Source organism: Nonomuraea sediminis (genome assembly GCF_018531495.1).
GTDB lineage: Bacteria > Actinomycetota > Actinomycetes > Streptosporangiales > Streptosporangiaceae > Nonomuraea > Nonomuraea sediminis.
On sequence record NZ_JAHDTI010000010.1, the window covers coordinates 1 to 55,663 of the forward strand.

Annotated in this window: 60 protein-coding genes and 2 pseudogenes (1 of these 62 cut by a window edge); 36 read left to right on the forward strand and 26 right to left on the reverse strand. The window is 66.9% G+C overall.

What is annotated here, in order from left to right:
• Positions 1–568: 568 nt before the first annotated feature.
• Positions 569–843, forward strand: a pseudogene (locus tag KIK09_RS58195) (integrase core domain-containing protein); the annotation flags it as partial.
• Between the two features lie 74 nt (positions 844–917).
• On the opposite strand, the gene KIK09_RS34580 reads toward KIK09_RS58195, so the two are convergent.
• The 3 genes from KIK09_RS34580 to KIK09_RS34590 form a co-directional block, all read right to left on the reverse strand.
• The gene (locus KIK09_RS34580) at positions 918–1,580 is read right to left on the reverse strand and encodes a hypothetical protein (RefSeq protein ID WP_214323646.1); all 663 of its coding nucleotides are present in this window, start codon (positions 1,578–1,580) and stop codon (positions 918–920) included.
• Between the two features lie 60 nt (positions 1,581–1,640).
• Positions 1,641–1,787 carry a hypothetical protein gene (locus tag KIK09_RS34585; RefSeq protein ID WP_214323647.1) on the reverse strand — a complete coding sequence of 49 codons (147 nt, stop codon included), beginning with the start codon at positions 1,785–1,787 and terminating at the stop codon, positions 1,641–1,643.
• A 161-nt stretch (positions 1,788–1,948) separates the two neighbouring features.
• Entirely contained in the window at positions 1,949–4,036 is a 2,088-nt protein-coding gene (locus KIK09_RS34590; protein WP_214323648.1) for a hypothetical protein, read from the reverse strand.
• 179 nt (positions 4,037–4,215) lie between these two features.
• On the opposite strand from KIK09_RS34590, the gene KIK09_RS34595 reads away from it, so the two are divergent.
• The 3 genes from KIK09_RS34595 (at position 4,216) to KIK09_RS34605 (ending at position 5,869) form a co-directional block, all read left to right on the forward strand.
• A complete protein-coding gene (locus tag KIK09_RS34595) occupies positions 4,216–4,458 on the forward strand; it encodes a hypothetical protein (RefSeq protein ID WP_214323649.1) in 243 nt (80 codons plus the stop codon).
• Positions 4,459–4,711: 253 nt separating this feature from the next.
• Positions 4,712–4,972 (forward strand): hypothetical protein, encoded by a 261-nt coding sequence (locus tag KIK09_RS34600; RefSeq protein ID WP_214323650.1) that lies wholly within the window; start codon positions 4,712–4,714, stop codon positions 4,970–4,972.
• A gap of 384 nt (positions 4,973–5,356) precedes the next feature.
• Positions 5,357–5,869, forward strand: a complete 513-nt coding sequence (locus KIK09_RS34605) for a hypothetical protein (RefSeq protein WP_214323651.1) — start codon at positions 5,357–5,359, stop codon at positions 5,867–5,869.
• Between the two features lie 187 nt (positions 5,870–6,056).
• Here the strand turns inward: KIK09_RS34605 and KIK09_RS34610 are convergent, their stop codons facing one another.
• The 6 genes from KIK09_RS34610 to KIK09_RS34635 all read right to left on the reverse strand — a co-directional run bounded on the left by KIK09_RS34610 (position 6,057) and on the right by KIK09_RS34635 (position 11,622).
• Positions 6,057–7,523 (reverse strand): MDR family MFS transporter, encoded by a 1,467-nt coding sequence (locus KIK09_RS34610; RefSeq protein WP_214323652.1) that lies wholly within the window; start codon positions 7,521–7,523, stop codon positions 6,057–6,059.
• 128 nt (positions 7,524–7,651) lie between these two features.
• Positions 7,652–8,302, reverse strand: a complete 651-nt coding sequence (locus KIK09_RS34615) for an LUD domain-containing protein (RefSeq protein ID WP_214323653.1) — start codon at positions 8,300–8,302, stop codon at positions 7,652–7,654.
• Positions 8,303–8,359: 57 nt separating this feature from the next.
• Positions 8,360–8,713 carry a DoxX family protein gene (locus KIK09_RS34620; RefSeq protein WP_214323654.1) on the reverse strand — a complete coding sequence of 118 codons (354 nt, stop codon included), beginning with the start codon at positions 8,711–8,713 and terminating at the stop codon, positions 8,360–8,362.
• An 818-nt stretch (positions 8,714–9,531) separates the two neighbouring features.
• On the reverse strand, positions 9,532–10,032 hold the full coding sequence (locus KIK09_RS34625; protein WP_214323655.1) for a MarR family winged helix-turn-helix transcriptional regulator: 501 nt from the start codon (positions 10,030–10,032) through the stop codon (positions 9,532–9,534).
• A gap of 84 nt (positions 10,033–10,116) precedes the next feature.
• On the reverse strand, positions 10,117–10,647 hold the full coding sequence (locus KIK09_RS34630; protein ID WP_214323656.1) for a DUF4158 domain-containing protein: 531 nt from the start codon (positions 10,645–10,647) through the stop codon (positions 10,117–10,119).
• A 318-nt stretch (positions 10,648–10,965) separates the two neighbouring features.
• On the reverse strand, positions 10,966–11,622 hold the full coding sequence (locus KIK09_RS34635; protein WP_214323657.1) for a TetR/AcrR family transcriptional regulator: 657 nt from the start codon (positions 11,620–11,622) through the stop codon (positions 10,966–10,968).
• A gap of 154 nt (positions 11,623–11,776) precedes the next feature.
• On the opposite strand from KIK09_RS34635, the gene KIK09_RS34640 reads away from it, so the two are divergent.
• A complete protein-coding gene (locus tag KIK09_RS34640; protein WP_214323658.1) occupies positions 11,777–12,706 on the forward strand; it encodes a Rossmann-fold NAD(P)-binding domain-containing protein in 930 nt (309 codons plus the stop codon).
• 135 nt (positions 12,707–12,841) lie between these two features.
• Here KIK09_RS34640 and KIK09_RS34645 read toward each other — a convergent pair whose 3' ends face one another.
• Both KIK09_RS34645 and KIK09_RS34650 read right to left on the reverse strand, forming a co-directional pair.
• Positions 12,842–13,285 carry a Rossmann-fold NAD(P)-binding domain-containing protein gene (locus tag KIK09_RS34645; protein WP_214323659.1) on the reverse strand — a complete coding sequence of 148 codons (444 nt, stop codon included), beginning with the start codon at positions 13,283–13,285 and terminating at the stop codon, positions 12,842–12,844.
• Positions 13,286–13,335: 50 nt separating this feature from the next.
• On the reverse strand, positions 13,336–14,061 hold the full coding sequence (locus KIK09_RS34650; RefSeq protein ID WP_214323660.1) for a TetR/AcrR family transcriptional regulator: 726 nt from the start codon (positions 14,059–14,061) through the stop codon (positions 13,336–13,338).
• 96 nt (positions 14,062–14,157) lie between these two features.
• Between KIK09_RS34650 and KIK09_RS34655 the strand changes: the two genes are divergently transcribed.
• On the forward strand, positions 14,158–15,282 hold the full coding sequence (locus tag KIK09_RS34655) for an FAD-dependent oxidoreductase (RefSeq protein ID WP_214323661.1): 1,125 nt from the start codon (positions 14,158–14,160) through the stop codon (positions 15,280–15,282).
• A 370-nt stretch (positions 15,283–15,652) separates the two neighbouring features.
• On the opposite strand, the gene KIK09_RS34660 is transcribed toward KIK09_RS34655, so the two are convergent.
• On the reverse strand, positions 15,653–16,828 hold the full coding sequence (locus tag KIK09_RS34660) for an ROK family protein (RefSeq protein WP_308164467.1): 1,176 nt from the start codon (positions 16,826–16,828) through the stop codon (positions 15,653–15,655).
• A 143-nt stretch (positions 16,829–16,971) separates the two neighbouring features.
• Here KIK09_RS34660 and KIK09_RS34665 point away from each other — a divergent pair, with 143 nt between their 5' ends.
• From KIK09_RS34665 to KIK09_RS34715, 11 genes are all read left to right on the forward strand, one after another.
• Positions 16,972–18,612: a beta-N-acetylhexosaminidase gene (locus tag KIK09_RS34665; RefSeq protein WP_214323663.1), complete on the forward strand. Its 1,641-nt coding sequence runs from the start codon at positions 16,972–16,974 to the stop codon at positions 18,610–18,612.
• Positions 18,609–20,981 (forward strand): phospholipase D-like domain-containing protein, encoded by a 2,373-nt coding sequence (locus tag KIK09_RS34670; RefSeq protein ID WP_214323664.1) that lies wholly within the window; start codon positions 18,609–18,611, stop codon positions 20,979–20,981. The genes KIK09_RS34665 and KIK09_RS34670 overlap by 4 nt, the downstream gene beginning before the upstream one ends.
• A gap of 84 nt (positions 20,982–21,065) precedes the next feature.
• Complete coding sequence (locus KIK09_RS34675; protein WP_214323665.1) at positions 21,066–22,310, forward strand: ABC transporter substrate-binding protein; 1,245 nt, start codon at positions 21,066–21,068, stop codon at positions 22,308–22,310.
• A gap of 3 nt (positions 22,311–22,313) precedes the next feature.
• Positions 22,314–23,243, forward strand: a complete 930-nt coding sequence (locus tag KIK09_RS34680) for a carbohydrate ABC transporter permease (protein WP_214323666.1) — start codon at positions 22,314–22,316, stop codon at positions 23,241–23,243.
• The gene (locus KIK09_RS34685) at positions 23,236–24,045 is read left to right on the forward strand and encodes a carbohydrate ABC transporter permease (protein ID WP_214323667.1); all 810 of its coding nucleotides are present in this window, start codon (positions 23,236–23,238) and stop codon (positions 24,043–24,045) included. The genes KIK09_RS34680 and KIK09_RS34685 overlap by 8 nt, the downstream gene beginning before the upstream one ends.
• 46 nt (positions 24,046–24,091) lie before the next feature.
• Positions 24,092–25,840, forward strand: coding sequence for a bifunctional metallophosphatase/5'-nucleotidase (locus KIK09_RS34690; protein ID WP_214323668.1), 1,749 nt, complete (start codon positions 24,092–24,094; stop codon positions 25,838–25,840).
• Between the two features lie 156 nt (positions 25,841–25,996).
• A complete protein-coding gene (locus KIK09_RS34695; protein ID WP_214323669.1) occupies positions 25,997–26,311 on the forward strand; it encodes a hypothetical protein in 315 nt (104 codons plus the stop codon).
• A gap of 373 nt (positions 26,312–26,684) precedes the next feature.
• Positions 26,685–26,954 (forward strand): integrase core domain-containing protein, encoded by a 270-nt coding sequence (locus KIK09_RS34700; protein ID WP_214323670.1) that lies wholly within the window; start codon positions 26,685–26,687, stop codon positions 26,952–26,954.
• Between the two features lie 285 nt (positions 26,955–27,239).
• Entirely contained in the window at positions 27,240–27,737 is a 498-nt protein-coding gene (locus KIK09_RS34705; RefSeq protein WP_214323671.1) for a VapA/VapB family virulence-associated protein, read from the forward strand.
• A gap of 752 nt (positions 27,738–28,489) precedes the next feature.
• Entirely contained in the window at positions 28,490–28,750 is a 261-nt protein-coding gene (locus tag KIK09_RS34710; protein WP_214323672.1) for a hypothetical protein, read from the forward strand.
• Complete coding sequence (locus KIK09_RS34715) at positions 28,747–28,956, forward strand: hypothetical protein (RefSeq protein ID WP_214323673.1); 210 nt, start codon at positions 28,747–28,749, stop codon at positions 28,954–28,956. The genes KIK09_RS34710 and KIK09_RS34715 overlap by 4 nt, the downstream gene beginning before the upstream one ends.
• Positions 28,957–29,165: 209 nt before the next feature.
• On the opposite strand, the gene KIK09_RS34720 is transcribed toward KIK09_RS34715, so the two are convergent.
• Together KIK09_RS34720 and KIK09_RS34725 are read right to left on the reverse strand one after the other, a co-directional pair.
• A complete protein-coding gene (locus tag KIK09_RS34720; RefSeq protein WP_214323674.1) occupies positions 29,166–30,230 on the reverse strand; it encodes a winged helix DNA-binding domain-containing protein in 1,065 nt (354 codons plus the stop codon).
• Entirely contained in the window at positions 30,227–31,213 is a 987-nt protein-coding gene (locus KIK09_RS34725; RefSeq protein WP_214323675.1) for an MDR family NADP-dependent oxidoreductase, read from the reverse strand. Before KIK09_RS34725 ends, KIK09_RS34720 begins: the two co-directional genes overlap by 4 nt.
• Before the next feature lie 62 nt (positions 31,214–31,275).
• Here KIK09_RS34725 and KIK09_RS34730 point away from each other — a divergent pair, with 62 nt between their 5' ends.
• The gene (locus tag KIK09_RS34730; RefSeq protein WP_214323676.1) at positions 31,276–32,292 is read left to right on the forward strand and encodes a helix-turn-helix transcriptional regulator; all 1,017 of its coding nucleotides are present in this window, start codon (positions 31,276–31,278) and stop codon (positions 32,290–32,292) included.
• A 93-nt stretch (positions 32,293–32,385) separates the two neighbouring features.
• Here the strand turns inward: KIK09_RS34730 and KIK09_RS34735 are convergent, their stop codons facing one another.
• Entirely contained in the window at positions 32,386–33,123 is a 738-nt protein-coding gene (locus KIK09_RS34735) for a VOC family protein (protein WP_214323677.1), read from the reverse strand.
• 320 nt (positions 33,124–33,443) lie between these two features.
• Here KIK09_RS34735 and KIK09_RS34740 point away from each other — a divergent pair, with 320 nt between their 5' ends.
• Positions 33,444–34,013 (forward strand): dihydrofolate reductase family protein, encoded by a 570-nt coding sequence (locus KIK09_RS34740; RefSeq protein WP_214323678.1) that lies wholly within the window; start codon positions 33,444–33,446, stop codon positions 34,011–34,013.
• 513 nt (positions 34,014–34,526) lie between these two features.
• On the opposite strand, the gene KIK09_RS34745 is transcribed toward KIK09_RS34740, so the two are convergent.
• The 5 genes from KIK09_RS34745 to KIK09_RS34770 all read right to left on the reverse strand — a co-directional run bounded on the left by KIK09_RS34745 (position 34,527) and on the right by KIK09_RS34770 (position 38,401).
• Positions 34,527–34,712: a hypothetical protein gene (locus KIK09_RS34745; protein ID WP_214323679.1), complete on the reverse strand. Its 186-nt coding sequence runs from the start codon at positions 34,710–34,712 to the stop codon at positions 34,527–34,529.
• Positions 34,705–35,151, reverse strand: a complete 447-nt coding sequence (locus KIK09_RS34750) for a hypothetical protein (protein ID WP_214323680.1) — start codon at positions 35,149–35,151, stop codon at positions 34,705–34,707. The genes KIK09_RS34745 and KIK09_RS34750 overlap by 8 nt, the downstream gene beginning before the upstream one ends.
• Before the next feature lie 37 nt (positions 35,152–35,188).
• A complete protein-coding gene (locus KIK09_RS34755) occupies positions 35,189–35,521 on the reverse strand; it encodes a gamma-glutamylcyclotransferase family protein (protein ID WP_214323681.1) in 333 nt (110 codons plus the stop codon).
• A gap of 469 nt (positions 35,522–35,990) precedes the next feature.
• The gene (locus tag KIK09_RS34760) at positions 35,991–36,761 is read right to left on the reverse strand and encodes an HAD hydrolase family protein (protein WP_214323682.1); all 771 of its coding nucleotides are present in this window, start codon (positions 36,759–36,761) and stop codon (positions 35,991–35,993) included.
• A gap of 1,466 nt (positions 36,762–38,227) precedes the next feature.
• Positions 38,228–38,401, reverse strand: coding sequence for a hypothetical protein (locus KIK09_RS34770; protein WP_214323684.1), 174 nt, complete (start codon positions 38,399–38,401; stop codon positions 38,228–38,230).
• A gap of 745 nt (positions 38,402–39,146) precedes the next feature.
• Between KIK09_RS34770 and KIK09_RS34775 the strand changes: the two genes are divergently transcribed.
• The 8 genes from KIK09_RS34775 to KIK09_RS34805 all read left to right on the forward strand — a co-directional run bounded on the left by KIK09_RS34775 (position 39,147) and on the right by KIK09_RS34805 (position 44,721).
• Positions 39,147–39,950, forward strand: a complete 804-nt coding sequence (locus KIK09_RS34775) for an SDR family oxidoreductase (RefSeq protein ID WP_214323685.1) — start codon at positions 39,147–39,149, stop codon at positions 39,948–39,950.
• On the forward strand, positions 39,947–40,762 hold the full coding sequence (locus tag KIK09_RS34780) for an SDR family NAD(P)-dependent oxidoreductase (RefSeq protein WP_214323686.1): 816 nt from the start codon (positions 39,947–39,949) through the stop codon (positions 40,760–40,762). The genes KIK09_RS34775 and KIK09_RS34780 overlap by 4 nt, the downstream gene beginning before the upstream one ends.
• Positions 40,763–40,764: 2 nt before the next feature.
• Positions 40,765–41,538 carry a hypothetical protein gene (locus tag KIK09_RS34785; protein ID WP_214323687.1) on the forward strand — a complete coding sequence of 258 codons (774 nt, stop codon included), beginning with the start codon at positions 40,765–40,767 and terminating at the stop codon, positions 41,536–41,538.
• Between the two features lie 30 nt (positions 41,539–41,568).
• Complete coding sequence (locus KIK09_RS34790; RefSeq protein ID WP_250574275.1) at positions 41,569–42,087, forward strand: DUF899 family protein; 519 nt, start codon at positions 41,569–41,571, stop codon at positions 42,085–42,087.
• Entirely contained in the window at positions 42,014–42,277 is a 264-nt protein-coding gene (locus KIK09_RS58200; RefSeq protein WP_308164470.1) for a DUF899 family protein, read from the forward strand. The genes KIK09_RS34790 and KIK09_RS58200 overlap by 74 nt, the downstream gene beginning before the upstream one ends.
• A 95-nt stretch (positions 42,278–42,372) precedes the next feature.
• Positions 42,373–43,335 (forward strand): sigma-70 family RNA polymerase sigma factor, encoded by a 963-nt coding sequence (locus tag KIK09_RS34795; RefSeq protein ID WP_214323688.1) that lies wholly within the window; start codon positions 42,373–42,375, stop codon positions 43,333–43,335.
• A 12-nt stretch (positions 43,336–43,347) separates the two neighbouring features.
• Complete coding sequence (locus KIK09_RS34800) at positions 43,348–43,602, forward strand: hypothetical protein (RefSeq protein WP_214323689.1); 255 nt, start codon at positions 43,348–43,350, stop codon at positions 43,600–43,602.
• Positions 43,603–44,019: 417 nt separating this feature from the next.
• Entirely contained in the window at positions 44,020–44,721 is a 702-nt protein-coding gene (locus KIK09_RS34805) for an NAD(P)-dependent oxidoreductase (RefSeq protein WP_250574277.1), read from the forward strand.
• Positions 44,722–45,284: 563 nt separating this feature from the next.
• Here KIK09_RS34805 and KIK09_RS34810 read toward each other — a convergent pair.
• Positions 45,285–46,706: a DHA2 family efflux MFS transporter permease subunit gene (locus tag KIK09_RS34810; protein WP_214323690.1), complete on the reverse strand. Its 1,422-nt coding sequence runs from the start codon at positions 46,704–46,706 to the stop codon at positions 45,285–45,287.
• Positions 46,703–46,975: a hypothetical protein gene (locus KIK09_RS34815; protein ID WP_214323691.1), complete on the reverse strand. Its 273-nt coding sequence runs from the start codon at positions 46,973–46,975 to the stop codon at positions 46,703–46,705. The genes KIK09_RS34810 and KIK09_RS34815 overlap by 4 nt, the downstream gene beginning before the upstream one ends.
• Positions 46,976–47,127: 152 nt before the next feature.
• Here KIK09_RS34815 and KIK09_RS34820 point away from each other — a divergent pair, with 152 nt between their 5' ends.
• Complete coding sequence (locus KIK09_RS34820) at positions 47,128–48,156, forward strand: sigma-70 family RNA polymerase sigma factor (RefSeq protein WP_214323692.1); 1,029 nt, start codon at positions 47,128–47,130, stop codon at positions 48,154–48,156.
• Positions 48,157–48,279: 123 nt separating this feature from the next.
• Here the strand turns inward: KIK09_RS34820 and KIK09_RS34825 are convergent, their stop codons facing one another.
• Positions 48,280–48,465 (reverse strand): transposase, encoded by a 186-nt coding sequence (locus KIK09_RS34825; RefSeq protein ID WP_214323693.1) that lies wholly within the window; start codon positions 48,463–48,465, stop codon positions 48,280–48,282.
• 198 nt (positions 48,466–48,663) lie between these two features.
• Here KIK09_RS34825 and lepB point away from each other — a divergent pair, with 198 nt between their 5' ends.
• From lepB to KIK09_RS34860, 7 genes are all read left to right on the forward strand, one after another.
• A complete protein-coding gene (gene lepB, locus KIK09_RS34830; protein ID WP_214323694.1) occupies positions 48,664–49,176 on the forward strand; it encodes a signal peptidase I in 513 nt (170 codons plus the stop codon).
• A gap of 71 nt (positions 49,177–49,247) precedes the next feature.
• Positions 49,248–50,774, forward strand: coding sequence for a hypothetical protein (locus KIK09_RS34835; RefSeq protein WP_214323695.1), 1,527 nt, complete (start codon positions 49,248–49,250; stop codon positions 50,772–50,774).
• Positions 50,775–50,822: 48 nt separating this feature from the next.
• A complete protein-coding gene (locus tag KIK09_RS34840; RefSeq protein ID WP_214323696.1) occupies positions 50,823–51,140 on the forward strand; it encodes a transposase in 318 nt (105 codons plus the stop codon).
• Between the two features lie 32 nt (positions 51,141–51,172).
• A complete protein-coding gene (locus KIK09_RS34845; RefSeq protein ID WP_214323697.1) occupies positions 51,173–51,589 on the forward strand; it encodes a hypothetical protein in 417 nt (138 codons plus the stop codon).
• Between the two features lie 135 nt (positions 51,590–51,724).
• Entirely contained in the window at positions 51,725–51,955 is a 231-nt protein-coding gene (locus KIK09_RS60705) for an integrase core domain-containing protein (protein WP_214323698.1), read from the forward strand.
• A gap of 106 nt (positions 51,956–52,061) precedes the next feature.
• Positions 52,062–53,138 carry an amidohydrolase family protein gene (locus tag KIK09_RS34855; RefSeq protein WP_214323699.1) on the forward strand — a complete coding sequence of 359 codons (1,077 nt, stop codon included), beginning with the start codon at positions 52,062–52,064 and terminating at the stop codon, positions 53,136–53,138.
• 7 nt (positions 53,139–53,145) lie between these two features.
• Positions 53,146–53,592 (forward strand): GbsR/MarR family transcriptional regulator, encoded by a 447-nt coding sequence (locus tag KIK09_RS34860; protein ID WP_214323700.1) that lies wholly within the window; start codon positions 53,146–53,148, stop codon positions 53,590–53,592.
• Here the strand turns inward: KIK09_RS34860 and KIK09_RS34865 are convergent.
• A complete protein-coding gene (locus KIK09_RS34865; protein ID WP_214323701.1) occupies positions 53,564–53,932 on the reverse strand; it encodes a hypothetical protein in 369 nt (122 codons plus the stop codon). The genes KIK09_RS34860 and KIK09_RS34865 overlap by 29 nt on opposite strands.
• A 192-nt stretch (positions 53,933–54,124) precedes the next feature.
• Here KIK09_RS34865 and KIK09_RS60710 point away from each other — a divergent pair.
• Positions 54,125–54,436, forward strand: a pseudogene (locus tag KIK09_RS60710) (Tn3 family transposase); the annotation flags it as partial.
• Positions 54,437–54,600: 164 nt separating this feature from the next.
• Here the strand turns inward: KIK09_RS60710 and KIK09_RS58210 are convergent.
• Both KIK09_RS58210 and KIK09_RS34875 read right to left on the reverse strand, forming a co-directional pair.
• On the reverse strand, positions 54,601–54,864 hold the full coding sequence (locus tag KIK09_RS58210; protein ID WP_250574279.1) for a type 1 glutamine amidotransferase family protein: 264 nt from the start codon (positions 54,862–54,864) through the stop codon (positions 54,601–54,603).
• A gap of 68 nt (positions 54,865–54,932) precedes the next feature.
• On the reverse strand, positions 54,933–55,663 hold the 3' portion of the coding sequence (locus tag KIK09_RS34875) for an SDR family NAD(P)-dependent oxidoreductase (RefSeq protein ID WP_214323703.1). It continues 31 nt past the right edge of the window; 731 of the gene's 762 nt are visible here — the last part of the coding sequence; its start codon lies off the right edge, out of view; the stop codon is at positions 54,933–54,935.

Below are 55,663 nucleotides of genomic sequence, written 5' to 3' on the forward strand. Positions count from 1 at the left end.
GGCGGAGGACTGAGGCCGCCGTCCGGGGGGCGAGCACCGTCGAACCACCTGAGCCAGCTCGGCACAAGAGCCCGACCAGGCTCTGGGTAAGCATCACGAGTCCGACAGCCGCTTGGTGCAGAGAAGGTCGACGACGTGGGCCGCCGCGCCGGGACCTTTGCCGGTTTTGGAAATCCTGGGTCAGATACGCCAGTGACGCCTCGAACCAGTTGGCCGGCGCGTTGCCGCGCTGTCGGGCGTCGCAGTAGCCCGGGGCGGCCTCACGCAGCAGGTCCACGCTCAGTGGCGAGCGCGGCGCCTACGTCCTGATGGACCGCGACAGAGCCGTCATCCATGGCGGGTGGCCGATCACCGGAACGGACGTGCAGACTTACGACCTTCGCTCGGGCACCGCGCTCGTCCTGGCCGCGCTGGCGGCCGAGGGCAAGACATCGATCTCCATGGGTTACGTGAACCCTTCTCATCTGACAGCGGTCATCGTGCCCGATGGTGCATGCGACAGGATGCTGGTGCCGTGGCGCTTCCTTGCTTCCTGCCCCTCAATCCGATCCATGGGGCGCAGTAAACCTCCGCCGAGTCCGCCAAGGCATGCGCCGAACTCGGCGTGCGCCAGTCGATGGGCGCCCTCGGCACCTCCGACAACAGCGCCGAGGAGGCCTTCAACACCACCCTCAAACGCGAGACCCTCCAAGGCGCCAAGCGCTGGTCCCAGCGCGTGAGGCCCGCCTGGCGTTCTTCACATGGATCACCCGCTACAACACTCGCATAAGGCATTCCACCCTCGATTACCTCAGCCCGATCGACTACGAGCAGACCGCCGATAGAGTGCTGCACGCCGCATGACAGCCGGTGTCCACGCTTCAGGGCAAACCCCCACAGGCCTGATGCCAGTCGCAGGCCGCAGGTGTACTGGACGATCAGGAGTAGTCGTCTTCGTCGTACTGCTCCAGGTGGAGTAGCGTGCGAATCTTTCCCACCGCCGGTTTCCCGTCGTGGCGGGCGGCGTTCAGCACCTCCTCGATGAGCGCGTCGCGGGCACGGGCACGCGCGGCCAGGAGCCAGTGCCGTTGCGCCTTGAGCGATTCGGCCTTGAGCTGCCCCACCAGCCCGCGCAGCGCCCTGGGCCAGGCGGTGTCGGTCAAATGCCGGACCTGCGTCCCGTTCGCGGCGGCGACCTGCGCTGCTCGGCGGCGTAGCACCGCGACAGGCTGGCCGCCGTTGATCGCCTGCTCGAGTCGCTCGAGCGCGATATTGTACGGCCGCACGATGCCCAGATAACGCCGGGCCGACTGATCGACGGTCAGCGGCAGCGGGCTCGACGTCGCCCGCGGCGAAGGAGTTACGGTCTCCACCCGCGGCTCGGGGCTCGCGGCCATGGACGAAGGGAGCGCGAGCGCGACCGGCGGTGCCGTGTCGACGTGGTCGCTCGAGCACCCGGCGACCATGGTGGCGACCACCAATATTCCTGCAAGGATGCGCACAAGTCCGCAATTGATCCACTCAGCCGTCGGCATGTCAAGATGCTGAACCGCCCGCCGGGAGCCATTGCGCCTGCCGATAATGCCATCCGTGCAGGTCATGATTCCTTCTGGCGCGCGCCCGCTTCGGCTCTTGAAGGGCACCGAATCGCGGCCAAATGATCACTTGTGCTCTTCCGCCTGGCCTACCTGACCGTCACGAACGTCTTTGCCGCTGTCCTTGCCGATAATGTCATCCGTGCAGGTCATCCGGCTTGCCTTGCTCCTGGAACTTCCGGCAGCGAGCTGATCAACACCCAGATCGAACACCTAGGGGCAATGCCCTACCGGCGCGCTCCTAACCGTTCTCCCATGTCAAGCCTCTATCCGCACCCCTAGCAGAACGTTCATCTGTCGAATCCGAGCCCGCGCCCGACAACCAGTTTCCAGCGATCATTGTCCGCGAACACGGAGCGGGTACAGCTTCGCAGTCATTGCCGAGACAGGGTCCGGGTGATGCCGGTTGCGATGGTGGTGACCAGCACCCATCCCGTGATGACGAGGCCGTAGGCGACCCATTGGCTGCCGCCGATGGGTTGGAAAGCTTTCTCCTGGCCGAAATCGATCAGCGGGACCAATAGGTCCAACGTATAGACGACGGCGTTGAATACGGGCCCCTTGCCGGGCTCGGCGCGGGGTGGGCTATTCAGGGCGAACACGGCTGTGCCAGCGACGAGCAGCGTGAGGAACCACGTCGCGGCGCGGACCGGACGGTAGCCGTACCCGACCGTTAAATCCTGGAGCAGTCCCCAGGCGCGTGCATAGGGCGGCAGCTTGGCGCGTCGCCGCCGCTGCTTCGCCAGCAACACCGTGCGGGCGTCGGCGTCGTCACCCAGCCGCCGGTAGGTGGCGGCAAGCTGCTCGTACGGCTGCGGCACATACCTGCCCCCGTCGTTTCTCAGCCAGGCGAGCCGCTCTGCCGCGGGCAGCATCGGGTCCAAGGCGTCATATGTGAGGCCGTCCAGACGATGCCGAGACCACGTGGCAGGATCGTCACGGAGCACGCCGATGCGAGCGTGCCGCAGGTCGACCTGCCCCTCGGGCACCTGCTTGGGGCGCAGGTACAACTCCCGGGCCTCCAACTGCCAGGCAGCCAACGCCCGGCCAGCAGGCGCGGACAAGGTGGCGCCAGCGAGATAGAGACGTCGGCCAATGCGGGCGCCGATCAAGACCAACTCACCCGCAGTCGTGAAGGCGCCCCCGCACGTCATGCCCCCATCGACCGTCAGACCGCCAGCCGCCAGCGCCACACCACCTGGATTGTCCAACCGAGCGCCCTCGAAGTCGGCGGACTTGCCCACGTGCGCGTCCACCAACCGGACCTCGCCCTGGGCCCGGAAACCACCGGCACACCGCAACTCGCCGCCGATGGCCGCCCTACCGACATCGAGGGCGACAAAGTCCGCAAGACGATCGGATCCGGCATCAGAAGCATTGCCGGGGGTGGCCCCATGAAGCCTCGCTCCTGTCATGTCCAGCGATCCGGCTATGCGGGCCTGGGAGAGGTACACCCGTCCACGGGTGTGAAGTCTGCGCGCCTCGACGGTGCCCTCAACCTGCAATTCCTCCGCGTAGAGCGCATCACCGTCGGGGTGAGTCAGGCGGGCTCCGTTCAGGCTGAGCTCCCGGTCGATCCGCGAGTCGGCCAGCCGTACTGTCCCGGTCGCGGTGAACCCTCCACCCAGGTACAGTCCGCCCTCAGCGGTAATCCGCGAGCCGCGAAAGGCCATCTGGCCGGGGTGATCGATGGTGGTTCCGGTGAAGCTGAACGAGCCGACGACACGGGCGTTGCGCACGCTGACCATCCCGCTGACCGTCATCCTCCGGCAGAACACGCTCCCGTCGGCGACCAGCCCGTCCAGAGTCAGGGCCCTTCCGCCTGAATCGGCCAGGCACGCATCATCCATGATCACGGTACCGCGTGCGTTGACGTTGGCCAACCGCACCTGACCTGCAGTGCTTAGCCTGATCGCGGAAATCCCCCGCCCCGCGTGTAACCCGTCACAATCGATCGCCAAGCCGGGAACGGAAGTCCGCACGTCGGTCAGCGTGAGGTTTCCCGCGAGCTGGGTCCCGCGCAGTTCCACCAGGCCGGTGAAGACGCACTGCTCCAATCGCAGATGCCCGTCGATCTGAGCGTTGGAAGCAGACAGCCCCGGCAGGTGGGAGCCCTTGAAACTCAGCTGCGGACATCGCGCCCAGGACAGCCCAGGGACCTGCTCGAAGAAGCACGACAGCAATCGCACCGAACGACGGACGGTGGAATATGCCACGTTCAATCGCTCGGTGATCCGGGCGCCCTTGATCCGGATGGCGGGGACCCGATGCGACAGGTGCGCCTCCTCGCTCATCAGCAGGGCGGCGATCACTCTGGCGCGAACTGTCCGCTCCGCTCCCCAGCCCGCTCCAGAGGCCGGATGGTCTTCCTCCGGCTTTCCGGTCGTAAAATCCACTTCCTCCCCTCGCGGAAACGCCTCCCACACCCGACGCTCCGCCTCGGTCAGCTCCTCAACACGCACGGCATCCCCCTCGCACGAACGGTCCCCCTTTCATCGCTCAGAGCAAGGGAGGGGTTACCGTCGTCGGCAAACCTGCGGATGCCGAAAGTTCATCCGTGCAGGCCAGAGCACTGGCCGGTGACCACGCTTTCGCATCGTGGAGTCGTGTGGCCTCCACCGCCGCGGCATCATGATCTGTCGTGCTGCGTCTGGTCTACCTCACCGTGACGACCATCTTCGCGCTCCTGCGGCTGCTGCCGGGAGGTGATCGTGACAAAGAGATCGAAATGCTGGTGCTGCGGCACCAACTGACAGTCCTGCAGCGGCAGGCGGCCAAGCCCGCCTTCACTCCCGGCGACCGCTTCGTACTCGCCGGGCTGCTCGGCCACTTGTCGAGCGACAGACTGCGCCACTCCGCGCTGCTGTTACGCCCGGAGACCTGAAACCGAGCCCGGCTTGTTCACTCAGCCGTGACGACAGACCGAGCGGCGACCCATCGACCAGCAGACCTCATCCAACCGCAACGGCGAAAAGGGCGTCAGCTCACGTAACGCACTCTCAAAGTCCACGACATCGACCCCTCGCCCGAACGGCGGCACACCACATGGGTCGATTTCCTGCCCAGCCAGGCGGACGCACTTCCAGCGTGCGACTTTTTCGAGGTCCGCACCCTGACCGGGGGCACCGCTGTACGTCATGGCCGTCATCGAGCATGCGACCCGCCGGGCGCGGGGTCTTGGTGCCACCGCGCACACCGGCCAGTGGGTTGTCCAGCTCGGCCGCAACCTCGTCATGGACCTGCAGGAAGTGGGCAACGCGGCCAAGTTACTCATCCATGACCGCGACGCCTTCGACGCCGTGCTAGCCGACGCCGGACTTCGCGGTCATCAGGACCGCGTGCGGACACCCCGGACGGACGCGATCATGGAGCGGTGGATCCAGACCCTGCCGGCGTGAACTGCTCGACCGCACCTTGATCTGGAACCAGCGCCACCTCCTCCATGCCCTGCGCGAGTTCGAGACGTTCTACAACAATCACCGGCCACACCGGGCCCTCCAGCAAGCCGCTCCCCTCCGACCGCTACCCGACCCGAGCGCCTGCGTACAGCTCAGATCACCCGGCTCGACGTCCGCCGACATGATCGACTCAGTGGTGTCCTCAGAGAGGACACGCATGCCGCTTGACCTGGATGAATGAATTTTCGGCACCCGCAGAGCTCGACGCGCTGCTCCACACGGGCGCCTAGCCCATGCACGTCAGAAGCGGGGAACAGAATGGCTCAAAGTGATCTAAAGCTGGCCGCGAAGCTGTAAGGATGCGTGAACCCGGAGGGAGCCACCATGGTCATGTCCGAAAAGAGCCATAGACAACTGACGGCCAAGGCTGAGTTACTCATACAGCCTGGCGAGCGCATCGTGCACACCCTCTACGCCAAGGCGGGGACGGTGCCGATCAAGAAGAACCTGGCGTCGATCGCCGCCTCTGTCGCGGTCGGGGCGATGGTTACCGCGGTCACCGGCGGCACGGGGATGGTCATGGTGAATATGTTCGACAAAGCTCGCGTGTATATCGCCGTAACCGACCGCAGCTTGCTGATCTTCGCGGGCAGACGGAACAGGTCCGGGCCGGGTGACCTAGTAGCGCACGTGCCCCGCGAGGTCGTTACCGCGACCGTGCTCAGCAACCGCGTGGCATACAAGCTGCGGCTTGATTTCGCGGGATCCGACCAGGCGCTCCGCTTGACCTTCGCCCCGCTGCCCCGCGGTCTGAAGGACACCGGACGCTACCTCGCCGCATTGCTGCAACAACCGACCTCCACCGGCGAATCCGAATCCCGTCGACGCAGGGAGTGAGAGGTCGGGAAGCGGACGTCGCAGCCGGACTGCATGGCCGGTGAGGCCTGGGAGGAACGACGGCTCCCTTGAGGTTGATCAGCACGAGTTGAAGCCAGCCCCGTTGCCTTGAACCGTGGGTCAGGGAGGCAGCCGCCGCGGCGGGCAGCGGAGGTGATCCGTGGACGGGTTCGATTCTTCTCGAGTACTACGTGGATCCCTCCTGGTGGGCGGCCTTTGCTACGTGCGGCGGCCGCATGCTGGCGATGGCGTCGCTGTCGCGCACGCGCAGGGAGATGAGGAATCCGAGCACTGCGAGGCCGGCGGTGGTGAGGAAGATGTCGTGGTAGGCGGCGAAGAGCGCCTCCTGCCTGCTGGCGAAATCGGCGGCGCGGGAGCCGAGGTCTGCGAGCCTGGACTCGGTTCGCGTGGTGAGCAAGGTGGCGGCCATGGCGACCCCGGCGGCGCTCGCGACCTGACGTGTGGTGGAGAACACCGATGATGCTTGCGCCGTCGCCTCGAGGGTGATCGTGGCGAAGGTGGCGGCTTGCAGCGAGATGATGGTGAGTGCCATGCCCGCGCCCATGGCCAGGAGCGGCAGCCGGAGCGCCCACAGACTCGTGTCCGGGCCAACCAGGATCAGCGACACCAGGGCGATGGCGATGACGGCGAATCCGGTCGCGAGCAGGCGGCGGGGACCGAGCCGCGGATACAGGCGTCCCGCCAGCGGGAGGGCCGCCATCATGCCCAGCGCCTGGAACATCGTGACCAGGCCGGAGCCTGTCGCGTCGACGCCCATCTGGTACTGCAGAAGCAGTGGCACGACGAACAAGGCGCCCATCAGCGCCCCAGACGCCGGGAGCATCAGCAGGTTGCCGGTCCGGAACAGGCGGTCCTTCAGCAGACGCAGATCGATCATCGGCTCTGCGCGGCTCAGCTCGATCGCCGTGAACGCGGCCGCCAGTGCGAGGCCGGCTCCCAGCGGTACCAGCACGGCCGGGCCTGTCCACCCCTCTCTGGCGCCACCGTCGAGTCCGAGCAGCAGCAACGCGAGCGCGGAGCCGCCGGACAGGAACCCGGCGATGTCGAAGCGGCCAGGGTGGTCGGCGCGTTCCTCGCGAAGGGCCACCATCGCGAACAGGAGACCGAGCACGCCGATTGGCACCTTGATGAAGAAGATCCACCGCCAGCTGATGTTGTCGACCATCCATCCGCCGAGCACCGGGCCGAGGGCAGGGGCGAGGGTGGTCGGTATGGACAGCACCGCTGACGCCTTGGCCCGCTCGGAAGGCGGGAAGGCACGAAACAGCATTGCGGTGCCGACCGGGGTGAGCAGGCCGCCGCCGACGCCCTGGACGATCCTGGCCGCGATCAGCTCGCCGAGAGAGCCGGCGAGGCCGCCCCAGACCGAGGCTGCGGTGAAGACCGCGAGCGCGAACAGGAACGTGCGCTTGGTTCCGAACCGGTCGGCGACCCATCCCGAGGCGGGGATGAACACTGCCATGCTGACCAGGTAGCCGGTGACCAGCCACTGCAGTGACTCGGTCCCGGCACCGAAGTGGCGGCCGAGCGCGGGCAGCGCGGTGTTCAGGACCGTCATGTCGAGGATCTCCATGAACAGGCCGAACACGAACGCGGTGGCGACCAGCCACTTGTAGGGCACCCGTCTCAGCATGGTGTGGCTCCTGTCTGCCCGCCGACCGAGGGTCTGCCGCCGGACGGCCGGGCCAGGAAGACGTCGGTGGTGAGCACGTCGTTGGGGGCAAGGCCGGTCATGCGGTCCTCACCCGAGTGCAGGGGTGATCAGAACCCGATGGGCTCGCGGATGAGGACTACGGTGCCGCGGCCGGGGAACATCTCCTTGTCGATGATGAGGATCTTGGAGAGCAGGGCGGGGGTGCCGTAGGCTTCCCGGGCCCGGGCGTCCTCGCGCGGATAGGCGTACGTCTCGATACGCCGCAGCGCCGTGTCGAGGTCGGGCACGATCTTCTGGGCGCCGACGACCCAGATGGCCTGGCCAGCGCCGAAGCTGTAGGGGCCCAGTTGGCTTCCGCTGCCTGATGCGGTCAGCAGCCGCCCGTCCTCGGTCACCGCGTGCACGCTGCCGACGACGACATCGGGGGCGGCGCCGAGGACGCGCATCTCGTCGAATCGCCCTTCCTCGCGCAGACGCATGAGCGTGGGACGTAGCGTGTCGAACCTGCCGGACGCGTTGATGTCGTCGTCCAGCCCCGACAGTCGCAGCGTCTCGCTGGCGGCGGTGAAGATGCTCTTGTCCGTGGGCAGCAGCCGGTTGACGACAGTGCGGGCCTCGGCCGCGGTGTCGACGACCTCGACATCGTGGCCCTTCTCCCGCAGGGCCGAGGCGGTCCGCTGGAGCTGTGTCTCGGTCGCGGGCTGTTCGAAGCGGGTGTCGATGTCGAGGCCGGTTTCGGTGTTGGCGGTTGAGGTCATCACAAGTCCTTGATCGGTGTTGCGTGTAGGTGGTCGGGCTCGGTTGCCGGGCTTCGCTCAGAGAGCGGCCAGCGCCAGCGCGGCCGTGATCGCGCTGAGCACCAGCAGAACCGCCGATCCGGCGGTGTTCTTGGCGGTGTCGCGGGCCTTGATGTGGGTGGCGACGGCGCCTGCCATCAGCAGCGCCAGGCCGATCGCTGCGGCGACCCCGAGGGCTCCGATCCACAGCCCGACGATCAGGCCGACGGCTCCGAGTGCTTCGAGCGCGCCGATGACGTGCATGAACCCGGCCGATACCCCGAGGTTGTGGAGCTGGGCGGCCATGGCGTCCTTGCCGGAGAGCTTCGGGAAGGACGCTCCAGCAAAGGCGAGTGCCAGCAGCACGGACAGGACCGCGGTGGCGATGAACATGGGCGGAACCCTCTCACGATTTGTTTCAGTGACTGAACTATGTTGTAGCTGAAATTATTTCTGGACGCAAAACGGGGATCCACCCAGGTGGCCTCCACGGCGCGAGGAAGGCCGCAGGAGCGGGGGCAGCGAGGCGCCCCTACACCGCAGGCGTTGTCCGCGCCGGCGGAGAGAACGTCGTGCGCGTGAGAGGCGCCGACAAGGAGGTCACCGGGAGCAGCCGGCGCTCGACCAACGCGCATCGCATGATCCGGTGCGCGAGGAGGCAACGCTCGCCGAGGGTGAGTCTCGGCGAGCGCACGGTGATGACACCTCCAGCCGGAGTGCTTCCGGGGCCAGCCGGGGATGTGCGGTCACCTGAGGACCGTCGACGGATATGCCGCCCGGCAGGCGGCATATCCGGCCGACCGGGATCGGCGAGCCCGGGGTGTTCTCCGGGGCGCGGAGCTGGTCGTACGGCAGCGCTCAGTAACGGATGTGGAAGCTCAGCCGCCGAAGACTTCCGGGACCAGGCCAGCCTCGGAAGCTGCCGACCTGCCGGAACGCTGCTAATTGCCAATCATCGGCCGCTGAGAGCAAGCGCCCCGCACCGCGGCAGCCGGGCAGGAAGGATGAGGCCCATGGCGAGGTCGTCGATGATCAGGATGTGGTTAAGGCGTGAATTCCGGGATGGCGATCAGAGTGGAGGAGGCCATGCCGCCGCCCCGGACGGCAGCTCCGGAATGGGAAGGCCACCACCGCTTGAGCGGCCCTCGTTTGGTCATGATCGCCTATCAGCGGCGGTACGGCCTTGCCTGGCACACGGAAGTCCCCAGGACCTATGACGGAACCGGAGAGCAGGAGCCGTCACCCGCCGCAGCCGGAAACCGGCGCAAGGCCCGGTGCTCGTCGCCCGATTGGGCCATACGGAGCATCGCGAGCAGACCGGCCCGCTGCTCGGCGTCAAGCGCCGAGATGATCGGCGCCCCCTCGAACAGACGCTTCAGCAGGCGCCCTCTGAGCTCCTGCCCGGCCTCCGTGAGGACGAGCCGCTTGGCCCTGCGGTCGTCCGGATCCGGCTCCCTGCGCAGGAGGCCACCAGCTTCGAGTGAGTCGGCGATCGCGGTGACATGCGAAGGCTCACAATGCAGGTGACCGGCCATCGTCCCCATGCGCTGAGGCTCCTGCAACTGAATCACCGTGTGAGCCTGTGGCACAGTGAGCCCAACAGCAGCGGCGACCTGATCAAAATGCGCCCGCAAAGCCGCATCCGCGGCGAACAGCCGCTCCACGATCTCCTGGCCCTCCGGATCTGGCCAGTCGATGCGTATCTCCGCCATGGTCCCCACACCCCCGGGCATTACTTCGGTGAATGAACTATTCTACGGCGACGCGCGTCGGGTTCAGGCACGCACGGCGAGAGATCACGTGGGCTTCCTCGGCTTCGGCGCGCCCGCCACGACCGCTCCCTGCACGACCTCATCACCGTGGTCGGCGGCCTTCGCAACCGCGACATCGGCGGCACCAGCGTGCATGAGCAGCTCGGCACCACCGCTGACCGAGTTCATCCGCGAACTCATCGTCGCCGGCGCCCTGCGGGCCACCGCTCGGACTCCGGCGGAGTCGTAGTCCACGCCCAGGCGGGCTCGCACGAAACTACGGTGCCGCTTGGCTGACCGCTCCGCCGCCTCGGCAAGCATCACATCGTCCGGTAGGCCGAGGACACAGCGGATGTGCTGAGTCACCGTGACCGGCACATCCTCCAGCTTCGGGAAGTAGCCCAGCCGCTGGTATGCCTTCAACCACACCAGCAGCGCTAGAAGATGCTGGTCGTCTTGGCTCTTGCCGCGGGCCCACTCAACCTCATCGGCCGTGGGGGTGAACACCTCGGCGAGCTCCCGCACCCCGATGGCTCGCGCGAACCTCGGGTAGGCCGTCCGATCGATCGACGCCACCCGAACCTCCGGAAACCGTCACCAACCGGCCTGAATGCTCCAGATCCTAGTGTCGGTGATCAAGCTCGCGGCCCGTTTCTGCCGTATTCCGGTGGCACCCGATCGAGATCAGGCGGGATCTTGTTGTTTCAAGGAGAGCGTCCTGGTTTGGGGCTGCGGAGCAGGTGTCCGGGAAGGCCCAGGTGATGTCAGCCTCGTCGCCACGATCGGATCTGTTACAACTTGTGAGTGTCGGCGGTGCTTGCGCAGCGCGTGCGGCCGACCCGAATGCGTTCGCGGGCGACCATGACGACGCCGTCCCGGCTGGCGCCACCTGGTTCATAGTCCGTGGTGAAGACCGCAAAGGTCTGCCATCAGGCCCATCTGGTGGTCGAAGTATTCCCGTCGGGCTTGGATGGTCGTCTCCAGTCGGCCGAAGACTTCGAAGCTGATCAAGCCGAACAGGTGCGTCCATCCGGCGAACGCTCGGCTGAGCAGCTCCTCGGAGATGTCGGCGGAGTGTTGGTCGATCAGCTGTTGAAGGTCTCTGCGGACCAGTTCGGGCACCGGAGCGGACGGTGGAAGGGTTTGGCCCTGGGCGGCGCCCTCGGCGGCGATTTCGACGAGCAGGAGGATCACGGCGGAGGCGGGGGCCACCGTGTCCTGTGGTGCGGCGTATCCGGGCACCGGGCCGCCGTAAAGCAGGCTGTACTCGGCTGGATGGTCGAGTGCCCATTGGCGGACGGCGTGGCTTACGGCCAGGAAGCGCTTGCGCGGACGTGCCGATGGCGCCTGTGCCGCGGCCCGCCGCGCCGCCTCACCGAGCGCCTGGTAGCTCTCGGTGATCAGTGCGGTCAGCAGTTGATCCCGGCTGGAGAAGTATCGGTAGAGCGCCGACGGGACGATGTCGAGATCGCTGGCCACCCCGCGCAGCGACAGGTTGGCACCGTCGGCAGCCAGCCGTCGGCGGGCGGCCGCCTTGATCTCCTCGATCATTTCCGACCGGACCCGGGCGCGCAGTGACGGTGCAGGCATATCCCAAGTCTGCCACAGTCGAGAACAGAATTCTCCATAGAGAATGCTGTTCTTGACTTGGATCGGCGTGCTCTCTACAGTGCGAGAGAACACTGTTCTCTCAATGGAGTGCCCTATGACTTCGCACGTTGTCCTGGGAGCCGGACCGATCGGCTCCACCACCGCGCTGATACTGGCTGAGCAGGGCGAGCAGGTACGCCTGATAACGCTCAACGGAGGCGGCCCCGACCACCCTGGCATCGAGCGGGTTCAGGCCGAGGCATCCGACCCGGCCGTACTGACACCCTTGACCGCCGACGCCAGCGCGCTCTACCAGTGCGCCGGCCCGCCCTACCATCTCTGGACGACCGAGTTCCCCCCGCTGATCGAGAGTGCCATACGTGCCGCCGAGGCAAGCGGCGCCGTCCTGGTCAGCGTTGGGAACCTCTACGGCTACGGCCTGGTAAGCGGTCCGATGACCGAGGATCTGCCCGCACGCCCCAATTCCGAAAAAGGCCGCGTCCGAGCCGGACTATGGGCCGAGCAACTCGCCGCACACCAGGCCGGACGGATCCGCACAGCCGAGGTCCGCGGGTCGGACTACCTTGGAGCCCGCGCCTCAACGCCCTTCACCATGATGGTCCTGCCCGCCCTTCTACGTGGCCGGCGCGCCCTTGTTCCCGCCGACATAGACGCCCCCCACAGCTGGACCTACACCGGCGATGTGGCCCGCACCCTGATCGACGTCGCGGCCGACGAATCCAGCTGGGGCCGCCCCTGGCACGTTCCGACCCCGCCGCCTGTTTCCATTCGTGAACTGGCTGAAATGGCGGCAACCGTGGCCGGCACGCCCAAAGCACGAATCAGCCCTATGCCGAACACTCTGCTAAGGGCGGTAGGCCTGTTCAACGTCGCGGCCCGACAGCTCCCCGAAATGCGCTACCAGTTCGACCACCCCTTCGTGCTGGACTCCAGCGCAGCGCAGAAGGCATTCGGCCGCAGACCCACCTCGACCACAGACGCACTCCGCGAAACCATCTCCGCATTGCAGAACAACGCCCAGTAGGCCGCGTCCAGTCGGCGAGGCAGTGGGTCAGAGGTCTGTGCCTGCCGGCTGTTCTACCGGCCGAATCCGGATCCAGTCGGCGGGCAGGACATCCACCTTGAGTGCTGCACCTGCCGAAAACCCCGTCCACGCAGTTCAAGCGGCATGTGAGTATTCGTGGAGGACGCCGCTGAGCCGGTCTCCTCGGCGTACATCCAGGTCGACGATTCTGGCTGGATCGATGATCGGATCCGGGACGGCGCGTAGTGGAGCCGCCTGGTCCAGGGCTTGATGGGCTCGGTACTGGTTGGAGAACTCCGCATACTCGGCGTTCGTTCCAGGGCAGCCAAGGTGAACCCATGAGCCACCATGAGTCGATCTTGTGTTGAGTTTGGGCTGCTCGGAGCCGCTGCCTGGCTGGTGATCGTCTTCCTGGTACGGCCCGCGCGATCCAAGCGGGTGATCTTGCTGGTTCGGGTGGGTGGCGGCTGGTGACGCGTCACGGCGGGACGGGGTGACCACGTACCAGCCGTCGCGGACGCGTTCGGCGACGACACCCGAGAGCCTGCCGGTTCCACCGACGACCAGCGCGCGCCTCATGATGCGATTTGTGATCGTCTCGGCACCATGTGGCCACCGCACGCCGCAGGTCAACCGGATGCGGGCCGCAGATTGTTCATGAGCAGGCCGAGGGCGAACTCGAAGCGGTCGTGTCCGGTGCCGGAGATCAGCTCGGCGGCATGGCGTCGAGTCTGCGGGAACTTCTCGTCAGGCAGTCCGGTGAAGCGGTCTAGCAACTCCTCGTCGCTGAGCACCCATTCCTGATCCTGATGCTGGCGCCGTTGCTGGACCAGCGACTGCTCCAGTGCATAGGCGCTGACATAGCGGGACAGCGCGTCGCGGGCCCATCCGGCCGTCCTCGGTTCGATGCCGCCCGCGAGCAGGATCGCCAGGATTCCTTCGCCGACCCGCAGCGTTTCCAGGTTGGTCGACACCATGGCCAGCGCGGCGCGCGAGACTCCGGGGTATTTCAGGTACAGGTCGCGGATCTGCGTGTACACCCCGAGCAACTGCTCGCGCCAGGCAGCCGGGTCCGGTTCGGGGAGCACGATCTCGGCGTAGAGCCTGCCGATCAGCAGATCGTCGATGTCGTCCTTGTTGACGATGTGCGCGTACAGCGACGACGGGCCGGCGCCGAGCATGGCGGCGACCCGGCGGATGGTCAGCGCGTCATACCCCTCGGTGGCGACGACTTCCAGGGCGGCGTCGGTGATCCGTTCGACGTTGATCGGCTTCTTGCGTGGTGCCGACGTGGCAGCCTCCGCTGCGGGTTGGGCGTGGCGAGCTGCGCGGCGTTGGCGGGGATCGGCGGACATGCCAACCACCATAACTTGACACGATCTAAGTTCGTTGGGGTAGAACTTAGATCGTCAGAACGAACTAAGTTCGCATCGATGTCCTGGAGGTGTGTGATGCGCGTTTCCGTTGTCGGAGCCGGTCTGGGAGGTCTGGCTCTCGCGCAGGGTCTTCGTGGTGCCGGGATCGAGACCGACGTGTTCGAGCGCGATCCGGGGATCGTCGCACGGTTCCAGGGCTACCGGCTCGTGCTGAACCCGGTCGGTTTCCAGGCGGTGCGCAACTGCCTGCCGACGCGCTGGCACCCGCTGCTGGACGAGATCGTCATGGATGCCTCCGCCGAGCAGCTGATCCTGGACCCGCAGATGAACGAGATCGGCAAGCTCGGCGCGGCCCGGACCGGCATCGTGGTCGACCGGCAGGTGCTGCGACACCTGTTGCTGACCGGCCTCACCATGCACACCGATGCCGCGCTGACCGGCTACGACGTGCTGGCCGACGGCAATGTCCAAGCCCAGTTCGCCCGCCGCGACCCGGCCACCGCCGACCTGCTCGTCGGCGCGGACGGCGTCACCTCCGCAGTCCGCGGGGTGTTGTCACCGCAGACCACCCCGACAGACACCGGCGTCCGGTTCGTCATCGGCCGCACCCCACTGACCGACGAGTTCGCCAGCCTGTCCAAGGCCTACGGCTCGAAGATCACGGGCGACGGCGTCAGCCTGCTGCTCGGCGCGATGCGCTTCCGTACCCCGCCGAAGCAGGCCGCCGAGCAACTGGCCCCCGAAGTCACGCTGCCCGACATCGGCGACTACGTACGCTGGGCCATGATCCTGCCGCCGAACGGCTCGCTGGAGGACGTGACCGCGCAGGATGCCGTGCTGTCCAGGATGGAAGGTTGGCACCCGGAGCTGCGCGCGCTGATCGAGCAGGCCGACCCGGACAACAGCACGCTGCTGTCCATCCGGGTGGTCAAGCCCGGTGAGCGCTGGGCGTCCGGCCCGGTCACGCTGCTCGGCGACGCGATCCACGCCACCTCCCCGACCGGCGGCAACGGCGCGAACACCGCGCTGCGCGATGCCGACCTGCTGCGCCGCTGCCTGATCGAGGCCAACGAAGGCCGCCAGAATCTGCGCAGCGCGGTCGAGGACTACGAGCGGCAGATGTTCGAGTACGGCGCCGAGGCCGTGCGCAGCAGTCTCGAGAAGCTGCCCGCCTTCGCCCCCGAAGCGAAACTGTCCTGAGGCCGAAATTCACCTTGTGCGATCGATCGGACCCGCCCGGTCGTGGACATCTGGCTCGGCCCTGAATGAATATCTCGATCACTACAACGGGCATCGCCCGCATCAGGCTCGTGGGCATGAAGCAGGCCCGCCGGAGGATCGGCGGGCCTGCCTGGGGTCGGTGGTTCAGGTGGTGGTGTCTCCGATGTGGGTCGGCAGGGTGATCAGCCGTGCTGTCTGGGCGCCTCCGGCTGCGGTGTTGACGAGGGCGGCGGTGGACTCGGCGTCAAGCCCGTGCGCGGCACGCCGAACTCAGCCGCGCCTACGTGGGCGCCCGGCACCTGAAGTCACAACCAGCCGTCCTCCACGCACGCTCCCGATATTTGGTGAACTAAACCATTAATGATGGAGGGGTATCCGCGGGCAACGGGCCGGTCTCGGGGTTGAAGAGCGTCTTGGACAGGCGCTCGACGCCGTAACAGACAGCGCCGACCGCCACGCACTCGTCGCCGAGCACCGAAGCCCGCAGCTCTGGAGTGCGCAGGCACATCGTCTCCAGTTCGCCCCTCAGCGGCTCCAGGAGCACGTCGGCCGACCGGGAGAAGCCCCCGCCGAGCACCACCAGGTCGGGATCGACGGTGAGGGCCATCGCGGAGGTGGCCAGCGCGAGCACCTTGACGTACCGCAGGACGGCGCCGCGCGCGCCGGCGTCGCCGCGCCTGGCGGCCTCGAACACCGCCCCCGCGACCGCGTCGGGCGGCGTGCCGGGTTCCACGGCGGGGACGGCCTGCAGGAGCTCGCCCACGTGACCGAGGTTGAACAGCGGGTGCACGCCGATCTCGCCCGCCGCTCCCCCGCCGCCGCGCAGGGGGACCCCGTCGAGCACGACGGCGGCCCCGGCCCGCCTGCCGACGTGCAGGAAGATCAGATTCCGGGTGTCGCGGGCGATGCCCCTGCGGCACTCGGCGAGTGCGGCGAGCCGGCTGTCGTTCTCCACGAGGACCGCGCAGCCCAGCCGCGCGCCGACGTGATCGGCCAGCGGCACGCTCGACCAGTCCTGGATGGCCCGTGACAGGACGACGCGTCCTTGCAGGTCGACGTAGCCCGTGCTGCCCGCGACCGCGATCCAGACGTCGGAGGCGGAGGTGCCCGAGCCGGTCAGGCAGGCGTCGACGGCCCTGTCGACGGCGGCCAGCCGCTCGGCGCGCGGCTGCTCGGGAGTGACCGGCTCGCGCGTGGTGTGCAGGACGTTGCCGTCGAGGTCGGCCACGACCGCGAGCACCTTGTGCGCTCCTATGTCGAGCCCCAGCACTCGGCCCGCTTCCCCGCGGAACCGGTAGCGGCGCGCGGGCCTGCCCTTCTCGCCGCCGCTCGGATCCATCTGGGCCACCCAGCCCAGCTCCATCAGGTCGCTGACCACCACCTTGATGGTGGCTCTGGCCAGGTCGGCGCGCTCGGCGAGCTTGGTCAGCGTCATCGGGCCGCCGGCGCGCAGGGCGGCGAGCGCGGAGAGCGCGTTGAGCCGCCGGAGCCGCTGAAGGTCGCCGCCAGTCACGGAGTGCGTCACGGATAACCCTTCTTGACGAACCTTAATGGTGGACTTCATCATAAATCCTCATCGGGGCGGTACGCCACCGCAACGCAAGCCCGCCCAGCCCGCACGGCGACACAATCGCCGAACCCCGACCTCCGACCCCTCAGGGACCTGACTTGCTGCTGCCACGACCCGTTCACCTCACCCGAGACGGCACGGAGCCCTTCACCCTCACCACGGCCACAGTGATCGCCGCACCCCCCGAGCTCGCGCGGGTGGAAGGCTGGCTGCGTGGCGTGCTGTTCCCCGTGACCGGCCTGCCGCTGCCGCCCGGAGAGGCGCGGCCCGGGGCGATCGAGTTCACCCTGGCGGCCGGGCTCGGCCATGAAGCGTACCGCCTGACCGTGCGCCCCGGCGGGGTGCGCATCGAAGCGGGGGACGCGGCGGGGGCGTTCTACGGCGCGCAGACCCTGCGCCAGCTGCTGCCGCCCGCGGCCTTCCGCAGCGGCGCGGTCGGCGAGCGGGACTGGCTCGTCGCCCCGGTCACCGTCGAGGACCGGCCGAGATTCCGGTGGCGCGGCTGCCTCATCGACGTGGCCAGGCACTTCCTGCCCAAGCCCGACCTGCTGCGGTACATCGACCTGCTGGCCGCGCACAAGCTCAACGTGCTGCACCTGCACCTGACCGACGATCAGGGCTGGCGGTTCGAGGTGAAGGGGTACCCGAAGCTGACCGAGGTCGGCGCCTGGCGGAGGGAGAGCCCGCTGGGGTCCCGCCGGCAGGGCCTGTTCGACGGCCGCCCGCACGGCGGCTTCTACACCCAGGACGACCTGCGCGAGATCGTGTCGTACGCGGCGGACCGGTTCGTCACCGTGGTGCCCGAGATCGAGCTGCCCGGGCACTCCCAGGCCGCCATCGCCGCCTATCCGGAGCTGGGCAACCTCGACGACCCGCTGGAGGTCGCCACCCAGTGGGGCGTCTCCCCGAACGTGCTCAACGTCGAGGACGCCACGCTCGCCTTCTACCGGGACGTGCTCGACCAGGTCATGGAGATCTTCCCCGGCGAGTACGTCTGCGTGGGCGGCGACGAGTGCCCCAAGACGCAGTGGCGGGAGAGCCCGTCGGCCCAGCGGCGCATCCGCGAGCTCGGCCTGCGCGACGAGGACGAGCTGCAGAGCTGGTTCATCCGCCAGTTCTCCGACCATCTGACCGCGCGCGGGCGACGCCTGCTGGGCTGGGACGAGATCATCGAGGGCGGCCTGCCGCCGGGTGCGACCGTGGCGTCCTGGCGCGGCACGTACGGCGCGGTCGTGGCGGCCAGGGCCGGGCACGACGTGATCACGTGCCCGTTCACCCAGCTCTACCTCGACTTCCGGCAGTCGGACCGGCCCGACGAGCCGGTCCCGATCGGTAGCGTGATCTCGCTGCGCGACGTCCACGCCTTCGAACCGGTGCCGCCGGAGCTCACGGAGGCCGAGGCCGTCCGCGTGCTCGGCGCGCAGGCGAACCTCTGGACCGAGCACATCGACTCGCCTCGCGCGCTCGACTACATGGCCTTCCCCCGCCTGTCGGCCTTCGCCGAGGTCGTGTGGAGCCCCGCGGGCGGCGACTTCGACGACTTCCGAGCGCGGCTGCACCACCACGAGCTCCGGCTCGCCGCGCTGGGCGTGGAGTACCGCAAGGAGACCGGCCCCGAGCCGTGGCAGACGCGGCCGGACGTCAAGGGCTGGCCGCGCGAGCGGGCGGAGACCGAGGCCGAGGTGGCGGCCTGGACCCGCGGCATCCGACGAAACCTCAGTGGAGAGAGGCACGCATGACCAGACGCCTGTCCGTCATCCTCATCGGCTTATCCTGCCTGCTCGGCGTGATCACCCCGGCCCGTGCGGCGACTCCCGAGCTGTCGGCGTACTTCAGCAGGCCGAGCGTCGACGGCACGCTCGACGGCTCCCTGCTGACGCGGTTGCTGGGCCTGATCGACCTGGCCGCGCCGGGTTCCACTCTGCGCGTGGCGACGTACGTGCTGGAGATCAGGACCGTCAAGGACGAGCTCGTGGCGGCGCACGATCGCGGCGTCGACGTACGGGTGGTGTCCGAGGGGTCCGGTCACGACCCGCTGCTCGACGAGTTGGCCGCCGCCGGCGTGCCGGTCACGCTCTGCACCATGGGCTGCAACGGCCCGGACACCGACATCAACCACCACAAGTTCTTCGTGTTCAGCCGCCTCACAGACGGCAGGACCGACGTGGTCGCGCAGAGCTCGCAGAACCTCAGCGCCGACAACTCCCTCCACCAGAACATGCTGATCAGCTCGGGCGACGCCGGGCTGGCCGCGGGCTACCGGCAGGTGTTCGACACGCTGGTCTCCCGGGTGCGGACGACCTGGAAGGCGCCCTTCACCTCCTCCAGCGGCAAGGTCACGGTGTGGATGGAGCCCCGCGACACCGCCTACGACCAGTCCGCCTACGGCGACGCCGACCTGGTCGCGGCCATGATCAAGGACGTGGGCTGCCCCGGCACGATCCGCGTGGCGCAGTCGCAGTTCGCCACGGACAGGCCGGCCGTCATCGACGCGCTCAAGGCGAAGAAGCAGCAGGGGTGCGGCGTCCAGGTGCTCGTCGCCGAGGGCAACCAGACGGTCTCGACCGCCCAGGAACTCGCCAAGGGCGGCATCGTGGTGCACACCTTCAGGCCCGGCGGCTGCCACTATCCGGCCGGGGACACCTGCGCGCCCGACAACCTCCACTCGAAGATCATCCTGGTGGACGGGCCGTCGGCGGCGGCGGGCGGCGCGACGCGGCGCTACGTCTACACCGGCTCCCACAACCTCAACGCCGGCTCCCTGACCGCCTCGGACGACTCCTTCCTCCGTATCGACGACGCGGGGATCTACGCGGCGTACGACGCGGACTTCGCCGCGATGCTGGACGAGATGATCAAGTTCGTCCCCTCCGCCTATCCGGACGCCGCGCTCCAGATGGCCGCCAATGGCCCCGACGACCAGCGGGCGCCGAGGGCGGCCGCCATGCGCGCCGGCTACACGGCCGTGGCCTGGGAGGACGACCGTGATCGTGCCTCGGTGGACGGCACCGAGGTCTACGCGCGCATCTACCACGACGGGCAGCCGGTGACCGGCCCCGTGAAGGTCTCGATGGGCGGGGCCGGGTGCGCGACCGGCTGGAACCACGTGCAGCCGTCGGCCGGCGTCGACGACACGGGCAACGCCTACGTCGCCTGGGCCGAGGACGGCGACTGCCGGGGCGAGCACAACATCGCGGTGCGCAGGCTCTCCCCGTCGGGCACGCTGAGCTCGACGATCTGGGCGAACGACCCGCAGTGGAGCGGCGACCAGACCCGACCGAGGATCGCGGTCCGGGGCGACGGCGGGTTCACGGTGGTCTGGGAGGACGCGCCGACCAAGACCGTCCGCGCGGCCGGCTACGCCTCGCTGACCTCGCGTGCCTTCGCGCCGGTCCAGGTGGGCGCGGGCGACCGCCCGGACGTGGCCGTCGACGGCGCCGGCACCGCGACCGTGGTCTGGCAGCAGGCGCCCGACGTGTACGGCAAGCGCGTCTCGGCGACCGGCGCGACCGTCGCCGCCGCCACGAAGATCAACACCAACGCGGCCACCGAGCACCTGGCTCCCGCGGTGGCGACGACGGCGGGCGGCGACAGCGTCGTCGCCTGGAGCGACAACGTGGCGGTCACCGGAGGCGACGTGAAGACCGTCTGGCGGGTGCGGACGCGAGGTCTGACGCCCTCCCTGGGATCGAGGTTCGCGGAGAACCCCGTCGCGTTCGGGAAGTACGCACCGAACACGGTCTCCGACGGCGGCAAGGAGTACCCGCCGCTGTGCGGGAGGGTGTCGTCGGTGGACAGGTGCGCGGTCCAGGGATCGCCGTCCGTCGCCGTCGACGACAGCGGACGGTTCGTCGTCGGCTGGACCGAGTCCGACATCTGGAACGCCGGCCGTTCCTTCGAGGTGTACGCCCGCGGCTTCAACGCCGACGGGACGACGGCCGGCCGGTTCCCCTGCGAGCGCATGAACCCGAACACGGCCGGCAGCCAGTCGGCCACCGCCGTCGCCGCCGACGCCACCGGCTTCCACCTCTTCTACGCCGAGGACTTCGACGTCAACGGATACAGCGATGTCGTGGCGCGGACCGGCTTCACCAACACCGAATTCTGAGCGGAGCGCCGCCCTCCGCGCCGATCCCTCGCGATCGAGACCCTGACCACCACCCCCGACGCTTCCAGAGAGAAGGAACCCCCCGTGCGTCTGCGTATGGCATTGGTCGCCACCCTGGCCGTGACCCTGGCCGGTTGTGGCTCCGGCACCGACACCACCACCAAGTCCGGAAAAATCACGATCAACTACGCGATTTGGGAGAAGAACGACCAAGCCAGCACCCAGAAAATCATCGACGCCTTCCAGAAGCAGCACCCCGACGTCACGGTCAAGCTGGAGATCACCCCCTGGGACCAGTACTGGACCAAGCTCCAGACCGCCGCCACCGGCGGCGCGGCCCCCGACGTCTTCTGGATGAACAGCCTCAACGTCCGCCTGTACGCCAAGGGCGGCGTGCTCGCCCCCATCGCGAACGCCGACGTCAGCTCCTTCCCGCAGGCGATCGTGGACGGCTACCGCTACGACGGCAAGCTGTACGGCATGCCGCGCGACGTCGGCCTCCCCGTGCTCTGGTACGACAAGGAGCTCTTCGACAAGGCCGGCGTCAAGTACCCGACCGCCGACTGGACCTGGGACGACCTCAGGGCCGCCGCCAAGAAGCTGACCGACCCGGCCAAGAAGCAGTACGGCCTGCTGGCCCCCATGTGGGACCAGGGTGGCTTCTACCCCACGATGATCCAGGCCGGCGGCCACGTCATCTCCGCCGACGGCAAGAAGTCGGGCTTCGACGAGCCCGGCTCCATCCAGGGCCTGGAGTTCTGGACCGACATGATCAACAAGGACAAGGTCGCCCCGCCCGCCCAGGCGACGACCGACACCGATCCCATCCAGCTGTTCATGACCGGCAAGTACGCCATGTACTACGGCGGCTCCTGGCTCGCCACCGCGTTCAAGGCCAACACCGAGCGCGGCGACAAGGTCGACGTGGCGCCCCTGCCCAAGGGGCCGGCGCAGGAGGCCGTCATCCTGCTCGGCCTGGCCAACGCCGTCTCGGCCAAGAGCGAGCACCCGGTTGAGAGCGCGCAGTTCGCCACGTTCCTCTCCTCCGAGGAGGCCGAGAAGATCCTCAGCGACACCGGCGGCGCCTCGGTCTCCTCGCGGGCGGGCACCCAGGACGGCTGGTTCAACGCCTTCCCGAACTACCACCTGAAGGAGGCGTTCGACGCCTCGATCCCGCACGGCGTGCCGTACCCCGTCTCCCTGAACACCGCCAAGTGGCAGGACGTGCAGAACAAGCTCCTCGCCGAGGCGTGGGCGGGCAAGCGGCCGACCGCGGACGCGGCCAGGGAGATCGCCGCGCAGATGAACGAGATCCTGGCCAAGGAGTAGCGGATGCTGCTGACCGAGGAACGGGCCGCCGTCAAGGCGGCGGCCCGGCCGGGGCGGCGGCCGCGCCGCGACTGGCTCTGGGGTTACGGGCTGATCGCGCCCATGGCCCTCGGGCTGGCCGTGTTCTACCTGTGGCCGATCGTCCAGACGCTCTACCTGAGCTTCACCGAGTCGGGCGTGTTCGGCGGGCAGACGTGGGTGGGGCTCGACAACTTCGCCGCCCTCTTCGGCGACGAGGAGATGCTCGGCGCGTTGCGCAACACGCTGCTCTACTCCGTGCTCGTGCTCATCGGGGTGCCGCTGGCGATCGTGATCGCGGCGCTGCTCAACGTGCCGGGGCTGCGCGGGCTCGGTTTCTACCGCACGCTGTACTTCCTGCCCGTGGTCACCATGCCCGCGGCCGTCGGCCTGACCTGGCGCTACCTGTACAACGGCGACTTCGGCCTGATCAACTACCTGCTCGGCGAGATCGGGATCGACGGGCCCTACTGGGTCTCCGACCCCGAGTTCGCGATCTACGCCATCGCGGTGGTCGGGATCTGGAGCTCGCTCGGGTACAACGCCGTGCTGTTCCTGGCCGGGCTGCAGGGGATCCCGAAGCACTATTACGAGGCCGCCGCGATCGATGGCGCGGGCAGGATGCGGCAGTTCTTCCGCATCACGCTGCCGCTGCTCACGCCCACCACGTTCTTCGTCATGGTGATCACGCTGATCAACGCTCTGCAGGTGTTCGACCTGGTCTACCTCATGATCGACACCAAGAGCCCGGCGATGGCGGGGAGCCGTACGATCGTCTACCTCTTCTACGAGCAGGGCTTCGTGCAGAACAGCCGCGGCTACGCAGCCGCGATCGCGGTCGTGCTGCTGGCCCTGATCCTCGCGCTGACCGCCCTCCAGTTCAGGCTGCAGAGGCGGTGGGTCCACTATGAGTAGGCGCTGGATCGTGCACGCGGTCCTGCTCGCCGGTGGGCTGATCATGATCACGCCGTTCGTCTGGCAGCTCGTGGTCTCGCTGCAGACGGTCACCGAGTCGATGCGGGTGCCGCCCACGCCGGTCCCCTCCTGGCAGTGGCACAACTTCGCCGACGTGTTCAGGACCGTGCCGCTCGGGCGGCAGTTCCTCAACACCGTGATCGTCACGGCGGCGGTGACGGCCGGGCAGCTGCTGCTCTGCTCGCTCGCGGCCTTCGCCTTCGCGCGGCTGGACTTCCCCGGGCGCGGGCCGATCTTCATGCTGTTCCTGGCCGTGCTGATGGTGCCGGGAGAGCTGTTCCTGCTGCCCCGGTACGAGATCATGCAGGGGCTCGGCTGGCTCAACACCCTCCAGGCGCTCATCGCCCCCGGGGTCTTCGGGGCCTTCGGCACGTTCCTGCTGCGGCAGTTCTTCAAGACGCTGCCCAGGGAACTGGACGAGGCGGCGCGCCTGGACGGCGCCAACCCGCTGCAGATCTACTGGTGGATCATGCTGCCGCTGGTGCGGCCCGGGCTGCTGGCGCTCGGGCTGCTGACCGTCATGTGGTCCTGGAGCAGCCTGCTCTGGCCGCTGGTGGTCAACACCGACCCGGAGATGATGACGCTCTCCGCCGGGCTGGCCTCGCTGCGCGGCCAGTACCTGACCAATTACCCGATCCTCTTCGCCGGGTCCGTCGTCGCCTCGCTGCCCGTGATCGTTCTTTTCGTAGTCATGCAGCGACAGCTGATCGCCGGGATCGCGTTCACCGGCTCGAAGGGCTGATCCACCAGTCTTTTCTCCCGTTGTATCCCCCTATCGAGGAGTATGTGTGCATTCCCTTCGCAAGTGGATCGTCGTCGCCTTAGGCGTCACTCTGGCCTCCTCCGCCTCACCGGCACTGGCCGACCCGAAGCCTGTGGACGTGCAACTGCTGTCCCTCACCGACTTCCACGGCTACATCACCCCGCAGAACAACGCCACCGACGGGACGATCAAGGATCCGCAAGGGAACACCCTGGTGGTGGGCGGCGCGCCGTACGTGGCGACGCATCTGGACAAGCTCCGGCAAGGCCATGAGAACACGGTCACGTTCTCGGCCGGTGACAACTTCAGCGGCTGGCCGACCGAGGTGTCCTACCACGCCGACGAGCCGACGATCGAGTTCCTCAACAAGATCAAGCTCGACTTCACGACCGTGGGCAACCACGAGCTCGACCGGTCGCTGGAGTTCCTGCGCGACCACATGGGCGAGGGCGAGTGCTTCGGCGAGATCGGGGTCGACAGCTGCTTCACCGACTCCGACGGGCGGCAGTTCCACGGCGCCGACTTCGCCATCTCGACGGCCAACATCACGCGGAAGGGCGACACCCGGCCGGTGCTCCCGCCGTACGTGATCAAGCGCTTCCAGGGCATCCCCGTCGGGTTCATCAACCTGACCACGCCCACCACGGTGGACGGCTCCACCTCCTACCAGCCGTCACTGGACAACCTGCCGCTGGTGGAGACGGCCAACAAGTACGCCGCCATCCTCAAGCGGCGCGGCGTCAAGGCCATCGTCGCCAACGTGCACGAGGGCGGCAAGGCCGGAGACGACTACAACGGCTGCGCCGACCAGAAGAACGGGCCGATCTGGGACTTCGCCGCCAACGCCTCGCCCGACATCGACGTCATCGTCACGGGCCACTGGCACTGGTACTTCACCTGCTCGCTACCCGACCCGGCGGGTAACCCCCGCCCGGTCGTCGAGGCCGCCAACCACGGCCGCCTCATCAACGAGATCAACCTGAAGCTCGACCACCGTACCCGCGACGTCATCAGGTCCGAGACCACCGCGGTCAACCACCCCGTGACCCGCGACGTCACCCCCGACCCCGCCATGGTGAAGCTGGTCGACCACTGGAACGCCAAGCAGAAGGAGACCTACGCCAAGCCGTACGGGACCATCACCGGCGACCTCACCAGGACCCGCGACGCGACGGGGCAGAGCACGCTCGGCAACACCGTGGCCGACGTGGCCTACTTCGACTCGCAGCGGACCGAGGGCGGCAAGGCCGACCTGGCCATGGTGGCCGTCGCCCCGACCAAGGGCTCCAACTCCCTGCGCGGCGACCTGCTGTTCGCCAAGGGCACGAACCCCGCCGACAGCGACGGGCAGGTGCTCATGGGCGAGTCGTGGGCGGCGTGGGGTTACGCCAACCCGGTGCTCACGGTCTCGGTCAAGGGCTCGCAGCTCGAGCAGGCCCTGGAGCAGCAGTGGCAGACGCAGGCCAACGGCACCGTGAAGTTCGCGCCGCTGGCCGTGTCCAAGAACGTCCGCTTCTCCTACTCCGCGAACCGGCCCGTCGGGGACCGGGTCAACCCCGCCGACGTGATCGTGAACGGGCAGCCGCTCGACACCGGCAGGACCTACCGGCTCGCCGCGCTGGCCTACACGCTGATCGGCGCCGACGGCTACCCCGCCTTCGCCGGGTACACCGACGCCGTGCGCGGCAACCGCGACTACGAGGCCATGCGGGCCTACCTGCGGCAGGGGCCGGTGGCCCCGCCCGCCCTGAACCGGGCGGTGCCGCTGATGTAGGACTCCGGGTGCGGGGGACCCGCGTCCCCCGCACCCGCGCGGGCACTGCGCCTGCCGATAATTACATCCGCCCAGGTCACGAGCATGTTGGGCTTGGCGTGGCGTGCACCAGTTCCGGCACCAGGCAAAGCAACACGTGCGGCATGATGATCGGCCATGCTCCTTCGCCTGGCCTATCTGACCATTACCAACGCCTTCGCCGCGCTGCGGCTGCTGCCGATGGGCGATCGGGACAAGGACGTCGAGATTCTCGCCCTCGAACGGCAACTCGGCGATGAAACCAGAGTGAGATTCGGCCCGGAAGACCGAGCTTTTGTCGCCGCGCTCCTGACATCGCTGCCCCGCGAGGTCCTACGCCGGCTACGGCTTCCCGTCCTGCGCCTGGTCCAGGAGAATCCCGCCTGGGGCTACCGGCGGATACGCGGAGAGCTCGCCACGCTCGGCATCAAGGTTGCGCCCTCCACCGTCTGAGAGATCCCCAAGCAGGAAGATCTCGATCCGGCACCCCAGCGGGCCTCCAGCACATGGGCCGACTTCCTGCGATCGCAAGCCGACGCCCTGCTGGCCTGCGACTTCATCGAGACCATCACCCTCAACGGCCAGCGCCAATTCATCCTGGCCGTCATCGAGCACACCACCAGGCACGTCTGCGTGCTTGGCACCACCACTCCCCCGCCCGCCACTTGGGTCATCCAGGCCATGAAGGATCTCGTGATGGAACTCGAAGATGCGGGCTGCCGAGCCCGCTAGCTGATCCGAGACCGGGATGCGAAGTTCCCCGCTCTCATGGACGGCATCCTCGCCGACGTAAAGATCCGTGCTCACTAGTATCTGGGTGCCGCGAATGAACTCAATCATGGAGCGATGGGTGCAGTCGTGCCGCCACGAACTCCTCGACCGCTGCCTACTGTGGAACGAACGCCACATGCGGCATGCCCTACGCGAATACGAACGGTTCTACAACCAGCACCGCGCCCATCAGGCCCTGGGCCAAGCAGCCCCGCTGCGCACCACCCCCGATCCATTCACGGATCCAGAGCGAATCATCCACCTGAATGTACGCCGCCAAGACCGGCTCGGCGGCGTCCTCCACGAGTACTCACATACTGCTTGACCTGCATGGACGGAATTTTCGGCAGGCGCACACCTGAAATCTCATTGACGTGAACGATCGAGGCCGATATTATTCCCTTGCACTAGGTATGCCAATATTATTGCGAGAATCCGTCCGGCGCGTCATGCTTGACGTATTCAAGCACTGATATGAGCAGAGCATGGATTCCCCCAAGGTGTTGAGGAATCTGTTTTCGAGTCATTTGGTGCTGACATCTTATGTGCGGGTCGGCGCTGGATGAACTCGTCGGTTATGCCTAATCGAAGTGCGATAGCGAGGATTTCCATGTCTTCTCCAGCCGATGAGGCACCCGACCCGCGCGAACTGTCATTAGTCGAGGCCCATTCGGTAATTGCGAGGGAGACGCTTCGGTCCCTGACGGCGAAGACTCTGGAGATCGCTCAAGAGTTCCCAGAAAAAGTGTCCGACCCGGTCAAGGAGTCTCTGGCGGCTACAGAGCAGTCGAAATATACCGTCCGAGTGTTAATGGGTGGATTCTTCACTGTTGACCTTGACATCTGGTTCCTGGATACCGACTACATCTTCAGCGGGGTCGCCGGGGGAATTGCGCTGGGTGGGCAGGCGACGTGGGGTACCGCGTGGTTCAACTACCCGATCGAGAAGATCATCGGGTGGGATGCACGGTTCCAGGTAACCTACTGGACTGCGACCACGGTCATTAACTTCTGGGGTATGCGTGGTGAGATCATCGGGTCGATCGTCGCCGGTGGACTCGGCATCGGCGGCGGCCTTGCGGGTGGTCAAGGCACCTTTAAACGTTAGGTCCGCAGGTTAATGTGCGCAGGCGTGCCGACTATGCCGACCTGGAGCTTATGATCCGCTGTATCGATCGCAATTCCTTCACGATACGCGTCTTCAACTCTGCGCCTGCCGACAATTACATCCACCCAGGTCATGGCCTTGGGGGGTTCTGTGTGGCGTGCGCGAGCCTCGGCCGCCAGGAGAGGGAGACGCGTGCGGCAGGATGATCGGCCGTGCTCCTTCGTCTGGCCTATCTCGCTGTCACCTTCACCGCGCTGCGGTTGCTGCCGATGGGCGATCGAGATTCTCGCCCTGCGTCACCAGATCCCAGTTCTGGAGCGGTAGCTCGGTGCCGATACCAGAGTGAGATTCGCTCCCGAGGACCGAGCGTTTCTCGCCGCGCTCCTGGCATCGCTGCCGCGCGAGGTCCTGCGCCGGCTGCGGCTCATTGTCCGGCCGGATACCGTCTTGCGCTGGCACTGTGATCTGATGAAACGGCGTCATGCCCGTGTCAGCCGGCCGAGTCGGCCTGGGCGCCCGCTGACGGTCCGCTCCATCCGTGTCCCTATCTTGCGCCTGGTTCGCGAAAATCCACCACAGGATATCGGCGGCTGCACGGAGAGCTCATCAAGATCGCACCGTGCACGGTCTGGGAGATCGTCAACCAGGAAGGGCTTGAACCGGCACCCGATCGGGCGTCCACCACATGGGCCGACTTCCTGCGCTCGCAAGCCGACGCCCTGCTGGCCTGCGATTTCATCGAGACCATCACTTTGAACGGGCAGCGCCAGTACATCCTGGCGGTCATCGAGCAGGTCACCAGGCGCGCCCGCGTGCTGGGCACCACCGCGCACCCGAACGCCAGCTGGGTCATCCAGGCGATCAAGAATCTCGTGACGGATCTGGAGGATGCGGGCTGCCGGGCGCGCTACCTGATCCGAGACCGGGACGCCAAGTTCCCGGCCCTCATCGACGAGATCCTTGCCGACGCCGCATCCAGACCATGCTCACCGGTATCCGGATGCCGCGCATGAACGCGGTCATCGAGCGGTGGGTGCAGTCGTGCCGGCGCGAGCTGCTGGACCGCTGCCTGATCTGGAACGAACGTCGCCTGCGGCACGCCCTGCGCGAGTTGAACAGTTCTACAACGAGCACCGAGCCCACCAAGCCCGGGCTCAGGCGGCACCACTGCGTACTGTCCCAGATCCGATCGCCGATCCGAAGCGAATCGACGACCTGAACATTCGCCGACGAGATCGGCTCGGCGGGGTTCTCCACGAGTACTCACATGCCGCTTGAACTGCGTGGACGGAGTTTTCGGCAGGCGCAGAGCCGTGCTCGTCGAGCGTTCCTCTAACGGAACATCAATTCATGATCATGTTCGAGCAGTGAACACGACCCGCCGACCGCTCGGCCTCGCGTTGGATCGCTGCGGTCTGATCGTCGCGTTCAGCAGCCCGTCAAGCTGTGCGACAGGAAGGGCAGCAGCTGGGTGATCTCATGGTCGACTGCTTGTTGTTCGGTTGCCGAGAGGGGTCGGAAAGGCGTCAGCCGTACCTCGCCTGCGGTGAAGGACCAGGTGCCGCGGACGTAGCCGTCGACGAGGAGGGTGGGGCGGACCATGGCCTGTCCGGGGGTCACGTGTTTGCGGTCGGCGTCGGCGATGATGCGGCTGCGGTCGGCGTGGCCCAGGAGAGCGTTGTCGTAGGCGGGAAGCAGCCGCGCCGGGGCGGGAGTGTCGGGGTCAGGTAGCGGGGTGTCGGGCAGGTCGAGGAGTTGCTGTCCGTCCGGGCCGGTGTAGTGCCGCAGTTCGGTGCCCATCTCCGGGATGATCTGGTCCAGCCGGGTCAGGCCGCACCAGGCCTGGACGTCTGCCACGGTGGCGGGTCCGAAGGCGGCCAGGTAGCGGCGAATCAGTTCGTGGATGGCGGTGGGGTGGGCGCCGTCGACCGGGGCGGCCGTGACGGTGATCGATGATCGGTTGCTCCAGCCGCCCCAGGATGCGGTGGCTGGGTCGTGGATGAGTGGGGTGCGCAGTTCGATTTCACCGGCGAGAATCCTGCTGTCGCGGCCGAGGTGGCGGGCCGCGAGGTGTCTGGCGAGTTCCTTTCGGGACAGTGGTCCGTTCTCCAGCAGTGCGCGTCCGTCGGCCATCAGCGTTTCGGTGTCAAGTCCGGCGTTGTTACGCCGGAAGTACGCCGAGTCGGCGGTTCGGTTCAGGACGGGCTGCAGCACGGGCCGAAGCCGGCGGAAGTCGTCGGCTGCGGCGAGGTGCATCGTGCTGCGCAGGAAGCCGGAACGCACCACCCGCCGGTCGGCGAGCAGGGCGGTGAGTTCGGCGTGGGTGAATCGGCGGATCCGGGTCCACAGGCCGACGTAGGGCCAGTTCGGCTCCTGTGCCTGCATGGCGACCAGGTGGCCGATCACCTCCAGGGGCGTCCGGTTGGTGCGCTCCAGCAGGAACTGGCGCTGGAGCAGAGCTCGGTTGAGGGTGCGCCGGGACAGGGTGATCATGCCAGCCGTACCGAGACGTTGCCTCGGTAGTCGCCCCGGAGCATGGACAGAAAGGCGTTGGGCACGCCGTCGATGCCGGTTTCGACCACGGTCCGCGGATACACGAATCGACTCTGTACCAGCGCTGTGCGGAAGTGGTGGTGCCAGGCGGCGATCTGGTCGGGCGTGTGGTAGCAGGAGAACGGCAGCAGCTCGACCTGCCTGGTCTGGGCGGCGGCCGGGTCGGGCTCGGGGAAGCGGTCGGGTGCGGCGCCCAGCTGGGTGGACAGCGATCCGCACAGGGCGAACCGCGCGCCTGGCGCGGCGACCTCGAGCGCGGCGTCGTACAGCGCCCCGCCGACGGTGTCGAAGAAGACGGTGATGCTCTCCGGAGCCAGCTCCTTGAGCGCGGCGACCGGGTCGTGGTGGTAGTCGAAGGCGGCGTCGAAGCCGAGCTCGTTGACGAGGTAGTCCGCCTTGGCCTGGCTGCCTGCGCTGCCGATGACCTTCTTGGCGCCCAGGTTGCGGGCGATCTGCCCGGCCAATGAGCCGACGCCTCCGGCCGCGCCGGAGACGAACACGGTGTCGCCCTGGCCGACCTTGGCCACATCCGCGACGCCGTAGTAGGCGGTCGGCCCCTGGCCCAGGTGGTAGCTCGGGTCGGGGTAGGCATCCGGGTCCAGCTTGACGTAGGAAGCGGCCGGGCCCGCCGAGTGCGTGCTCCAACCGCTCATCGACTGGACCAGGTCGCCTTCTTTCAGCTCCGGGCTGGCCGAACGCAGAACAGTGCCGATCGCCATGACGCCGACCCGCTGACCCGGCTGCCACGCCGGGATTGGAAGGTGGCAGTCGGGCCGCATGAGTTCGAGGTAGGTAGCGGCAAGGCCCAGGTAGTCGGTGCGGACCACGACCTCGCCGTCGATCTGCGTCTCAGTGACGGTGAAGTGCTCGGGTCCGGGGACAGCTGCGATCTGGGCGGTCAACTGAATCTCGCGAGTCATCATGGTGACGACCCTATTCAGACTTCCGGCCAGTTTTTGACCGGAAGTGCAGGGATGATGGTGACATGGCCAACACCAGTTCCCGCACGCTCACGCTGCTGTCGCTGCTGCAGACGCACCGCCACTGGTCCGGCGCCGATCTGGCCGATCGCCTCGGGGTCTCCGAACGCACTCTGCGCCGGGACGTCGACCGGCTGCGTGAGCTCGGTTATCCGGTGCAGGCCTCCCGGGGCACCGACGGCGGCTACCAGCTCGCGCCCGGGGCTGTGCTGCCGCCGCTGCTGCTCGACGACGAGGAAGGGGTCGCACTGGCGGTCGGCATGGGCGACGCCGCGCAGAGCGGAATCGCGGGCATGGAAGAGGCAGCGGTGCGCGCGTTGACCAAAGTGGTGCAGGTCCTCCCAACTCGCCTACGCGCCCGGGTGAACGCGGTGCGCGCGATGACCGTCTCCGCGACGCCCGCCGGACCGGTCGTCCCCGCGGAGGTGCTGACCGCGATCGCCCAGTCCTGCCGGGACCAGGAACGGCTGTGCTTCCACTACACCGCGCGCGGCGGCTCGCAGACCGAGCGCGAGGTGGAACCTCATCGCCTCGTGGCGCTCGGCGGCCGGTGGTACCTGGTGGCCTACGACCTGGCCAGGCACGACTGGCGCAGCTTCCGCCTCGACCGGCTGACCCAGCCACGCAATATCGGAGCCCGCTTCCGGCAGCGGCCTCTGCCCGGCGGGGACGCCGCCGCGTTCGTGCGCGCCTCGGCACAGATTCCCAGAGCCCACACGGTCGTCGTGTTGGTCCATGCGCCCGCCGAACACATACGCCGGATGGTCGGCCAGTGGGGCGTCATCGAACCGGTCGACGGGGACCGCTGCCGGCTCACGATGGTGTCCACCAGCCTGGACTGGCCAACCCAGGCGCTGGGCAATGTCGGCGCCGAATTCGACGTGATCGAACCGCCGGAGTTCGTCGATCACCTGAGAGATTGGGGCACACGATTTCTCAACGCCGTCGGCAGATCAGCGGCCCCAGTCGAAGATCTGTCGCCACCTGAGTCCTCCATACCCCCCGGATCTAGGAATTCCTGAACGGCAAGATCCCGCCTGTATCCGGTCGCCCTCAGGCGTCTGGAAATCAAGTACAACGTCGAGGGGCTTGCCCGAAGGCGGGGAGGCTCCGCGTCAGGCACGACCGAGGACGCAGAACTCGTTGCCCTCCGGGTCGGCGAGGACGACCCACGGGACGTCTCCCTGGCCCACATCGGCCAGCCTCGCGCCGAGGGCCTGCAGCCGGGCCACCTCCGCCGCTTGATCGTCACCGCGGTACGGCAGCAGGTCGAGATGGACGCGGTTCCACACGGTCGGCACGCCGGGCGTGCGGAGGAACTCCAGATACGGCCCGACCCCCTTGGCGGAGCGCAGCGTCGCGTGATCGTCGCTCACCTCGTGCAGGGTCCAGTCCATCGCCTCGCCCCAGAACCGGGCCATGACCCGCGGGTCCGCGCAGTCGACCACCACCGCGGCGATCGGCCCGGTGTCCCGGTAGATCTCCCGAGGCTCCAGCACGCAGAACACGTTGCCCTCCGGATCGGCCAGAACCGTCCACGGGACGTCGCCCTGGCCCACATCGGCGGGCGTCGCACCGAGCTCCTTCAGACGCGCGACCAACTCCGCCTGATGGGCCGCAGAGGTGGCGGCGAGATCGAGGTGCACGCGGTACTTCACCGTTTCGGGGTCCGGGACGGCGACGACATCGACGCAGACGGCGGAGGGGTCCGGCCACACGAAACCTACGGGTTTAACGCTGGTCACACCGGGTCCCTCGCTGGAAACACCCCAGCCGAGCGCCTCCGCCCAGAACCGGCCCAGCGCCGAGTCATCTCGAGCCTTGAAATTCACCTGAAGAAGTTGCAGCGCCATGCCCCAAAACTATGCCCACCGGATGAAGCAGGATGAATCACGCATCCGGTAAGCAACACGACGACAGGCTTACCGCGGGTCGCGGACGAACGCCAGGAAGGCCTTCCCGTAGTCGGTCGTCACTGCCTGCCAGGATGCCGAGCGGGGAGAACTACGGTGAGCGACTGACAAGACTTGACGCCGACCACTGTCGCCCTCCTGATGCTCAACAGACTTTGCGGATTCCGGACTTACCTTGCGGAGTCCGCTGCCACTCTGCGCCGATGAGTTGTGAGAGGCCGGGTGGTCTAACTCCTGAGGACAACGTTCAGGAGGTCTCAATGGGTGCCGTGGTGCTGTGCAAGAGCATGTCATTGGACGGCTTCGTCGCCGGTCCAGACATCGGTGCGGAGCATCCCATGGGTAAGGGCGGCATGCGACTGCACGAGTGGATGTTCACCGACCAGCCCGACCCGCGAGACAAGGAGGTCCTCGCTACGATGTCCGCTTCAGTCGGCGCGGTCGTGGTCGGCAGGCGCACGTTCGACGTCGGCCTCCCGCACTGGCAGGACACCCCTTATCCGGCACCGACATTCGTGCTCACCCACCAGACCCGCGACGAACTCGTCATGAAAAGCGCGACGTTCACCTTCATCACCGACGGCATCGAGGCCGCCCTGAAGGCCGCGCAGGACGCGGCCGGAGACAAAGACGTGATCGTGATGGGTGCCCAGACAGGACGGCAGTTCCTGCGTGGCGGACTGCTGGATGAGTTGCTGATCAACCTGGTGCCGGTCGTGCTGGGCTCTGGAAGCCGGCTGCTGGAAGACCTTGGCCACATCGAGTTCATGCGCACGCAGGTGGTCGCCTCCGACGCGGTCACGCACCTGCGGTTCCGGGTCGTGAAGTAACGGCCTACGGCACGGAGCATGCGGGGAGCGGACACTCGGCCCACGCCCCCGAAAGTGCAGCCCTGAGGAGCCGCGGTGCGGATCGTCTACTCTCGCGTCTCCACCGCCACCCAGTCCCTGCTCCGGCATACCCGACGCGCAAGCACTACACGCTCCGCGAGATGCCCCCGGCGACATGGGCTGACCTCCGAAGTCAAGAACGCCTGGAGCGGCTATGCCCCAGGCAATGACCACCGTGAGTGATAACTGACAGCCTCAGAAGCACCATCGAATAGGCGACACCTGATTATGCGAGGTCGCCGGAGCCCGCACCCCGCAGCCGATCGCGATGCGGCACGGGCTCGCCGGGAGCATGGCGTAGTCGACCAGGCCTCCCGGGCGGCGCGGGCGGTCCGGCCCCCTTCTTCCGAAGGTGGCCTGAACCGCCAGGTAGCGGAGCGTGACCATTTCCGGAACCATCCGGTTGGTGTATGGCCTGCGGGGGGCTATACGCGCCGAAATCTCCGGCTCTGGTCATGCTCCGAGGATCGCTGTGGCCTGCTTTTCGTAGTACTCGCCTGTGGCGGCCCTGCGCAGGATCTTGGCTTCGGCGCCGAAGATCTTCAGCATGGAGTCGTTTGCGGCTGCCACCAGCGCCAGGTATTCGGCATCGTCGAGCGTGACGTCGTCGAGGAGGCTTGTTGTTGATTCCTCATGCACGCTGTGCGCTGCCTCTATTTCGATATGGCGCTGTCCGAAGTAGCGGAATCCTTTCTACTACGCCGGCTCGGCGTAGATAGGCGACCACCTGGGGAAGCACGACCTCGGCGTGCACCTCGTACAGCTCGATCAGCGCGAGCCTCTGATAGTCCGACGTCGCCGACAGCACGTCGGCCATCAGTTCGACGCATAGCCGAAGATCCTCCAGGAGGTTGGGCAGCGGGCGCAGCACCCGGGCCAGGAGTAGGGCGAAGTCGCCGCTGGTGAGGTTGGGGCGTACGGTGCCCTCGGCCTGGGCACGGCTCCACATCCGATCCAGGGCCTGCATCAGCGGACGGCGCAGCCGGACGTTCTCCCGGTCGGTGCGCAGGCCGCGGCGCCGTACAGCGGTCTCGCGATGCGTCAGCGTCGAGACGGACCAGCTTCGGGACCACACCACCTGGTCGCCCGCGCGACCAGGTGATTGATCCCTGAGCTCAGTTGAGCGCGTAAACCCAGGCAGTGCGCCCGGACCGCAGCGGTACCTCGACGCGGCGGTATGCATCCACCTCGTAGTCATCGGCCTGGGCCAACTGGTCATCGGTGAGTGTGAAGACGGTGCCGATCACCTCTGCCTCAGGGCTGTTGTCGGTAATGAGAGCAGGGTGGATCGCTGATCCGCTGAGCTCGATCACGTGAGGGTCCTCAATGATGACCTCGCCGAGACGGTGGCCGACGACGGCGTCGGCCACGCCTGCAATTTCGGCTCCGAAAACCGTTCGCTGGACCTCGGGCTGCTGGAGTGTTCCGTACGAGAAAAGCAGGTGCATGATCCAAGTCAATCAGTTGCGTGTCCGCGACCAACGAGCGGCTCCGGGTGCGGGCGACCATCATCTGGATCAGTCGGCCACCGCCTCGGCGGTTGGCGCAGCGTCCGGTTCAGCCTCGGGTGTCCCGGATTTCTGATGAGGCAGCCGGTGCGGGTCGCGGCCTTCTCGCCGGGAGATCTCTTCGGGGTCGCAGAGGCTGCCGTCTGGCCAGGCCGGCGTCTTCCATCTGTGGCCGGTACTACCCGTATGCAGTGCTGGACCCGGAAGTGCTGCTCCTGACCGGCACGTCCTCCCTGATACGGATCTTCGCGGCAGATGCGCCCATGGGCTTTCGCCGGTTCCCGTGGCGGCCCTTGCTCTTCAGCCGCCGATGTCATAACGGTTGGGCAGCAGGGTGGGACGGGCGCCCTGCCGCTTCGGCTGTGCGCCGTCCGCGCCCGTCTTCTTGGATTCGCAGCTGACCGGAGACCTACTCAGGCTGCGGCGTCGCTGCGGCCAGCCTGGAGATCTCGGCGGCGACAGCGCCCGGGGCGGGCGCGACGGTGACACGGGCGATGCCGTCCAGGCTCGGGTGGGCACCGACACGGACCCCGTGCCGCGCGTTGCGCAGCAGGTCGATGTCGTTGATGTCGTTGCCGAAGGCGTTGTACTCGTCGATGCCCAGCGAGGTCAGGGCCTCCCACTTGTTCGTGGTGCCCTGGGCGAAATCGATGATCGCCTCGTCGAGGTGATGGTTGACGGTCATCCCCAGCACGCGGCCGGCCTCGGCGAGGGCCGCCATGTCGGTTGCGTTGACCACGAGGAACTTCACGACAGAGGGAAGGTCAGCGAGGTCGACCCGACGGGCGAGGCAGCCTTGGTCGACGCGGCTGAGAATCGGGTGGTCGGCCGGCCCGGTGTAGGCGTAGTCCCAGGGGCCGTCGGCGAGGTAGCCCGCCTGGTACCGCTCGGCCTCGACCAGCAGCTTGTCGAGTTCGCCGGCACCGAACGCGGCGCGCGCCCGGACCTGGCCGCCGATGGAGACGAGGCTGCCGTTCCCGCCGATCAGCGTGGCGGCGGGGAAAGCCCCGTCGAGGACAGGCAGGAGGTCGCGGACCGGCCTTGCGGAGGCGAAGACCAGCTGATGACCGGCATGTTCACATGCCTCGATGGCGGCGAGGATCCGGCTGTCGATCGCCCGTCCGTCGAAGCAGAGCGTGCCGTCGATGTCGAAGACCGTGGTGCGGGCGCTGGAAATCACGGTGAGATGGTATCGAGCCGACGCATGGCTCCCCCGGCTGCTTACAGGCACGCGAGGCACAAGGGAGACACGACCCAGAGGTCGTAGGAGCATGGCGGGTCCCTCTCTGTCAGACTCTCGTGAGACCTGGGGACGAAGTAGTCTTCTGAGGCTCAAATGGGGCGAGAACAGGATCTTTCAGGTAGCGACTTTGACGGTGGCCGACCTCCGTGGGGATCTCGCCGACGATGGTGAGGTGGACAAGGGTGACAGGCCTCGATCGGATAGGCCTAAGCGGCGCTCGTTCACGCCGGAGTACAAGCTGGCGATGGTCGAGGCCTACGACGCGGCGACCGAGCCGGGGGCCAAGGGCGCGTTGCTGCGCCACGAGGGGCTGTATCACTCGCACATCATCGAGTGGCGAAAGGCCCGTGATGCGGGAGCGTTGAACGCGCCGGCGGCTCAGCCTTCCGGCCCCAAGACGCGCAAGAGCGAGGCCGAGAAGGAGAACGAGCGGCTACGGGCACGGGCGGAGAAGGCCGAGCGGGAGTTGGCCAAGACCAGGGCCGCATTGGAGATCATGGGAAAGCGCACGCGCTCTTGGAACTGCTCTCCGAGAGCGCGGACAACGACGCGCCGCCCAAGATGTGATCGACCAGGCGTTCGCCGCGCTGGAACCCGTGCTCGGTGTGACCGCGGCGTGCGCCCTGTCGGGCAAATCGCGGACCACCGTGCACCGGCATCGCCATCCCGCGCCGGTGGTGCTCGGACCGCGCCCGGCACCTGCGCCGCACCCGGCCGCGTTGAGCCCGGATGAGCGGGCGCGGGTGCTGGCCGACCTACGCTCGGCCCGGTTCGTCGACAAGGCGCCAGCGCGTAGTTGGTCGGGACCCGAACAAGGTTCGAACCACCGACCTGGACGGCACGGTTGGCCAGCGCGACGTCCCAGCCGGAGTGGTTGGCCCGGAAGTTGGAGTTGACGTGGCACCAGGCGCACGCCTGTTCGGTCGTAGGGTTCCACAGCACCTCCCCGAAGCCAACCTCCTGACCGTGGTAATGGATGTACTGCCTGGGCATGACCTCGCGCCCGGACAAGCAGTCTGCCGCCTGGGCGGGAGCGGCTCAACGACCGTCAGCGCTGAGACGGCGGTGATCGTGGTCGCGAGCACTCCGCGGGCGATACCCGGTCGGGTTCTTCATTGGGGCACCTCTTCTGACCTCCAGACCTGAAGCGGCCAGGTGGCCGATCTAGGGTTGGGCATGCCGGTCGGAGTGCTGATCCTTTAGTTGCTGGTGGTTGGGCTAGGGGCCGGCGAACCGCCAGTTGTTGTTCACCTCGGCCCATTGTGACCCGGCCGACCCGGAGTTTTGGGTGTAGCCGATCTCCCCCGTCACCGCCGCGCGCGAACACGATGGTGTAGTTGGATGTGGGGCTGGTTACGACGGTCGGGTCACCGGCGAGTTTCCACCAGTGCTGCAGCCCGGCCCTACAGGCCGTATTCGATGGCAGTCGCGTCCGGCTGTACGACGCCCTGGACGGCGGTCGCGCTACCTGGGGCGGCTGCGACCAGGGCACCGCTGGCAGGCGCGGCGATCGCGATCGCCGTCCCTATCATCGCGGCCACCCCCGCGAGGGCGGAGGTCTGACTGAAACGCATCATGTGCTCCTTGTTCTGGGATTAGTTGTCATCGTCGCTCTGGCTATTGCGGCGGCGAGAGTTGCACAGTAGACGGCTGTCTTTACTCCGATGTTCCTTCCTGGCTGGGCCGACATGAGCCTGCGAGGGCAGTATCCGCGAGCACTCCCTCGGTGCGGTAGGACCAGGGTGTCCGGGCCGACCGGATGGAGTCACGTTTCCCGTACGAACCCGTACACCCCCATGCGGCATACCGGGCCGAGGCTCCACCGTGGTCCCACCAGTATCCTGCAGCCGACCAAGCCCCTTCTGTCACGCCGTTACAGGATGTGCCCACTCAGAGGGCGTTACGCAAGTTGATGTCCCTTCCGTCGCTTGCGCTCGGGATGACGTGCTGGTCAAGGGCTCTGCGGGGCTACGGTCGAGGCTGAGCGAACATGCGCCCCATAGCTCTGCGGCTAACGTCCCCCAAGCCACCGACAACCCACCGTCATCCAACTGACGCAGAGGACTCCGGACATCCGCGCAGAGGACTTCGGATATCGACAGGGAGTTTCGGGACGGATCGACCTGGGCGAACGCCGCCGCTCGAGGCGCTTCGCTCGACCGTCCCGGAAACGACCGTTTCCGGGACGACCCAAGGACGCGACAGTGATTGTGGCCGTATGTAGGGCGCGGTGGCCGGCCAAACTCATCGGTCATGCGGCCGGATGGGGTGCCGATGACTTTCGCTCTGCGATCGCCTCTGTATGAGTAGGAGGTGGTTGCCATGACCAGAGCGGTCGTTGTCCGGGACGAGGCACGCGGCGAAGAGGCAGGCGTGCGCGATCAGGCGCAGACCACGGCCGTGGTCACCGGAGCCAGTCGCGGTTTCGGATCGGCGATCGCCGCCGCGCTGATCGACCGGGGTCACCGCGTCGTCGGCGTCGCGCGCACCGCCGAGGCGCTGGCGGACCTGCGCCGGGAATTGGGTGCGGCGTTCGTCCCGGTGGTCGCCGACGCGACCGACGCGAAGACCGCCCGCACCCTGATCGAGCGACACCAACCCACACTGCTCGTACTCAACGCGGGCGCGATGCCCGCCACCGGCCCTGTGCACGAACAATCGTGGGAATCGTTCAGCCGCAACTGGCACGTTGACACCCAACACGCCTTCCACTGGATGCGCGCGGCGCTGCGACACCCACTGGCGCCCGACAGCCTGGTGGTGGCGATGTCCAGCGGCGCCGCACTGCGCGGCTCACCACTGAGCGGCGGATACGCGGGCGCGAAAGCGATGATCCGATTCCTCGCCTCTTACGCCGCGGACGAATCCCGCCGCGCCGCCCTCGGAATCCGCTTCGCGACCGTGCTGCCGCAACTCACGCCTGCCACCGAACTCGGTGCCGCCGGTGTCGCCGCATACGCCGAGCGCGCGGGAATCGACGCCGCCGCATTCGCGGCAGCACTCGAACCGCTGCTCACGCCCGCCATCGTCGGCGCCGAGATCGCACGGCTGTGCGGGGACACCGGCAACCGGGACGAGCTGCGGGTATACGAGCTCACCGGCCACGGACTTCACGCGCTGGCGTGAACAACAAGAAGGAGAAGGAAATGTTGCTGGAAAACAAGAATGTGGTCGTCTACGGCGCGGGCGGAGCGGTCGGCAGCGCGGTCGCCCGCGGATTCGCCCACGAAGGCGCCAGGGTCTTCCTGACCGGGCGACATCACGACAACGTCAACACCGTCGCGAAGGAAATCTCCGCCGCGGGCGGAGCCGTCGAGACCGCTGTTGTCGACGCCAGGGACGAGAAATCCGTCACCGAACACCTCGACGCCGTCGTCGCCGACGCCGGCCGCATCGACGTGTCGTTCAACGCGATCGGAATCTCACCGCGGGGACTGCAGGGAATCCCGCTCACCGACCTACCGGTCGACAATTTCATGCGACCGATCACGACATACGCTCAGGCTCATTTCGTGACCGCGAAATCCGCCGCACGGCACATGATCCCCCAAGAATCGGGAGTGATCATGATGCACACACCCGAACCGGCCCGCGTGAGCCTGCCCCTGGTCGGTGGCATGAGCGTCGGCTGGGCGGCGATGGAAGCCCTCAACCGCGCGCTGTCGGCCGAATGGGCCCAGCACGGCGTCCGCTCGATCTGCCTGCGCACCACAGGCATGGTCGAGACACCGGTCATTGATGTCGTGTACGGGCTGCACGCCGACGCGCTGGGCATCCCCAAAGACCAATTCACCGCGGCCGTCAGCACGATGACCCACCGCAAACGCCCCACCACCCTGGCCGAACTCACAGCGGTCGCGGTATTCCTCGCCTCCGACCGAGCGTCCGCGATGACCGGAACCGTCGCCAATCTGACCGGCGGAATCATCGTCGACTGACCATGACACGCCCTGGCCGCCACGCACCACACCGGCAGCCGGGGCACCCCCGACAGAGGAGCAAAACAATGAACGATCTACTCGCGAGCGCGATTGCCGCGCACGGTGGTCTGGACCGGTGGAACCAGATCCAGACGATCCGCGTCGACGCCGCCATCACCGGGGCCTTCTGGCAGGTCAAGGGCAAGGCTGACGTGCTGAGGGACATCCGCTTCGAGGTGGACACCACACGGCAACGGCTGACCATGGACTTCGTCGGTCAAGACCGACGGTCGCTCTTCCAGCCCGACCGGGTCGTCCTGCAGCAATCCGACGGCACGGTTGTCGACGCGCGCGACAACCCGGAGCAGTCGTTCGACGGCCACCAGTTCCAGACACCGTGGGACGACCTACATCTTGCATACTTCACCGGGGAAGCACTGTGGACGTATTTGAATACGCCGTTCCTGTTCACGTGGCCGGGGTTCGTCTGTGAAGAGATCGCGCCCATCGAGGCCGACGGTGAAACATGGCGGCGGCTGAACGTGACCTTCCCCGACCACATCAAGAGCCACACCCGCAAGCAGACGTTCTGCTTCGGCCCGGACGGGCTGCTGCGCCGCCACGACTTCACCATCGACATCGTCGACCCGGGCACCGAGTCACAGCTTTGCGCCGCTGACTACCACGACATCGACGGCATCATCATCCCAGCGACCCGCCGGGCCTACACCACCGTGGGTGACGACCAGATCATCTTGGTCGCCATCGACATGGCCGACATCACCGTCCGTTGATCCGAATTCCTTCCGCACAAGGACCTCACGATGAACAACACCCACCGCCCCTGGATCGTCACGGCGGGGGAATGGGAGGCCGCGCGCTTGCAGCTGTTGGCGAAGGAGAAAGACCTGACTCGCGCTCGGGACGCCTTGGCCGCAGACCGCAGGCGGATGCCATGGCTGAAGGTAGACCAGGAATACATCTTCGAAGGGCCCAACGGAACAGCCCGCCTGCCCGACCTGTTCGACGGCCGCCGTCAGATGCTGCTCTACCGTGCCTTCTTCGAGCCAGGGGTGTCCGGCTGGCCCGACCACGCGTGCGTCGGCTGCTCGCTGATGGCCGACCAGGTAGCCCATCTCGCGCATCTCAACGCCCGCGACACCACGCTGGCCTTCGCCTCACGCGCGCCGCAACCCGACATCGAGCGGGTGAAAGCGCGCATGGGCTGGTCCATACACGATCACCGACGGCTTCGACGCCGACTTCGGCGTGGCCGAGTGGTACGGCACGAACGCCTTCATCCGCGACAGCGTCTACCGCACCTATTTCATCAACGAGCGTGAACACGAACCGATGGGAGGGACCTGGACTTCCCTCGACTTCACCGCACTCGGACGCCAAGAGGACTGGGAGGACTCCCCCGAAGGCTACCCACGGGTGCCGCGATACTCGTGGCTCAACCGACACGACGACTACGACCCGGCCGAGCCTCCCAGCCACCCCGCCACCGTCGACCCGAAGCGCGCCCACTGACGACCGACGCGACAATCGGCCGGACCCGCCAAAAGCCTCGAGTATCGACTCCCACGGCGGCCACAACACGTCACCCACAACAGAATCGGCGGATCATGCACGCTATGACTGAGACTAAGGCCGGCAACGATGATTTCGGACGACTGAGCGAACCGTTCCGACGCGAGCTGCTCGCCTACTGCTATCGCATGCTCGGTTCGGTCGACGAGGCCGAAGAAGTGGTGCAAGACGTCTATCTCGACGCCTGGCGGGCATACGACGGGTTCGAGGGCCGCTCGTCGTTGCGGACCTGGCTCTACCGCATCGCGACCCGGGCGTGTTTCAAAGCGCTGGAAAAAAGCAGACGCAGGCCGCTGCCCGCCGATCTCGGCGCCCCCGAGACAAACCCGGAGGCCAGGCTGGTCGAGCGAACCCCGGAGATACCGTGGCTCCAGCCGATACCCGACTTCCTGTTCGCCGCCGCACCGGTCGACCCGGCAACCGTCGTGGTGCAACGACAGACCATGCGGCTCGCCCTGATGGGGGCACTCCAGCAGCTGCCACCGCGACAACGAGCCGTGCTGATCCTGCGCGACGTGCTGCAATGGCGGACCACCGAGGTCGCGGAACTGCTGGAGATGACAACAGCGGCCGTCAACAGCGCACTCCAGCGAGCCCGAGCCCAGGTTCCGCTCAGCGAGGACCGTCTGACCGAACCGGCCGAACCACGGCAGCGAGCCCTGCTCGACCGATACGTCACCGCATTCGAAACCGCGGACGTCGATCAACTCGTCGCGGTATTGACCGAAGACGCACGATGGGAAATGCCACCAATCGCGACCTGGTTCGAAGGCCGCGACACCATCCTCGCCTTCCTTGCCAGACAGATGCGGATAATCGGACCAGCCGAACTGGTCGCCACCTCCGCCAATGGACAGCCCGCCTTCGCGGTGTACGCCCGCGGCCACGACGGTGCGCGCCACCCCCACGCACTGCACGTATTGACAACCATCGCTGAGGGCGTCAACAGAATCGTCGCGTTCCACGGCTCCGGGCTGTTTCCGCTGTTCGGACTCTGACCAGGCAACGGCATGTCCGAACAGGAAAACATCGCCCAGCACGCACAGCTGCGGCTGTTCTGCCAACTCATGCTCGGTTCAGCCGACGCCGCCGACCACATGATTCAGCAGGTCTACCGTCGTGCACTCGAATACCACGACGAGCTAGAGAATTGGCCATCGGAACGCGTTCAACTGTTCCGTATCGCAGCCGACATCTGCGGAGTCCGCCGACAAGGCCGGAACAGATACTGCTACGGCCCGGGCGACGACATCGGCGATGAATAGCTCACGGCCGGGTCGCGCTGGTGAGGGCCAGCGCGTGCAGCAGTTCGGCCAGTTCTTCGTCGAAGAGTTTGTAACGACACCAGTCCGTGCAGACGTCCGCGTATGCGCAAAGCAAGCGCCAGCGCGGCGGGTGGCAGGTCGGAAAGGCCGCGCGGACCTCGCTACGGAGGCCGGGATCGAAATCGGACCATTCGAAGCTGCCGCTTTGATGAAGATGTTCGGCGTGGGTCCACGCGACCGCGGCGAGGCCCGTCAGTCCAATGCAAATCCGCCGTGTGGCGTCGGGTGCCGGACCGCCCTTGGGCGCCTTGTAGCCCGGAACCGCGTCGCTGAAGACGAGGCGGAAGCCCTGGGGGTTGTTCAGCGATCAATTACAGCGTAACCGTCTGTTGGTCGTTCCGCACAAACAGGAGAATCATGCAAATCGGAGTTATCGGTGCCACCGGCACTATCGGCAGCCGAATCGTCACAGAGGCGCTCGAGCGCGGGCACCAGGTCACGGCGTTCAGTCGCGACGTCTCTAGCATTCAGGACAGTCGTGAGAACATCCGATGGAAGAACATCGATGTCACCGATGCCGGCAGTATCGCCGCGGTCCTACCTGGCCTCGACGTCCTGATCAGCGGATTCGGAGCCGGCAACGCGGCCAACGACCCTGCTGACGCCGTGGCGCGCGCCATCGCCAACCCCGGCATCTACGCCCGGGCAGCCGCCGCGTTGCTGAACGCACTGGAAGGCTATGCCCGGGTCCGGCTCATTGTCGTCGGCGGCGCCGCGAGTCTCGAGGTCAAGCCCGGACTGGTGTTCGCCGACTCCGACGAGCTTCTCAATGCCGCGATCGACGGCTTCGGCCTGCCCAGGGAATATGCCGGGGCGATGCGCGGTCACGGCGACGCGCTGAACCTCTTTCGCACCTCCAACCGGCTCTGGACCTACCTCAGTCCAGCCGTGGAAATCGCCCCCGGCGAACGCACCGGCCGTTTCCGGATCGGCGGTGACCAACCCGTCATGGACGCCGAGGGGCGCAGTCGCATATCCGCCGAGGACGCAGCCGTCGCCGTTCTCGACGAAGTGGAGCTTCCGCGTTTCGTACAGCGCCGCTTCACCATCGGCTATTGAGCGCGGCACCAAACGTGACGTCGACAACCGAACTAACGAACACCTGACCACGAGAGGATTTGCGAGCACACTCACCCCAGGGAGCAGGACGCGGTGCCGGCGCAGCCATGCGGCGAGGGCGCTCCGAATGGTTTCCTTTTCGAGACCCTCTTCCATTCCGCGCAGCTCGCTTCGGTACGCGTGAAGCTATTGGGTTCAGACGGCAGGAGGCTCGCGACCGTCATCAGGATCAACGAGAAGGGCGTCCATGCGTCGGGACGGCGTCGAGTATCCCGTCTGGTCCGCCGTGCATGGGATGGCCATGCTCACCCAGGCACTGACCCATGCGCGACGTACCCGAGGCCATCCGCCGTCATCTGGAGGAGCTCACCCTCGCCTTCATCGCCGAGGGCCTCGCGTAGAACCCAGACGGGAATCATCGTCACGGTCAGTTGCCAGGGCGATTTCACAGCCGCATGTTTGGGGGGATCGTCACCTGATGTCCGGATCGACTGCGGCTACGTAGCCGTGACATGTGCGGTCCGAGTTGCGAAATCGGCGCTGATGGTCACGTAGTCATTCGCCTACCGGGTGGATGCCTGCTGGGAAGCGGGCGCAGTTACGGTGTGGCCAGTGGTTCGCGCCGTACGCCGGGGCAGGAGAAGTCCGATGACCGCTCCGGCGAAGGCCAGTGCTGCCGCTGTTGCGATGGCAGACCCGAAGCCGTCGCTGAATGTTTTCGCGGAGCCGAGTCCACCCCGGGTCATGAAAACCGCTGTAGTGATCGCGATCCCGAAGGCTCCGCCGAGCTGGCGGACCGTGTTGAACGTACCCGAAGCAGCACCGATCGCCGCTATCGGTACCGCCCCGATGACGGCGCTCTGCGCCGATGGGATCGCCAACGAGATGCCGACTCCGGAGATCACGAATGGGAGGATCAGTGGCGGATAGGTCAACCCAGGCCCGGCGATCAGCGCGATCCACCCAAATGCGACAGCCTGCAGCAGCAGCCCGGCCACCACCAGCGGCCGCGCGCCGATTCTGTTTACTTGCCTACCCGCGACCGACGCGACCACGAAGAGTGCCACAGTCCACGGTGCCAGCAACAATCCTGTGGCCATCGGACCGTGCCGCAGTACGACCTGCAGAAATTGGGCAAAGAAGAACGCGCCGCTGAAGGTGGATGCGAACAAGAGGAACCCGGCAGTATTGCCAGCGGAGAAGGCGCGCGTTGCGAAGAAACGCATCGGTATCAGCGGGGCGTCGGCACGCAACTCCCAGCCGACGAATACGACGAGCGCGATCGCGCCGCCGGACAGCGCCGTGACGACCTCGACGCTAGCCCAACCGGATTCGTTTCCTCTGATCAAACCCCAAACAAGTCCGAACGCTGCTGCGCTCACCAACCCGATCCCGACATAGTCCAGACCGCGCGGGAAACCTGCGTTCTCCTCGAGCCGCACCAGAACCAAGGGGACCAGCACGGCAGCGATGGGTACGTTGATCCAGAAGATCCACTGCCATGTCAGGTACTGCACAATCGCTCCGCCGACGAGCGGACCCCCGAGCGTGGCCAGCCCGGTGATCGATGCGAACAATCCCAACGTTCGCGGCCGCTGTTCGGGTCCGAACGCCACCGACAGCACGGACAAAGCTGCTGGCGCCACTGCGGCGGCACCGACGCCCTGGATCGCGCGGGTCGCGATGAGCCAGGGCAGGCTCGGTGCCAGCGCACAACCCGCGGAGGCGATCCCGAACAGGGCCAGTCCACCTACCAGGACTCGTCTGCGGCCGTATTGTTCGCCCAGGGCCGCGCCGGCCATGAGCAGCACGGCAAACGGCAGGGTGTACGCGTTCACGGTCCATTCCAGTTCGGCAATGGAGGCATGGAGATCCAGCGCGATCGCATGTAGGGCAGTGGTGACGACCAGGGCATCCAGCAATATCATCAGCGATGCCGTCGATGTCAGCGCGAGTACCCAGCGCTGCCTTTTCGTCATGGTCATTGGCGATGCCCTTTCGAAGTGGCGGTGATGTTGGCGTGTGTCCGTATGAGCTGCGTGATTTTCCGGCCGCCTTGCCGCTGGTCATCCATGCCGGCCATGGGCAGACTGCCCGAACCGGGCGGGTCTGCCGTCGGGTCAAGCGCCTCCACCCTGCGCGCGTAGTGAGGCGCGCGGGGTGGAGGACGGTGACCCCAAGGAGGCGCTGGCCGGCCGACATCGACGATGACTCCATCGAGCGAGACGTTCTCGCTGATGACGATCTTTTCCATGGCAGTTCTCCCTTCTTTGGAGTTGTCGGCCACCACTGATCTAGACGCCGCGACGTCGGGAAAGGGGGCGCTCATCAACCGCCCCCTTCGCCCCTCGGCCGGCGTCCATACAGGATGGAAGCTCGACAAAGTGAAGGAGAGAGGTGACCGGAGTGGAGTTGGCGAGAGCCGACCTGATCAGCAGGGCGCGAGCTGGGGACGGCGAGGCGTTCCGAGCGCTGACCGAGCCGCATCTCCGTGAGCTACAGGTGCACAGCTACCGGATGCTCGGATCGTTCCAGGACGCCGAGGATGTCCTCCAGGACACCTTGTTGGCCGCCTGGCGGGGTCTTGCAGGGTTCGACGGTCGTGCCTCGCTCCGCACCTGGCTCTACCGGATCGCCACCAACCGTTGCCTCGACTCGCTTCGCTCGGCCAGCCGACGCCCGGCCAAGAAGTGGGACATCCCCGAGGTCGAACCGCCCGAGCCGACCCGACTCGGCGAAGTCGTCTGGCTGGGGCCATATCCCGACGCCCTCCTCGAAGGTGCGATCAACCATCCCCTCGGCCCGGAGGCTCGCTACGAGCAGACCGAATCCATCTCTCTGGCCTTCGTGACCGCCCTTCAGGTCCTGCCGCCTCGCCAACTCGCCGTCCTCGTCTTGCGCGACGTCCTCGGATTCCACGCGAACGAGGTGGCCGACATGCTGGACACGACCGTCGAATCGGTCAAGAGCGCCCTCAAGCGGGCGCGTGCCGGCCTACAGCGCCGCCGGTCCACGATCGCCGACCGCGAACCGCCTCCCGCCGCCGACTCACCCGCCGAGGATGCGATCGTGGCGAACTTCGTGCACGCCTGGGAGACCGCCGACATCGACGCGCTGGTGGCCCTGCTGACCGACGACGTCTTCATGTCCATGCCACCGCTGCCCCTCGAATACGAGGGCCGAGACGTCGTGGCCAGCTTCTGCGCCAGCATGTTCGGCACAGGCCGCAGGTTCGACCTCGTGCCGACGCGCGCCAACGGCCAGCCGGCGTTCGGAGCCTACCTGCGCGCTCCTACCGGCATCCGCCACGGGACCGGCCTGTTCGTCCTCACCCTCGCAGGCGACCGGATCTGCGCCATGACCCGCTTCGAGAACACCGTGCTCCCATCGTTCGGGCTACCGCGATCACTCCCCCATTTCCGGAAAATGGGATAAATCTATTCGAATACGGCAGATCATTACACAGGTTGTTGCCGCAAAACGGATATAGCAGCCCACCCGACCAGCACCGACACGACATAGCGCTACGCCCACATACTTCCCGCAGCCGCAGAAGGCTCAGTTGAGGTCCTTCGGGTCGCCAACTTCGTCCAGGTTGAGGTTGACGTGCTTGAGCGGCGAGAGCCGGGCCACGTCCTCATCCAGCACCTCGCGCCCCTCCGGGCAGCTGGCGCGGGTGTCAATGATCTTCTGTCCTTCCTGCGCGCCCAGGCCAAGCGGCTGCTGGCCGTCGATTTCTTCCACATCGACACGATTTCCTTAAGACACCTGCACGTGCTGTTCGTGATGGAGATCGCGGCGCGTTCACATCCTCGATGTGGCCGCTGGCCGACTCCTGGCGCCCCTACCGCTCCTGGGCGTCCTTCCTCTTTCGCGCCACCACCTACGGCACCCTCGACGATCAAGCCGCCAAGCCGGGAGAGTTCGCCACATGATGCTCCGATGAGCCGTTCGAGCTTGCGCTTACTCATCGCCGCCGCACTGGCGACATCCCTGGCCGGCTGCGGCCTCGTCACCCAGCTCACAGGTCGGCGGAACTTCACCGCGCAGAGCGATGCGATGGCGCCGACGCTGAAGCGAGGCCAGAGATTCACCATCCGAACAACGGATGATCATTACGCTCCGAAGCTCGGCGACATCGTGATCTACCACCCTAAGCAATGGCCGGGTATGGAGGGCGAGTACGTCTCGCGCGTCATCGGAGTGCCAGGAAGCACCGTACGCTGCTGCGACGACGGCCGGGTCGTCGTGAACGGACAGCAACTGTCGGAACCCTACGTCTCGGCCAACCCCGCCTCGGCGCGCGACTTCGACATCAGCGTCCCCCGGGGACGTATCTGGATCATGGGCGACAACCGGGACGTATCGCTGGACTCGCGTGCACACCAGGGAGACCTCGGCTCGGGCACCATAGCGATCACTGACGTCACCGGCATCGTCGAATCCTCGAAGTAAACCGCTCTTGACCGGGTTCGGTGGGCCGTCTTTCATCGGTGGGGCGCGGCCGACGACGAAGGGAAACGGACATGGGGCGGGGACTCACCACTGAGGAAGGCATCGAGCTCGCGGCGGTGCAGAGCAACGTCGCCGCGATCGTGGCCGCGGGCAGCCTCCAGGCCCTGACTGCCACGGGCATCTTGAACGGCTGGGGTGACGACCCCCTCGATTACGACGACTTCCACCAGCGATTCAGCCAGCTGCTCAAGAGGCTGAAGGAGCTGACGAAGGCCGAGAAGATCGTGGTGGACGACACACTCCCCGCGACGATGGGCGCGAACGCCGCCACCGGGACCGACGACTCCGGCAAGCTCTACGCGCGCATCGACGTGCGCGCGGAGTTCGTCAGCGCCGCCAACCCCGTCTCGCGGACCGTCCGGGCCATCGACCTGATGCACGAGGTGGCGCACACGCTCCTGGAGAAGGACACCTTCCCCGTCAGGGACTACACCTACCGGCACACCTGGGCGCAGGGCTGCCTGGCCCGCGCGGTCGGGACCGAGAACGCCGACACCTACGCCGAGGCCGCCGCACGGCTCGCCGAGACGATCGAGGAAAAGCCGCCGGGGTACTACCGGGAGATCGGACGGGTGCCAGCCCAGCGCGAGGCGCTCCGCGCGATGCCCAGCATCACCGTCGGACCGGCGCTGGCCTGGGCGGACATCGTGATCAACAGGGCGTGGCTGCGCGCCGAGGACTACCGGGACTTCGGCAAGCGGGTCGACGGAACGGTCGCCTGGTCCAACCTGGTCAAGGAGTGGGAGAGGGACCCGTCCGCCCAGTCGATGCTCTACGGCATCGAGACCTCCCTCCGGGAGCGCAAGGTCATCGGCGAGCGGGTCGGCACGCTCAAGGTCACGCTGAGCGACGACGACCGGGTGACGACCGATGCCCTCGCCGCGTTCTTCTCCGGCATCAAGGACGCACTGAAGCGGCTGCAGCCGATACTCCTCCCGGTCGGCGCGGATCTGGTGTACGACGCCGGCGCCGACGAACTCCGGATCCCGTACGGTCTCGCCGCGACGCCTCCGCTGGACCTCGGCAACCTCATCGCGCGGACGCTGGTCGCCGCATCCGCCGTCCCAGGCAAGCTGGCCTCATTCAAGGGCACCCTTGTGGACCTGCTCACGACCCATGACCGGCCGCAGGAGCGTAGCCAGGTGTTGGGGATCGCCGGTCAGATCAAGGAGATGCCCGCCGTGGCGCCGACCGCCGCCGACTGGAGCAGGGCCCAGGTGGGCCTCGACCTGGCCGCCCTCGACGGCCTTGCCGCACTGTGGAGGAAGTTCGCGCTGGTCGCGGGGGAACCGGCAGGTCTGTCCACCCAGAAGGTGGAGGAGTACCGCATCGGCCTGCCGCGGAGCGTCGCCGTGGCGCTGAAGGCCCTGCACCGCCTGTCCGGCCAGGAGACCCCGGCCGACGCCAAGCGCCGGGCCGGCGCCGTCAGGGCCATGATGGACGCGCTGGTCCCGATCTCCGCCCGCTCGGTCAACCAGCAACCGGGGTTGTCCACCCACTACGGCGCCCTCGCAGCCGGCCTGGCTCCCTACAGCTAGCTAGGCCGTGTTTCGAAAGATCACGTGTGTGAGGCGTGTCGGTGATCGTTGAACGAAGAAGTCTCCGGTAGTTGGTTCAACGACCAAGAAGAACGAAATACCGGAGACCTCGTGGCCGGCGTAGTGGTGACGAGGCGGCATGACCTCACTGACGCGCAGTGGGCGGCGCTGGAGCCGCATCTGCCTGCCGTATCGGGCAAGGGGCGTCCGCCGAAGTGGAGCAGGCGGCAGTTGATCGACGGGATCCGATGGCGGATCCGGACCGGAGCGCCGTGGCGGGACGTGCCGGCCTGCTACGGCCACTGGCTCACCGTGTACGTGTACCGCTTCAGAATTCATTGCGGGCTGCTTGATCTGTGGTTTTGACCTCAGCCACCGTGCGGGCAAGATCGCGGTCTGTGTCGGTTCGTCTGCTGTATCTGACCCTGATTCGGGTGTTCGGCTGGCTGGTGTTGCTGGGACGTGGTCAGTCGTTCAAGGACGTCGAGATCATGGTGCTGCGGCATGAGGTGGCCGTGTTGAAGCGTCAAATCGTCCGACCGAAGCCGGATTGGGCTGATCGAGCGCTCCTGGCGGTATTGGCCCACTTCCTCCCGACGGTGCTGCGGGCTCACCGGCTGGGGCACCTTGTTGGCGTGGCATCGTCGTACAGACCGGCTCCCCGAGGCCTCGACACCTCCTGGCGGACATTCTTACGCCTGCAGGCCAAAGGGCTGTTGGCCTGCGACTTCTTCCACGTCGACACGATCTTCTTGAAGCGCCTTTATGTGTTGTTCGTAATGGAGATGGCGACGCGGTTCGCATCCTGGGCGTAACCGCCAACCCCAGCGGCGCGTGGACGGCTCAGCAGGCTCGCAATCTGCTCCCGGATCTCGGGCGAAGGGCCAGCTCGTTCCGGTTCCTCATCCGTGACCGGGACGCCACGAGCCAATTCCTAGGCCGAACGCTGGGTGCGCACCCTCCGAGCTGAAGGCACGGACCGGATGCTGATCTACGACGAACGGCATCTTCGATCGGTCCTGGAGGAGTATGCCGAGCACTACAACGGGCATCGGCCTCACCAGTCCCGCCAGCAATGCCCACCTGAGCAAGACGAACAAGTCATCGTGCCGCTGGAAGGTCGGATTCGACGCCGAAGAGTGCTCAGCGGAGCGATCAACGAGTACCACCGAGCCGCCTAGATCACCCGAAGAAACACCAGTTCAGACCACGTGAACGAGTTTTGAAGCGAGACAGGGCTCTGCACCGGAGGGTTGACAAGTTTCACTGATTTCAGAAACTAGAGAAATGAACAACGGCCGAGGACTGATCGACGTACACCACCACATCGTCCCCAAGGAATACACGCAGACCCTGTCCAAGCTCGGTGTCAGCGAGGGCCTAGGAGTACGGCTGCCGAAATGGAGTGCCGGCAAGACGCTCGACGTCATGGACGAGCACGGGATCTCGACGTCGATCCTGTCGATCTCCGCGCCAGGCGTGTACTTCAAGGAGCAGGACAACGCGTTGGCCGTGGCACGGGAGCTGTCACGCCGGACGAACGAGATCTGCGCCACCCTGATCAAGGACCACCCGGGAAGGTTCGGCGCCTTCGCCACGCTGCCACTGCCCGATGCCGATGCCGCGCTGGACGAGCTCGCCTACGGCCTCGACGAGCTCGGGCTCAACGGAGTGGTGCTGCTCACCAACTACGACGGCTACTACCTGGGAGACCCGAAGTTCGACGCGCTCTTCGCCGAGCTCGACCGCAGGGCCGCGGTGGTGTTCGTCCATCCGCAGTCCCCTCCAGGTCGGGAGCACTCCCATCTGGACCTGCCGGAGGCGATGCTCGACGTGTGCTTCGACACCACGCGGACCGCGTTCTCGCTGATGGTGAACGGGGTCACCAAGAGATATCCGAACGTGCGCTTCATCCTCGCCCACGCCGGCGGCGCGGTGCCGTACATGGCGGCCCGCGTGGGCATCACGGCCTCGATGCTGGCGAACCTGAAGGGAGCCGCTCCGATCGTCGCCGACGGCATGGGCAAGATCTTCTCGGTCTCCCGCAAGCTGGAGGAGAAGATGCCCGAGCAGCTGAGCTACTACCTGAGATTCAAGAAGAACGTCCTGCCCGAGGGGCCCGACCATTTCCTGGGGCGCTTCTACTACGACACGGCCCTTTCGGCGTCGCCGCACGCCTTCGCTTCCCTGCTGACCGTGGCCCACTCTTCCCATATCGTTTTCGGGACCGATTACGTCTTCGCCACGGAGGCGGCCGTGCCCTCGACCATCGCAGGTGTTCGCGAGTACGCCGGCTTCACCCCGGAGGATCGGGCGGCGATCGAACGGGAAAGCGCCCTGGCGCTCTTCCCGACCCTGCAGTAGGACGGCGATGACCTCTTGGCAACACTCCTTCATCGAGGAGCTCGGAGCGCTGGGCCCGGAGATGGGCATCCCCCGCGCCATGATGCGCATCACCGCCTGGATGATGGTCTGCGATCCGCCCGAGCAGTCGGCCCAGCAGATCCAGGAGGGGCTGCGGCTCTCGGCCGCAGCGGTGAGCACGGGCACCCGGCAGCTCATCACCGCCGGCATGCTCGAACGCGTGTCACACCCGGGTGACCGCCGCATCTACTACCGGCTCGCCTCAGGAAGCTGGCAGGGCCCCCTGGAGGCGAAACTCCGGGCGCTCGGCCGCCTGCGCCACGTCGCCGACCAGGGCATAGCAGCGGCCGGGAACCAGGCCGACTACCGCCTCGTCGAGATGCGCGACGCCTTTGCCTGGTTCGAGGACCAACTCGACCACCTCATCAGGAACCGCCGGCGCCCCAACCCGTAGCCGCCAGCCGGACCGGGCCGAACAGGCCGCTCACGCGCTGCCCCTTCCCGATGAAGTGCGTGGGACCGGCCTCGTCCATGTGCGGTCCCAGCGTGCCGAGGACGAGGATCTCCAGGCTGCTCTCGGGGGCCTCGAGGTCCAGGTCGAAGATGTACGGCGAGCACACACGGACCCCATGGGACCGGCCGTCCACGAAGACCTCCGCCGTGCCGCGCACCCGGCCCAGATCGAGCCTGGCAGGGCCCCGTGCGGTGACGGTGATCCGGTAGCGGACGCCGCCGCTGAAGCCCGCCAGCCCCTGGAACTCCCAGTCGCCCAGCCGCATCCCCCGGACCCGCATGTGAACCGGATCGGCCCGTCAGGGTGGGCGAGCCGGGGGAAGTGGTGATCCGGAGTTCCACCCGTGCGGGGCGGGTGACCAGCGGCAATCGCAGCCTTGATGGCCCTGCTCGATGTCGGCGCCTTCGGCCTTGGCGTTGCGGATGGCCTCGGCCTAGCCATGAGGGCCGCGTAGGTCGGCCAGGGGGCCGTGGTGGCGGCGGGCCCCGAACCACGCGATCAACGCGCCCACCGCCGCCGACGCGGCTCGGCCGACTTCGCCAAATACCTGTCGGACCCGGCCTTCAGAAGGAAGATCTCGCGGCAACTCAACAAGGACGAGAGCCTGCACGCGCTGCGCCGCGACCTGCACTACGCGCAGCAGGGCACGATCACCCGGCCGCACCTGGAGCAGCAGACCGAGCAGGCGTGGCGCCTGACCCTGCTGACCAACTCCGTGATCGCGTGGACGACGGAATATTATTCTCGCGCGATGCTGGAGCTGCGCTCCCAGTGCCGGGACGTGCCTGATGAGATCCTTTCGCACATCTCGCCCGGCCACAGCGACGACATCAACTTCTTCGGCGTAATCAATGTCGACGTGGGCGAGCCGAGCAGAGCTGGGCGCCACCGCGCCGGTGGTGGCGGGAAGACGCAGGAACTGACCCAAGAACACTGCACTATCGGCCATCACACCGCCCACCGCTCCGGCAGCGCGTGTTCCAGGCGCGCCATGAATGCCGGGTCTTGCGGCCGTTGTCGCACACTGCGGTCGGCGGTGAGCCGGCCAAGCGAGCGGGGCTCCACCGGTGACCGGCCGCCCTGGGGGCTTGCGATGTCCTGCTCGAATCCGTGGGCCTCGAGCAGGTCGTAGAAGTGGGTCAGCTGCCCCGTGGGCTTGTCCGAGTCGCCGTAGGTGCCCTGGTTGGTGACGATGTTGAGGATCTTGCCCATGATGTTTGCTCTCTGAGATGGTCTTGTGGTCCTTCGATCGTGTCGACGGTGACCGCGGCTCGTGGTGTTCAGGCCTGTTCGGTGGGGCGTACGAGGAGTTCGGCGACGGCCACGTGGCGGGGGCGGGTGACGATGTAGCCGACGGTGTCGGCGACGTCGTGGCTTTGCAGCCGCTTGATGTCGCCGAGGGCGGCGGCGATGTGCTGCTGGATGGCGGCCGGGTTGTGGGTGCGCAGTTCGGTGTCGACGCTGCCCGGCTCGATGACGGACACGCGGACGTGCTGGCGCGTGAGTTCCTGGCGCAGTGCCTCGCTGAAGGCGCCGACGCCGAACTTGGTGGCGCTGTATACGGCGGACATGGCGTAGGCGTTGCGGCCGGCGAGGGAGCCGATGTTGACGATGTCGGCGACCTGACGCGGGCCTTCTGCTGCTGCCTTGACCAGGTGGGGGACGGCCGCGTGGGCGGTGTACATCAAGCCCATGAGGTTGATGTCGATCATGCGCCGCCAGTCGTTCAGGTCCGCGCCGGGCGCGGGCCCGAGCAGCATGAGACCGGCGTTGTTGACCAGGATGTCCAGGCGGCCCAGGCCCGCCACGGTCCGATCGACCGCATCCGCGGCGGCCTGGGCGTCGGTGATGTCGGCGGGCACCACCAGCGCATGTCCGCCGGCGCCCGTGATCTGCCCGGCCAGATCGGTGAGCCGGTCCTCGCGCCGACCGACCAGGGCCACCGACGCGCCCTCGCGAGCGAGTTCCAGGGCGGTGGCGTGGCCGATACCGCTGGAAGCCCCGGTGACCA

Excerpts from the sequence above, each read along its gene's own strand:
- KIK09_RS34790 (WP_250574275.1), top strand. The coding sequence starts at position 41,569 with ATGAACAACACCCACCGCCCCTGGATCGTCACGGCGGGGGAATGGGAG.
- KIK09_RS34680 (WP_214323666.1), top strand. The coding sequence starts at position 22,314 with ATGCTGCTGACCGAGGAACGGGCCGCCGTCAAGGCGGCGGCCCGGCCG.
- KIK09_RS34855 (WP_214323699.1), top strand. The coding sequence starts at position 52,062 with ATGAACAACGGCCGAGGACTGATCGACGTACACCACCACATCGTCCCC.
- KIK09_RS34700 (WP_214323670.1), top strand. The coding sequence starts at position 26,685 with ATGAACTCAATCATGGAGCGATGGGTGCAGTCGTGCCGCCACGAACTC.
- KIK09_RS34860 (WP_214323700.1), top strand. The coding sequence starts at position 53,146 with ATGACCTCTTGGCAACACTCCTTCATCGAGGAGCTCGGAGCGCTGGGC.
- KIK09_RS34670 (WP_214323664.1), top strand. The coding sequence starts at position 18,609 with ATGACCAGACGCCTGTCCGTCATCCTCATCGGCTTATCCTGCCTGCTC.
- KIK09_RS34815 (WP_214323691.1), bottom strand. The coding sequence starts at position 46,975 with ATGGAAAAGATCGTCATCAGCGAGAACGTCTCGCTCGATGGAGTCATC.
- KIK09_RS34655 (WP_214323661.1), top strand. The coding sequence starts at position 14,158 with ATGCGCGTTTCCGTTGTCGGAGCCGGTCTGGGAGGTCTGGCTCTCGCG.
- KIK09_RS34580 (WP_214323646.1), bottom strand. The coding sequence starts at position 1,580 with ATGACCTGCACGGATGGCATTATCGGCAGGCGCAATGGCTCCCGGCGG.
- KIK09_RS34620 (WP_214323654.1), bottom strand. The coding sequence starts at position 8,713 with ATGTTCATCGCCACCGCGGTCCTGTCCGTGCTGCTGGCACTCGCCTTT.
- KIK09_RS34600 (WP_214323650.1), top strand. The coding sequence starts at position 4,712 with ATGGCCGTCATCGAGCATGCGACCCGCCGGGCGCGGGGTCTTGGTGCC.
- KIK09_RS34715 (WP_214323673.1), top strand. The coding sequence starts at position 28,747 with ATGAACGCGGTCATCGAGCGGTGGGTGCAGTCGTGCCGGCGCGAGCTG.
- KIK09_RS34695 (WP_214323669.1), top strand. The coding sequence starts at position 25,997 with ATGCTCCTTCGCCTGGCCTATCTGACCATTACCAACGCCTTCGCCGCG.
- KIK09_RS34625 (WP_214323655.1), bottom strand. The coding sequence starts at position 10,032 with ATGGCGGAGATACGCATCGACTGGCCAGATCCGGAGGGCCAGGAGATC.
- KIK09_RS34835 (WP_214323695.1), top strand. The coding sequence starts at position 49,248 with ATGGGGCGGGGACTCACCACTGAGGAAGGCATCGAGCTCGCGGCGGTG.
- lepB (WP_214323694.1), top strand. The coding sequence starts at position 48,664 with ATGAGCCGTTCGAGCTTGCGCTTACTCATCGCCGCCGCACTGGCGACA.
- KIK09_RS34615 (WP_214323653.1), bottom strand. The coding sequence starts at position 8,302 with ATGACCTCAACCGCCAACACCGAAACCGGCCTCGACATCGACACCCGC.
- KIK09_RS34685 (WP_214323667.1), top strand. The coding sequence starts at position 23,236 with ATGAGTAGGCGCTGGATCGTGCACGCGGTCCTGCTCGCCGGTGGGCTG.
- KIK09_RS34735 (WP_214323677.1), bottom strand. The coding sequence starts at position 33,123 with ATGGCGCTGCAACTTCTTCAGGTGAATTTCAAGGCTCGAGATGACTCG.
- KIK09_RS34800 (WP_214323689.1), top strand. The coding sequence starts at position 43,348 with ATGTCCGAACAGGAAAACATCGCCCAGCACGCACAGCTGCGGCTGTTC.
- KIK09_RS34805 (WP_250574277.1), top strand. The coding sequence starts at position 44,020 with ATGCAAATCGGAGTTATCGGTGCCACCGGCACTATCGGCAGCCGAATC.
- KIK09_RS34650 (WP_214323660.1), bottom strand. The coding sequence starts at position 14,061 with ATGTCCGCCGATCCCCGCCAACGCCGCGCAGCTCGCCACGCCCAACCC.
- KIK09_RS34730 (WP_214323676.1), top strand. The coding sequence starts at position 31,276 with ATGGCCAACACCAGTTCCCGCACGCTCACGCTGCTGTCGCTGCTGCAG.
- KIK09_RS58210 (WP_250574279.1), bottom strand. The coding sequence starts at position 54,864 with ATGGGCAAGATCCTCAACATCGTCACCAACCAGGGCACCTACGGCGAC.
- KIK09_RS34740 (WP_214323678.1), top strand. The coding sequence starts at position 33,444 with ATGGGTGCCGTGGTGCTGTGCAAGAGCATGTCATTGGACGGCTTCGTC.
- KIK09_RS34810 (WP_214323690.1), bottom strand. The coding sequence starts at position 46,706 with ATGACCATGACGAAAAGGCAGCGCTGGGTACTCGCGCTGACATCGACG.
- KIK09_RS34610 (WP_214323652.1), bottom strand. The coding sequence starts at position 7,523 with ATGCTGAGACGGGTGCCCTACAAGTGGCTGGTCGCCACCGCGTTCGTG.
- KIK09_RS34720 (WP_214323674.1), bottom strand. The coding sequence starts at position 30,230 with ATGATCACCCTGTCCCGGCGCACCCTCAACCGAGCTCTGCTCCAGCGC.
- KIK09_RS34785 (WP_214323687.1), top strand. The coding sequence starts at position 40,765 with ATGACACGCCCTGGCCGCCACGCACCACACCGGCAGCCGGGGCACCCC.
- KIK09_RS34605 (WP_214323651.1), top strand. The coding sequence starts at position 5,357 with ATGGTCATGTCCGAAAAGAGCCATAGACAACTGACGGCCAAGGCTGAG.
- KIK09_RS34635 (WP_214323657.1), bottom strand. The coding sequence starts at position 11,622 with ATGATCGAGGAGATCAAGGCGGCCGCCCGCCGACGGCTGGCTGCCGAC.
- KIK09_RS34775 (WP_214323685.1), top strand. The coding sequence starts at position 39,147 with ATGACCAGAGCGGTCGTTGTCCGGGACGAGGCACGCGGCGAAGAGGCA.
- KIK09_RS34645 (WP_214323659.1), bottom strand. The coding sequence starts at position 13,285 with ATGAGGCGCGCGCTGGTCGTCGGTGGAACCGGCAGGCTCTCGGGTGTC.
- KIK09_RS34770 (WP_214323684.1), bottom strand. The coding sequence starts at position 38,401 with ATGATGCGTTTCAGTCAGACCTCCGCCCTCGCGGGGGTGGCCGCGATG.
- KIK09_RS34795 (WP_214323688.1), top strand. The coding sequence starts at position 42,373 with ATGCACGCTATGACTGAGACTAAGGCCGGCAACGATGATTTCGGACGA.
- KIK09_RS34640 (WP_214323658.1), top strand. The coding sequence starts at position 11,777 with ATGACTTCGCACGTTGTCCTGGGAGCCGGACCGATCGGCTCCACCACC.
- KIK09_RS34865 (WP_214323701.1), bottom strand. The coding sequence starts at position 53,932 with ATGCGGGTCCGGGGGATGCGGCTGGGCGACTGGGAGTTCCAGGGGCTG.
- KIK09_RS34755 (WP_214323681.1), bottom strand. The coding sequence starts at position 35,521 with ATGCACCTGCTTTTCTCGTACGGAACACTCCAGCAGCCCGAGGTCCAG.
- KIK09_RS34725 (WP_214323675.1), bottom strand. The coding sequence starts at position 31,213 with ATGATGACTCGCGAGATTCAGTTGACCGCCCAGATCGCAGCTGTCCCC.
- KIK09_RS34705 (WP_214323671.1), top strand. The coding sequence starts at position 27,240 with ATGTCTTCTCCAGCCGATGAGGCACCCGACCCGCGCGAACTGTCATTA.